This is a genomic window from Pseudoglutamicibacter albus (assembly GCF_022346425.1).
GTDB lineage: Bacteria > Actinomycetota > Actinomycetes > Actinomycetales > Micrococcaceae > Pseudoglutamicibacter > Pseudoglutamicibacter albus.
This window is the reverse complement of sequence record NZ_JAKRCW010000006.1, coordinates 1-57,671: the sequence shown is the minus strand read 5'-3', so window position 1 is coordinate 57,671 and position 57,671 is coordinate 1. Positions and strand designations below refer to the sequence as shown.

Annotated in this window: 44 protein-coding genes (1 of these 44 running past the window's edge); 26 read left to right on the top strand and 18 right to left on the bottom strand. The window is 60.7% G+C overall.

Annotated features, from left to right (window positions below; translation table 11 throughout):
* From dnaE to nrdR, 3 genes are all read left to right on the top strand, one after another.
* Positions 1 to 819, top strand: partial view of a DNA polymerase III subunit alpha gene (gene dnaE / locus MHJ63_RS05185; protein ID WP_141739809.1) — the 3' portion only. 2,745 nt of this gene lie to the left of the window's left edge; the window shows 819 of its 3,564 coding nt (coding positions 2,746-3,564); its start codon lies beyond the left edge, outside the window; its stop codon occupies positions 817 to 819.
* Positions 820 to 886: 67 nt separating this feature from the next.
* Positions 887 to 2,233 carry a histidinol dehydrogenase gene (gene hisD / locus MHJ63_RS05180; protein ID WP_239446417.1) on the top strand — a complete coding sequence of 449 codons (1,347 nt, stop codon included), beginning with the start codon at positions 887 to 889 and terminating at the stop codon, positions 2,231 to 2,233.
* Positions 2,234 to 2,475: 242 nt separating this feature from the next.
* Positions 2,476 to 2,964 (top strand): transcriptional regulator NrdR, encoded by a 489-nt coding sequence (nrdR, locus tag MHJ63_RS05175; protein WP_035754495.1) that lies wholly within the window; start codon positions 2,476 to 2,478, stop codon positions 2,962 to 2,964.
* Between the two features lie 80 nt (positions 2,965 to 3,044).
* Here the strand turns inward: nrdR and map are convergent, their stop codons facing one another.
* Positions 3,045 to 3,962, bottom strand: coding sequence for a type I methionyl aminopeptidase (gene map, locus MHJ63_RS05170; RefSeq protein WP_083285389.1), 918 nt, complete (start codon positions 3,960 to 3,962; stop codon positions 3,045 to 3,047).
* A 135-nt stretch (positions 3,963 to 4,097) separates the two neighbouring features.
* Between map and MHJ63_RS05165 the strand changes: the two genes are divergently transcribed.
* The 3 genes from MHJ63_RS05165 to MHJ63_RS05155 all read left to right on the top strand — a co-directional run bounded on the left by MHJ63_RS05165 (position 4,098) and on the right by MHJ63_RS05155 (position 8,870).
* Positions 4,098 to 4,280, top strand: coding sequence for a hypothetical protein (locus MHJ63_RS05165; protein WP_035754496.1), 183 nt, complete (start codon positions 4,098 to 4,100; stop codon positions 4,278 to 4,280).
* Positions 4,281 to 4,383: 103 nt separating this feature from the next.
* Positions 4,384 to 5,724, top strand: coding sequence for a type I glutamate--ammonia ligase (gene glnA, locus MHJ63_RS05160; protein ID WP_035754497.1), 1,341 nt, complete (start codon positions 4,384 to 4,386; stop codon positions 5,722 to 5,724).
* An 8-nt stretch (positions 5,725 to 5,732) separates the two neighbouring features.
* Positions 5,733 to 8,870, top strand: a complete 3,138-nt coding sequence (locus tag MHJ63_RS05155) for a bifunctional [glutamine synthetase] adenylyltransferase/[glutamine synthetase]-adenylyl-L-tyrosine phosphorylase (protein ID WP_239446416.1) — start codon at positions 5,733 to 5,735, stop codon at positions 8,868 to 8,870.
* Positions 8,871 to 8,971: 101 nt separating this feature from the next.
* Here the strand turns inward: MHJ63_RS05155 and glnA (MHJ63_RS05150) are convergent, their stop codons facing one another.
* Complete coding sequence (glnA, locus tag MHJ63_RS05150; RefSeq protein ID WP_070490514.1) at positions 8,972 to 10,396, bottom strand: type I glutamate--ammonia ligase; 1,425 nt, start codon at positions 10,394 to 10,396, stop codon at positions 8,972 to 8,974.
* A 200-nt stretch (positions 10,397 to 10,596) separates the two neighbouring features.
* On the opposite strand from glnA (MHJ63_RS05150), the gene MHJ63_RS05145 reads away from it, so the two are divergent.
* Entirely contained in the window at positions 10,597 to 11,103 is a 507-nt protein-coding gene (locus MHJ63_RS05145) for an RDD family protein (RefSeq protein ID WP_070490512.1), read from the top strand.
* A 97-nt stretch (positions 11,104 to 11,200) separates the two neighbouring features.
* Here MHJ63_RS05145 and MHJ63_RS05140 read toward each other — a convergent pair whose 3' ends face one another.
* The 4 genes from MHJ63_RS05140 to lipB form a co-directional block, all read right to left on the bottom strand.
* Positions 11,201 to 11,986 (bottom strand): DUF4191 domain-containing protein, encoded by a 786-nt coding sequence (locus MHJ63_RS05140; RefSeq protein ID WP_035754499.1) that lies wholly within the window; start codon positions 11,984 to 11,986, stop codon positions 11,201 to 11,203.
* Between the two features lie 57 nt (positions 11,987 to 12,043).
* A complete protein-coding gene (locus tag MHJ63_RS05135; protein ID WP_239446415.1) occupies positions 12,044 to 12,799 on the bottom strand; it encodes a hypothetical protein in 756 nt (251 codons plus the stop codon).
* Positions 12,800 to 12,869: 70 nt separating this feature from the next.
* Positions 12,870 to 13,868 (bottom strand): lipoyl synthase, encoded by a 999-nt coding sequence (lipA, locus tag MHJ63_RS05130; protein WP_035754501.1) that lies wholly within the window; start codon positions 13,866 to 13,868, stop codon positions 12,870 to 12,872.
* Positions 13,865 to 14,572, bottom strand: a complete 708-nt coding sequence (gene lipB / locus MHJ63_RS05125; RefSeq protein WP_275435963.1) for a lipoyl(octanoyl) transferase LipB — start codon at positions 14,570 to 14,572, stop codon at positions 13,865 to 13,867. The genes lipA and lipB overlap by 4 nt, the downstream gene beginning before the upstream one ends.
* A gap of 186 nt (positions 14,573 to 14,758) precedes the next feature.
* Here lipB and MHJ63_RS05120 point away from each other — a divergent pair, with 186 nt between their 5' ends.
* Entirely contained in the window at positions 14,759 to 16,384 is a 1,626-nt protein-coding gene (locus tag MHJ63_RS05120; RefSeq protein WP_239446413.1) for a protein kinase domain-containing protein, read from the top strand.
* Positions 16,385 to 16,388: 4 nt separating this feature from the next.
* On the opposite strand, the gene MHJ63_RS05115 is transcribed toward MHJ63_RS05120, so the two are convergent.
* From MHJ63_RS05115 to MHJ63_RS05100, 4 genes are all read right to left on the bottom strand, one after another.
* The gene (locus MHJ63_RS05115) at positions 16,389 to 16,739 is read right to left on the bottom strand and encodes a hypothetical protein (RefSeq protein WP_035754502.1); all 351 of its coding nucleotides are present in this window, start codon (positions 16,737 to 16,739) and stop codon (positions 16,389 to 16,391) included.
* A 131-nt stretch (positions 16,740 to 16,870) separates the two neighbouring features.
* On the bottom strand, positions 16,871 to 18,691 hold the full coding sequence (sucB, locus tag MHJ63_RS05110; protein WP_239446412.1) for a 2-oxoglutarate dehydrogenase, E2 component, dihydrolipoamide succinyltransferase: 1,821 nt from the start codon (positions 18,689 to 18,691) through the stop codon (positions 16,871 to 16,873).
* Positions 18,692 to 18,897: 206 nt separating this feature from the next.
* On the bottom strand, positions 18,898 to 20,274 hold the full coding sequence (lpdA, locus tag MHJ63_RS05105) for a dihydrolipoyl dehydrogenase (protein WP_035754504.1): 1,377 nt from the start codon (positions 20,272 to 20,274) through the stop codon (positions 18,898 to 18,900).
* A gap of 220 nt (positions 20,275 to 20,494) precedes the next feature.
* Positions 20,495 to 21,991 (bottom strand): leucyl aminopeptidase, encoded by a 1,497-nt coding sequence (locus MHJ63_RS05100; protein WP_035754505.1) that lies wholly within the window; start codon positions 21,989 to 21,991, stop codon positions 20,495 to 20,497.
* Between the two features lie 202 nt (positions 21,992 to 22,193).
* Here MHJ63_RS05100 and MHJ63_RS05095 point away from each other — a divergent pair, with 202 nt between their 5' ends.
* The 4 genes from MHJ63_RS05095 to MHJ63_RS05080 all read left to right on the top strand — a co-directional run bounded on the left by MHJ63_RS05095 (position 22,194) and on the right by MHJ63_RS05080 (position 27,912).
* Positions 22,194 to 23,255 (top strand): PAC2 family protein, encoded by a 1,062-nt coding sequence (locus tag MHJ63_RS05095; protein WP_070507092.1) that lies wholly within the window; start codon positions 22,194 to 22,196, stop codon positions 23,253 to 23,255.
* The gene (locus MHJ63_RS05090; protein WP_176744691.1) at positions 23,245 to 24,579 is read left to right on the top strand and encodes an MFS transporter; all 1,335 of its coding nucleotides are present in this window, start codon (positions 23,245 to 23,247) and stop codon (positions 24,577 to 24,579) included. The genes MHJ63_RS05095 and MHJ63_RS05090 overlap by 11 nt, the downstream gene beginning before the upstream one ends.
* Before the next feature lie 187 nt (positions 24,580 to 24,766).
* Positions 24,767 to 25,975, top strand: a complete 1,209-nt coding sequence (locus MHJ63_RS05085; protein ID WP_239446411.1) for a hypothetical protein — start codon at positions 24,767 to 24,769, stop codon at positions 25,973 to 25,975.
* Positions 25,976 to 26,202: 227 nt separating this feature from the next.
* Positions 26,203 to 27,912: an RNA polymerase sigma factor gene (locus MHJ63_RS05080; protein WP_070490496.1), complete on the top strand. Its 1,710-nt coding sequence runs from the start codon at positions 26,203 to 26,205 to the stop codon at positions 27,910 to 27,912.
* Between the two features lie 89 nt (positions 27,913 to 28,001).
* On the opposite strand, the gene MHJ63_RS05075 is transcribed toward MHJ63_RS05080, so the two are convergent.
* Complete coding sequence (locus MHJ63_RS05075) at positions 28,002 to 28,358, bottom strand: DUF2218 domain-containing protein (RefSeq protein WP_070490494.1); 357 nt, start codon at positions 28,356 to 28,358, stop codon at positions 28,002 to 28,004.
* Positions 28,359 to 28,451: 93 nt separating this feature from the next.
* A complete protein-coding gene (locus tag MHJ63_RS05070) occupies positions 28,452 to 28,652 on the bottom strand; it encodes a DUF7455 domain-containing protein (protein WP_035754512.1) in 201 nt (66 codons plus the stop codon).
* A 263-nt stretch (positions 28,653 to 28,915) separates the two neighbouring features.
* Between MHJ63_RS05070 and MHJ63_RS05065 the strand changes: the two genes are divergently transcribed.
* Both MHJ63_RS05065 and MHJ63_RS05060 read left to right on the top strand, forming a co-directional pair.
* Positions 28,916 to 31,024 carry a DNA gyrase/topoisomerase IV subunit B gene (locus MHJ63_RS05065; protein ID WP_035754514.1) on the top strand — a complete coding sequence of 703 codons (2,109 nt, stop codon included), beginning with the start codon at positions 28,916 to 28,918 and terminating at the stop codon, positions 31,022 to 31,024.
* Positions 31,021 to 32,964 carry a glycosyltransferase gene (locus MHJ63_RS05060; protein WP_239446410.1) on the top strand — a complete coding sequence of 648 codons (1,944 nt, stop codon included), beginning with the start codon at positions 31,021 to 31,023 and terminating at the stop codon, positions 32,962 to 32,964. Before MHJ63_RS05065 ends, MHJ63_RS05060 begins: the two co-directional genes overlap by 4 nt.
* A gap of 79 nt (positions 32,965 to 33,043) precedes the next feature.
* Here MHJ63_RS05060 and MHJ63_RS10040 read toward each other — a convergent pair whose 3' ends face one another.
* On the bottom strand, positions 33,044 to 34,234 hold the full coding sequence (locus MHJ63_RS10040; protein WP_070507088.1) for a glycosyltransferase family 4 protein: 1,191 nt from the start codon (positions 34,232 to 34,234) through the stop codon (positions 33,044 to 33,046).
* A gap of 384 nt (positions 34,235 to 34,618) precedes the next feature.
* Between MHJ63_RS10040 and MHJ63_RS05050 the strand changes: the two genes are divergently transcribed.
* The 3 genes from MHJ63_RS05050 to cydC are packed head-to-tail and all read left to right on the top strand — an operon-like array spanning position 34,619 to position 41,033.
* Complete coding sequence (locus tag MHJ63_RS05050; RefSeq protein WP_239446409.1) at positions 34,619 to 36,235, top strand: cytochrome ubiquinol oxidase subunit I; 1,617 nt, start codon at positions 34,619 to 34,621, stop codon at positions 36,233 to 36,235.
* Positions 36,236 to 36,278: 43 nt separating this feature from the next.
* Positions 36,279 to 37,301: a cytochrome d ubiquinol oxidase subunit II gene (cydB, locus tag MHJ63_RS05045; protein ID WP_239446408.1), complete on the top strand. Its 1,023-nt coding sequence runs from the start codon at positions 36,279 to 36,281 to the stop codon at positions 37,299 to 37,301.
* Between the two features lie 3 nt (positions 37,302 to 37,304).
* On the top strand, positions 37,305 to 41,033 hold the full coding sequence (cydC, locus tag MHJ63_RS05040) for a thiol reductant ABC exporter subunit CydC (protein WP_239446407.1): 3,729 nt from the start codon (positions 37,305 to 37,307) through the stop codon (positions 41,031 to 41,033).
* 16 nt (positions 41,034 to 41,049) lie between these two features.
* Here the strand turns inward: cydC and MHJ63_RS05035 are convergent, their stop codons facing one another.
* Positions 41,050 to 43,857: a DNA gyrase/topoisomerase IV subunit A gene (locus tag MHJ63_RS05035; RefSeq protein WP_420876134.1), complete on the bottom strand. Its 2,808-nt coding sequence runs from the start codon at positions 43,855 to 43,857 to the stop codon at positions 41,050 to 41,052.
* 126 nt (positions 43,858 to 43,983) lie between these two features.
* Here MHJ63_RS05035 and MHJ63_RS05030 point away from each other — a divergent pair, with 126 nt between their 5' ends.
* From MHJ63_RS05030 to MHJ63_RS05020, 3 genes are read left to right on the top strand one after another with little or no spacing between them, the layout of a single operon-like run.
* The gene (locus MHJ63_RS05030) at positions 43,984 to 46,722 is read left to right on the top strand and encodes a bifunctional acetate--CoA ligase family protein/GNAT family N-acetyltransferase (protein WP_035754653.1); all 2,739 of its coding nucleotides are present in this window, start codon (positions 43,984 to 43,986) and stop codon (positions 46,720 to 46,722) included.
* A gap of 41 nt (positions 46,723 to 46,763) precedes the next feature.
* Positions 46,764 to 47,369 (top strand): DUF5998 family protein, encoded by a 606-nt coding sequence (locus MHJ63_RS05025; protein WP_052048227.1) that lies wholly within the window; start codon positions 46,764 to 46,766, stop codon positions 47,367 to 47,369.
* Positions 47,370 to 47,374: 5 nt separating this feature from the next.
* Positions 47,375 to 48,658 carry an alkaline phosphatase family protein gene (locus tag MHJ63_RS05020; RefSeq protein WP_239446406.1) on the top strand — a complete coding sequence of 428 codons (1,284 nt, stop codon included), beginning with the start codon at positions 47,375 to 47,377 and terminating at the stop codon, positions 48,656 to 48,658.
* Between the two features lie 48 nt (positions 48,659 to 48,706).
* Here MHJ63_RS05020 and sepH read toward each other — a convergent pair whose 3' ends face one another.
* The gene (gene sepH, locus MHJ63_RS05015) at positions 48,707 to 50,293 is read right to left on the bottom strand and encodes a septation protein SepH (RefSeq protein ID WP_239446405.1); all 1,587 of its coding nucleotides are present in this window, start codon (positions 50,291 to 50,293) and stop codon (positions 48,707 to 48,709) included.
* A 308-nt stretch (positions 50,294 to 50,601) separates the two neighbouring features.
* Between sepH and MHJ63_RS05010 the strand changes: the two genes are divergently transcribed.
* The gene (locus MHJ63_RS05010) at positions 50,602 to 50,901 is read left to right on the top strand and encodes a DUF4193 domain-containing protein (RefSeq protein ID WP_035754525.1); all 300 of its coding nucleotides are present in this window, start codon (positions 50,602 to 50,604) and stop codon (positions 50,899 to 50,901) included.
* A gap of 129 nt (positions 50,902 to 51,030) precedes the next feature.
* On the opposite strand, the gene MHJ63_RS05005 is transcribed toward MHJ63_RS05010, so the two are convergent.
* Positions 51,031 to 51,606 (bottom strand): DUF3093 domain-containing protein, encoded by a 576-nt coding sequence (locus MHJ63_RS05005; RefSeq protein ID WP_083285384.1) that lies wholly within the window; start codon positions 51,604 to 51,606, stop codon positions 51,031 to 51,033.
* A 156-nt stretch (positions 51,607 to 51,762) separates the two neighbouring features.
* Between MHJ63_RS05005 and dut the strand changes: the two genes are divergently transcribed.
* The 4 genes from dut (at position 51,763) to MHJ63_RS04985 (ending at position 54,599) form a co-directional block, all read left to right on the top strand.
* Entirely contained in the window at positions 51,763 to 52,242 is a 480-nt protein-coding gene (dut, locus tag MHJ63_RS05000) for a dUTP diphosphatase (protein ID WP_052048229.1), read from the top strand.
* 289 nt (positions 52,243 to 52,531) lie between these two features.
* Complete coding sequence (locus MHJ63_RS04995; RefSeq protein ID WP_035754528.1) at positions 52,532 to 53,269, top strand: DUF3710 domain-containing protein; 738 nt, start codon at positions 52,532 to 52,534, stop codon at positions 53,267 to 53,269.
* A 2-nt stretch (positions 53,270 to 53,271) separates the two neighbouring features.
* A complete protein-coding gene (locus MHJ63_RS04990; protein WP_035754530.1) occupies positions 53,272 to 53,628 on the top strand; it encodes a single stranded DNA-binding domain-containing protein in 357 nt (118 codons plus the stop codon).
* Between the two features lie 2 nt (positions 53,629 to 53,630).
* On the top strand, positions 53,631 to 54,599 hold the full coding sequence (locus tag MHJ63_RS04985; RefSeq protein WP_232219241.1) for a DUF3159 domain-containing protein: 969 nt from the start codon (positions 53,631 to 53,633) through the stop codon (positions 54,597 to 54,599).
* Here the strand turns inward: MHJ63_RS04985 and MHJ63_RS04980 are convergent.
* Both MHJ63_RS04980 and MHJ63_RS04975 read right to left on the bottom strand, forming a co-directional pair.
* The gene (locus tag MHJ63_RS04980; RefSeq protein WP_035754532.1) at positions 54,578 to 55,270 is read right to left on the bottom strand and encodes a potassium channel family protein; all 693 of its coding nucleotides are present in this window, start codon (positions 55,268 to 55,270) and stop codon (positions 54,578 to 54,580) included. The genes MHJ63_RS04985 and MHJ63_RS04980 overlap by 22 nt on opposite strands.
* Complete coding sequence (locus MHJ63_RS04975; protein ID WP_052048230.1) at positions 55,267 to 55,986, bottom strand: potassium channel family protein; 720 nt, start codon at positions 55,984 to 55,986, stop codon at positions 55,267 to 55,269. Before MHJ63_RS04975 ends, MHJ63_RS04980 begins: the two co-directional genes overlap by 4 nt.
* A gap of 62 nt (positions 55,987 to 56,048) precedes the next feature.
* Between MHJ63_RS04975 and MHJ63_RS04970 the strand changes: the two genes are divergently transcribed.
* Positions 56,049 to 57,671, top strand: a 1,623-nt coding sequence (locus MHJ63_RS04970; protein ID WP_239446404.1) for an APC family permease, incomplete at its 3' end; no start/stop codon positions are given.

Genomic DNA, 57,671 nt, shown 5'->3' with positions numbered 1-57,671 from the left:
TTTGACGACCTCGGCCACCATCGCCGTGCATTGACCGCTATCCACGAAGATGCTGTGGATCAAGCGATGGCGCTCAAACGCCACGAGGCCGCACATCAATTCGACTTATTCAGCATGTCCGGGGATGAGAGCCTGGCGAACGCGCTCGATGTTGAAATCCCTGACATTCCTGAATGGGATAAGAAGGAAAAGCTCAGCCTCGAGCGTGAAATGTTGGGCCTCTACGTATCCGACCACCCGCTGCAGGGGCTGGGGGATGCGCTCGGCAGGCTCGCTGACATGCCGATCGCAACCGTGGTCTCCGACCGTGGCCCGCAAGACGGGCACACCATCACGATCGCCGGGATGATCACCAACCTTGAGCGGCGTGTTGCGAAGAACTCGGGCAACCCGTACGCCAAATGTGAGATTGAAGACCTCTCGGGTTCGATCGAGGTCATGTTCTTTGGGCAGGCGTACCAGCCGATCGCGACCTTGTTGGCAGAGGACCTCATCGTGACCGTCAAGGGCCGCTTCCAGCGCCGCGATGACGGGGCGATCTCGATCTCTGCGCAAGAGCTCAAGATCCCAGACATCACCGCTGACGGCGGCTCAGGCCCTTTGCTGGTTCAGATCCCAACACACCAGGCCACCGAGCCGGTGATCCGCCAACTCGGTGACGTCCTGCGAACCCACCCCGGTAAATCCGAAGTGCGGGTCAAACTCATCGGTAGCGCCACGATTGAAACGATGCGGTTGGGTTCCCAATACAAGGTCACCCCGAACGCAGCACTGTTCGGCGACCTCAAGGTGCTCCTAGGGCCGGACTGTCTCATCTAGCTCAGCGGCAGTGTCACACGGTGTGACACATGGGCGCACCGCATGCTTCGGCTCCTAGACTGGGAGGGTGAGCAACGTAGAAGAAACTGATGTCCTCCCACTGATCGATCTGCGTGGAGCCGATGATGCCGGCATCCGCGCTGGCCTGCCCCGTTTGGAGGCCAGCACGAGCATGGAGCATCAGAGCGTTGTCGAAAACATCCTCAAGATGGTGCGCGAAGGCGGCGCTACAGCTGTCACGGCACTGACCGAACAGTTCGATGGGGTCGCCGTGCCTTCCCTTCGCGTTCCAGCTGAGGCGATGGCAAACGCGTTGGCTGGACTCGATGAGAAAGTCCGCCGCGGTCTCGAGGTCGCGATCGAGCGCGCCCGCACGTTCGCCGCTGATCACAAGCCGGGCCCGACCACAACCAACTTTGGCCCTGGCGCGAGTGTCACGATGCGGTGGGAGCCGGTGCAGCGCGTCGGGCTCTATGTTCCAGGTGGTTTGGCGGTCTATCCGTCCTCGGTTGTCATGAATGTGGTGCCTGCGCAAGAGGCAGGTGTTGGTTCGATCGCGCTCGTGAGCCCGCCGGCTAAAGACGGAACGGGGTTGCCGCACCCCACGATTCTTGCTGCCGCGCAGCTTCTAGGGATCCAGGAAGTGTATGCGGTGGGTGGCGCGCAAGCGATCGGTGTGTTGGCTTATGGCCTAGAAGCTGAGGTCGACGCCGGTCTGGATGCTCCGCTCGAGCCGGTCGATTTGATCACCGGGCCGGGCAATGTTTTCGTCGCGACAGCGAAAGCGATGGTCAAAGGCGAGGTCGGTATCGATTCTGAGGCCGGCCCGACCGAGATCGCGATCGTCGCGGACGCCTCCGCCGATCCGAAGATCGTTGCAGCTGATGCGATCTCCCAGGCTGAGCATGATCCGAACGCGGCCAGCGTCATCATCACGTGGGATCCGCAGCTGGTGGATGTATTCCGCACCGAGACGCGAGAACGAGCGCAAAAAACAAAGCACGCCGAGCGTGTGTTGACGGCGCTCTCCGGCCCACAGTCCGGCATCGTGCTTGTGGATGACCACGATGCGGCGATCGCTGCCGCGAATCACTATGCCGCCGAGCACCTTGAACTGCTTACAGAAGACCCAGAAGCAGACGCCGCACTCATCACTCAGGCTGGTGCGGTGTTCTTGGGAACCTATTCGCCGGTGAGCCTCGGGGATTACGCGGCCGGTTCCAACCACGTTCTACCAACCATGGGGACGGCTCGTCACGCGTCCGGGCTGAACGTCACGACCTTCCTCAAGGCCATTCAAGAGATTCGCTATGACCGTGCAGGACTTGCTGAAGTGGCCGAGCATGTTCTGGCGCTCTCTTCCGCAGAAGATCTACCGGCACACGGCGAAGCTGTCACGGCCCGCGAGCTCTGAGTAGCGATAGAGAAGCGCTGGGCCCGCGGTGGAGCTCAGTGACCCCCAACAGCTTCGCTATGAGAACCCTAAGTCCCGTGGGTGTGTTTGTAGCGGATTACTAGATGTAGTAATTACATGTTGGTGATTCACGTAATGCCGGTTATGATTGTGATGCACGTTGCGTGTGTGAAACGAGTGTCTGGACTGTGCAGACCGTTGAGGTGACAGCCTGAGCACTGTTGTGAAGGGAGGTCAGCCGCGTGTTTTGTCCGTTCTGCAGGCATGCTGAATCGCGTGTTGTTGACTCCCGCGCAACCGAAGACGGCTATTCGATTCGTCGTCGCCGCCAATGCAGTTCGTGTGGGCGCCGCTTCACCACGGTAGAGACCGCGAGCCTTTCGGTTGTGAAACGCTCAGGTGTCGCTGAACCTTTCAGCCGCGCCAAGATCGTCTCTGGTGTTTCGAAAGCCTGCCAAGGCCGGCCAGTATCGGAAGACGACCTGGCGATGCTCGCCCAAGAAGTCGAAGAGACAATACGTGCGGAAGGCCGGGCGGAAGTCGATGCGCACCATGTAGGTCTTGCGATCCTTCGCCCGCTACGCCGGCTCGATCAGGTCGCCTACCTGCGGTTTGCATCCGTGTATCAAGGCTTTGAAACCCTCGAAGATTTTGAAGACGCGATCAAAGCGTTGCGGGAAAACCCAGAGACAACGTTGCCTCCACATCAACGTACGCTCTCCGCCACATAAATCTCCGGCGGTGGTTCGGGAGGGGAAGCCCGAACCGCCGCCGGCTCTCTTAAAACACGGCTCCCTAAAACACGGCCGAACTACGGCGTCGGTAGCGTGAGGATATCGGCGCCGTCTTCGGTAACAACCAGCGTGTGTTCAAACTGGGCTGTGCGTTTACGGTCGGCTGTCACCACGGTCCAGCCGTCATCCCATTGTTGCCAGCGGTGCGTACCGAGCGCCAGCATCGGCTCGATCGTGATAACCATGCCAGGCACCATCTCCGTGTCATAAGCGGGTGCGGCATCGTAATGCGGAACAATCAGTCCGGAGTGGAACGCGCCACCTACACCGTGGCCGGTGAAGTCCCGGATCACAGCTAACCCGAACCGCTTGGCATAGACCTCGATGGTCCGGCCGATCACATTGATCTGGCGCCCCGGCTTGACCGCGCGAATACCGCGCATCATGGCCTCGCGTGTGCGCTCAACGAGGTCGCGGGATTCCTGATCCACATCTCCCACAAGGAATGTCGCGTTGGTGTCGCCGTGCATGCCGTCTTTATATGCGGTGATGTCCACGTTGATGATGTCACCGTCCTGGATGACCGTGTCATCAGGGATGCCGTGACAAATAACCTCGTTGAGCGAGGTGCACGTGGACTTAGGGAAGCCCTGATATTCAAGCGTTGAAGGGTACGCGCCGTTCTTGATGAGGAACTCGTGACCGATCGCATCGACCTCATCCGTGGTCATGCCAGGCTTGACCGTCTCACCGATCAGTTGCAGGGCATCAGCGGCAATACGGCCCGCCGCGCGAATCCGTTCGACTTCCTCCGGGGAATAAACATCTCCGCCGTCCCAGGTTTCAGGCCCCGGCTTACCCACGTAGGGAGGGCGCTGAATGTTCCCTGGGACCTTTCGGAGCGCAGAAACCCGGCCTTTCGTCAGATTCCCGATGGGCGCGGTTGCGCGCGAGGAGGAAGCGGACGAAGACGGTGCAGCAGAAGAATCAGTCATGTCACCAGTTTAGGACCCACCTGTGGGGCAGAACCGCGTAATGTGAAGAGGGAAGGTCAAGGCCGCGGCATCAACCATGTTGCGGTGAAGTGGTCCCGGAAGGGGCCGCGCGGCTCATAAGAGAAGGGGAAGATCATGACACAGAACGCACCGGAAGGCGAATACTGGTTCAACACCTCAACCGGTGAGGTGGAGAAAGGCCCGCAGTCCATCGGGTCCCAGCGGATGGGCCCCTACCGTAGCGCGGAAGAAGCATCACGCGCCTACGAGATCGCGGCAGAACGCACTCGCGAATGGGACGAAGAAGACGAAGACTAGTAATGGGGAGCCAGACCCGCGAAATAGCCCGCTAGGTCCGCGAAGCTCGGGAAGACCCTAGAAAGCCAGCCACGGCAGCAGGCATGCAATGAAGGAGCATTGAGTGAACCGTCAGCAAGACTTCGTCCTCAGAACCATTGAGGAGCGCGATGTCCGATTCGTCAGGTTGTGGTTTACCGACGTTGTGGGCTCGCTTAAATCTGTAGCGCTCGCCCCAGCGGAGGTCGAAGGCGCGTTTCGTGAAGGGCTGGGTTTCGACGGTTCTTCGATCGAAGGGCTTTCCCGGATTTTTGAGTCCGATATGCTCCTGCAACCGGACGCTACAACGTTTCAATTGTTGCCGTGGAGAGGCAACATCGAGCCGACCTCCCGCATGTTCTGTGACATCTTGACCCCCGATGGCGAGCCATCGTTGGCGGATCCGCGCCACGTCTTGAAGCGACAGGTTGAAGAGGCCGCAGACATGGGGTTCACGTGCTATACGCATCCGGAAGTCGAGTTCTACCTGCTGCGCAGCGATGAGATGGACGCCAACGGGCATCCTCAACCGGTCGATTCGGCGAGCTACTTCGACCACGTTGCCGGCGGCATCGCACAAGACTTCCGCCGCAAGGCCGTGACCACGCTCGAAGAAGTCGGTATTTCCGTTGAGTTCTCCCACCACGAATCGGGGCCGGGACAAAACGAGATCGACCTGCGCTACACCGATGTGCTGACCACCGCGGATAACCTCATGACCTTCCGCACCATCATTAAAGAAGTCGCGCTACTGCAAGGTATCTATGCGACGTTCATGCCTAAACCGTTCTCACAACACCCCGGTTCCGGTATGCACACCCATTTTTCGTTGTTTGAGGGTGAACGTAACGCATTCTTTGAAGGTGGCCGGGAATATCAACTCTCCACCACGGCACGCCAGTTCATCGCCGGCGTATTAACTCACGCGCCGGAATTCACTGCGGTCACCAACCAGTTTGTGAACTCCTATAAACGCTTGTGGGGCGGGGGAGAAGCGCCAAGCCACATCTCGTGGGGCCACAACAACCGCTCCGCCCTCGTGCGCGTCCCGCTGTATAAGCCAGACAAGGGCCAATCCGCCCGCGTCGAGTACCGCGGCATCGATTCGGCCGCGAACCCGTATCTGGCCTACGCATGCATCCTGGGTGCTGGACTCAAAGGTATCCGCGATCGATACGACCTCGGCGACCCAACCGAGGAAGACATTTTCTCGCTCACAAGCCGAGAACGCCGCGTGCTTGGCTTGGATCCGTTGCCCTCCACGCTGCATGAAGCGATCCACGTGATGGAGAATTCCGAGCTGGTTGCTGACATCCTGGGCGAGTGGGTTTTCGATGCGCTGCTGCGCAATAAACGAGCCGAATGGGACGAATACCGCCAAGACATTTCCCCGTTTGAACTGCGCCGTTACTTGGGGATGCTGTAGAAGAATCCATGACCCATCCACAAGAGGATAAACATCCATCCACCGTCGAGGCATCCAGCGTTGCCTCTCCCGCGATTGGCTCGTCGACCGTTGACTCTCCCGGCATTGACTCTTCTACCATTGACCGCGCGGTTCGCGCCGCCGGATTCAACGATTCGAAGCGTGCGCGGGCACTGTTGAGGTCTAAAGAGCTCACGAATATCGATCACGTGAGGGTGCTTGAAGCGCTACGGGCTACCGCTGACCCGGACATGGCCTTGCTGAACGTGATCCGGTTACTTGAGCGGGTGCCCTCGCTGGCAGAGACAGTGGAAGATCCGCAACGGAATCAGCCTCTGTTCATGCTCGCTGGCGCCTCAGAGGCACTCATCGACTTCGTGCTGCGCCACCCCGACCAAGCCGAAGCGTTCAGTATTGCCCGGCCAAGTGAATACGAGCCATCGGATCCCAGTGGGTTGCGCGCCAAGATGCTCACCGCCGTCGGCGCTGACCCGCAATCCGATGTTCCGATCGCCGCTGTAGCCGACGACGCCACCGTCGCAGCACTGCGCGTGGCGTATCGAGCGGAGCTTCTGGACACCGCGATGAAAGACGTGTGCGCCGATGACGCCGCAGAGTCGGTGCGGATGGTTGCGGCTGAACTTGCAGACCTCGCGGCCGCGGCCGTTGACGGGGCGCTTGCGATCGCCTACCGGCACGTGGCTGACACGTATCCGGACACCGATGTGACCCAGGTGCGGTTGGCCGTGATCGGGATGGGTAAATGCGGCGCGAGAGAATTGAACTACGTCTCTGACGTTGATGTCATCTATGTGCATTCGGTAGAGGAAGGCGCTGAGACGCAGGCCGTTGAACGCGCCGAGGACATCGCGGCTAACCTCACGAAGGCGATGGGACACATCGTGGGTTCCACCGGCAAGGAACCTGCGTTATGGGAGCTGGATGCCAACCTTCGGCCTGAGGGTCAAGACGGCGCGATGTCACGCACGCTGGCCTCGCACCTGAACTACTATAAGCGCTGGGCGGAGCACTGGGAGTTCCAGGCGCTGCTGAAAGCCAGGCCGATTGCAGGCGATACCGCGCTCGGAGACGAGTACATCGAGGCGATCTGGCCGATGGTGTGGGAAGCCTCTCGCCGCGATGGCTTTGTTGAAGCGGTACAGAAGATGCGCCAGCGAGTCACAGATAACATTCCACAAGCCGAGGTTGAGAGGCAGATCAAGCTCGGCCCGGGCGGGCTGCGTGACGTCGAGTTCACGGTGCAGCTGCTGCAGCTTGTGCATGGCCGCGTGGACGAGGGGTTACGGGTGCGTGGCACGTTGGAGGCGCTCGATGCGTTAGCAAGCGCTGCCTATATCTCGCGCGATGATGCCCGCCAGTTCAGCGCGGACTACAGGTATTTGCGTAGCTTGGAGCACCGGATTCAGCTGGTTCGGTTGCGGCGTACGCACGCGATGCCGAAATCGGAGGCCGAGCAGAGAGCGCTTGCCCGCGGTGTCGCCTCGCCTGATGAGCGGCAGGTTGTGACTGCCGAGAACATGCTGACGGCGTGGCGGAAGATCAAAGCCCGTGTCCGCGGCCTGCATCAGAAGATTTTCTTCAGGCCGTTGCTGGCCGCTGCCGCCGGTCTACAGGATGATGAAGTGCGGCTCACCCCGGGGGCCGCTCAAGCGCGTCTGAAGGTTTTAGGCTATGCGGATCCGAAGCAGGCGATGCGCCACATCGAAGCGTTGACCGGCGGGATCTCGCGTACCGCAGCCCTGCAACGGCACTTGCTGCCGGTCATGCTGGAATGGTTTGCCGATGGCGTGAGCCCGGATGCTGGCCTGCTTGGTTTCCGGCGGCTTTCTGACGCGTTGGGTTCAACCCCGTGGTTCATGTCTATGCTGCGTGACTCCCCGGCGGGTGCGGAGCGGTTGTGCCGCATCTTGTCGACGTCGCGGATGGTTGTGGATCTGCTGGAGGTATCGCCGGAGGCGACCGCGTGGCTCGGCAACGACTCTGATTTGCAACCGCGTAGCTGGGAGCGGTTGTGGAAGCAGGTTTCAGCCAAGCTGGATAGGCATGAGGACGCCGCCGATGGCGGTATGCAGTTGGTGAGGACTGCGCGGCGGCGGGAGTTGTTGCGTGTTGCTTTGGCTCATGGTTCTGGGCTGATCGATGTAGAAGAATTAGGCAGGGCGCTGTCAAACGTGGATCAGGCCGCCGTGATGGGGGCTTGGCATGTTGCTCGGCGGCAAGAGGTAGCCGAGCATGGCGAGCTCGCTCAGTTCGCAGTGATTGCGATGGGCCGGCAAGGTGGCGCGGAGATCGGTTACGGCTCTGACCTGGATGCGATGTACGTGTACGAGCCTGTCGAGGGGGGTGACCCTGAGGCGGCTAAACAACAGGCCAACCGTATGGCTTCAGCTTTGGGGCATCTGCTTTCGGGTTCGTTGACGCCACCGATCCTGGCAGAGCACCGGCTGAAGATCGACGTCGATCTACGCCCTGAAGGTAAAAACGGTCCGCTCGTGCGCTCGCTGGACTCCTATGCCGACTATTACGAGAAGTGGGCAGAAACCTGGGAACGGCAGGCTTTGTTGCGTGCCCGCCCGTTCGCAGGCGATGAGGAAGTTGGAGCTAAGTTCGTTGAACTGATCGACCCGGTGCGGTATCAGCACGGCCTCTCAGAAAAGGAACTCCAGGAGATCCGGCGAGTCAAAGCACGTGTTGAGGGAGAGCGGTTGCCGCGCGCAGTGAATCCACGCCGGCACGTGAAGTTGGGGCCAGGCGGTTTGAGCGATGTCGAGTGGCTGGTTCAGTCGATGCAGCTACGTTTCGCTAAACGCTACCCGGGCTTACAGACCACGAACACGTTGGAGGCGTTGCGTGCAGGCCATCACGCCGGGCTCATCAGCCAAGAGGACGCCGAGAGCCTCGAGACCGCCTGGAAGTTAGCGACTGACGTGCGTGCTGCCAACATGGCATGCACGGGCCGGGCCTCGGACTCTTTCCCCTCGAGCCGCTCGGAGATCTCTGCAGTAGCGACGTGGATCGGCTGGGGCAAAGACGCCGGGCCTGAACTGGAAGAAGCGTGGCTACGTGTTGCGCGGCGGGCCCGGCAAGTCTTCGAGGAGCTGTTCTACGGCGAACAGCCACGGTGAAAGCCATGGTAAACAGCGCCGTGGCGAGCAGCGCCGAGCACAGCGGTTAACTGTTGAGGGGCTAGGAACCACATGGTTCCTAGCCCCTCAACATGCCTGGTTTAGAGCGAGTAGTAGAGCTCGTATTCCAGTGCCGTGATGGCAGCCATCATCGGGCGTACGTCGTTTTCGTATTTATCCTCGATCCAGGTTTCGATGAGGTCTTCGGTGAAGACGTCGCCTGCGAGCAAGAATTCGTGGTCTTCACGCAACGCTTCGAGCGCCTCGGAGAGGGTCTCTGGTGCCTTCTGGATGTCTGCGGCTTCCTCTGGTGGGAGCTCGTAGAGGTCCTTATCGATCGGGTCTGCCGGTTCGATGCGGTTACGGATACCGTCCAAGCCCGCCATGAGCTGGGCCGCGAAAGCGAGGTATGGGTTGGAGGAGGCATCCGGTGCACGGAACTCGAGGCGCTTGGCCTTCGGGTTGGATCCGGTGATCGGGATGCGGATACCGGCGGAGCGGTTGCCTTGCGAGTACACCATGTTCACTGGCGCTTCGAAGCCTTTGACGAGGCGTCGGTAGGAGTTCACGGTCGGGTTCGTGAACGCCATGACCGCCGATGCGTGGTGCAGCAGACCGCCGATGTACCAGCGGGCCGTGTCGGAGAGGTTCGCGTAGCCGAGCTCATCGTAGAACAGCGGCTTGCCGTCACTCCAGAGGGACTGGTGGCAGTGCATACCGGAACCGTTGTCGTTCTGCAGCGGCTTCGGCATGAACGTTGCGGTCTTACCCCACTCTTCAGCGACGTTTTTGACCACGTATTTGAACTTCATGAGGTCATCTGCCGCATGCACGAGCGTGTTGAACTCGTAGTTGATCTCTGCCTGGCCTGCCGCACCGACTTCGTGGTGTGCACGCTCAACCTTGAGACCCACATCGGTGAGCTTGAGCGAGATGTCATCCCGCAGGTCAGCTTGCTTATCGTTAGGGGAGACCGGGAAGTAGCCGCCCTTGGTGCGCATCTTGTGGCCAAGGTTTCCGCCTTCTTCCAAAGCGGAGGTGTTCCAAGCAGCTTCTACGGAGTCGACGCTGAACCCGGTGTTGTGCGGTTCAGTCGAGTAGGTGACGTCATCGAAGATGAAGAATTCGGCTTCGGATGCGAAGAAAGCAGTGTCAGCGATACCGGTCGATGCGAGGTAGGCTTCAGCCCGTTCCGCGACGCCGCGTGGATCACGGCCGTACGGCTCGCCCGTGCGTGGATTGACCACCGAGAAGGTCATGACGAGGGTCTTTGCCGCACGGAACGGGTCAACGAACGCGGTCTTGATGTCCGGGATCAGCTGCATGTCCGAATTCGCGATCCCTTCGAAACCGCGGATCGAGGACGCATCGAACAGCTGGCCGTTGACGAAGAAGTCTTCGTCAACCGTCGAGGCCGGCACGTTGAAGTGGTGCTGCATGCCAGGCAGGTCTGTAAACCGAATATCGACGAACTGCACCTCCTCTTGTTCGATGAAGGTCAGTACTTCTTCGGTTGACGTGAACACGTCTGTAGCCTCCTAGGCATGGTGTGTGGTCCGTTGAGAATGAGCGGTCCTCACATCCCAGTTTAGTCAATAACTCGTTCGCCTTGGTGGTTTTGCCGGGGCGGGGGCTTGGTTTTGTGAGATGAACAGGTTTTCACCCATGCAGAAGCCAGGGCGGTTAGGCACAGTGGGCGGTGGGCTCGCCACGTAGAATGAGGCCTATGGCCAAGAAACCCGAGAATGAACGCGAGACCCGCGTCACGCGAGCCGATATCGGTTCGTGGATTAGTGGACCCCCACAAACCCATAACAGCGAATATCCCGGTGCGGGGCTTGGCCGCCCAGAATCTGGCCCTGGCGCGGTGGGGCGCATGGGCCCACGCATCCTGGCTTTGTTGATCGACTGGGGGCTTGCGATGGGCGTGTCTTGGCTCATCAGCCGCGACCAGCTGCCGTGGCTGAACCTTGTGGTGTTCGTGGTCATGACGTTGGTCATGCTCACGATCTTTGGGCGCACCATAGGCCACTGGATTCTAGGCATGCAGGTCCAGCGCCTCGACGGTACCCCAATCTCGCCGCTGGACGCCCTGATCCGCACTGTCTTGCTGCTTCTGGTCATCCCTGCCGTGGTGATGGACGCGGACCAGCGAGGTGTTCACGACCGCGTCCGCGGCCTCGTGCTCACTGTGGTTCGCGGCGGGGAGCGCGGCCGCATCGTCCGCAAATAAGCCGATGGCGGTGGAGAGGAAAACTCCACCGCCATCGGCTTATTAGAGGGCAGGACTCCACGCTAGGAGACCAACTGGTTGGCTTCCGAGCTAGCCGTTAATTGCCGCGCAATGCACGGCGGGACATGCGTGGTGGACGGTTAGGGTCCATACCTTTAGGGATAGGTGGCTTGGACAAACGCAAGGTTGAGAGCCGCTGATCAACAGCACGGACTTCCTGACGGGAGATCGATTTAGGCAGGCTCTTCATCGTCTTGGAAACCTCAGGCAACGGAGTCTGGTTCTTACCGGAGCCTGAGTTGATGATCGTTACAGGAACGCCGCGGACCGCGCGCTCAACGTCGCGGCGAACACCCTCAACGAGGGAACGGACCCGGCCGTTAGGGCCTTCCGTGACCAGGACAACACCAGGGCGGCCAATAGCCATGAACACGAGGTCCTGGGTACGAGGAGAGACCGCGACCGGTTCTTCCTTCAAAACCCATCCTCGGCGCAGAACAGACATCGCCGCACCGGCGGCACCGGGGCGGCCTTCGATCTTCTGGAACGCGACCTTCTCACCGCTGCGCGACATGTACAACATCGCGAGCATGAGGCCAATCACGAGGCCGAGGATCAGGAACGTGATCCAGTTCTTCAGCAACCAGCCGATACCGAAACCGATCGCACCGGAACCCAACACGATAGCCAGCATGATCCACGGGAGGGCTGGCTTCGCTTCGCGGGTCATCCGGAAGATTTCACGGATCTGACCGCCGCGTCCCGATTCTTTCTTTTCAGCGCGGGCACGCTTCTTGGCGTCTTTAAGCGCCTGCTTCTCCGCTTTTTGTTGTTCACGCAGCTTCGCGATCTGCTCGCGAGCGTTCTGATCAAGTCTGGCCATAATGCACCATTCTAGACGGTCACGCCGGTAATGCTTGAGCTAACGCGGGACTGTGCTCTATTCTTTAGCGCCGGCTGTCGATTCATGTGTCTGGAAACGGATCCGGGAAGATTCGACGTATTCAGGGTAGCTCTGGTTCCCCGGGTCCTTCATGGCAGGGCGGCGCACATGCATCCACAACTGCGTGCCATCCACGGTGGAAGGCTTGTCAGATTTCTTAGATTTATCGGATGCAGCTTTTTTCGAGTTGAGGTCCTTGACCTGATACAAGCACCAACCCGTGACTGGAGCCCCAGATTCAGGCGCGGACAACGGGGTGATATCGAAATCTTCGTATGCATCGACCTTGTTGAGATCTTCAGCATAGGCCGCAATGACCTGATGCGATACCCCCGGTATGTAGCTCGATGCGCGCGAGACTTGGATCCACGAACAGCTCGGTTCGTTCATCGTGGTCTCGCCTGGTGTCACCTCAACCTGCGCCAGGAGCCATCCCGTGCCTTTCGGCGGATCAGGTAGCCCTTGTGGGTTCACGAGAACCTGTTTGATAGTGAACGCGTGTTCAAGAACCGGGTCCTTGAGTGTATGCGCGCTCACGGGGGTGAGGTCTTTCGGCCACGCATCGAGCTCCTCGGAGGGTTCTTCGCTCGGTGTAGGGCTTGCCGATGTACTCGCAGACGTGGTCGGTGTCGGTTCAGCCGGTGCCGGGTTTTCCTGGGATCCGCACGCACCCAGGGCTGCCAAGGCAAGCAAACCCACCACGGTAACGGTAGCTATCCGCGGTATGGGTTGGCTGGTGGGCGTTTCAAACATTGATGGCAGACCCCGTCGCTCTGGATTCCGTTGCCTTAGACCTTCGCATTCAGCTTCGGCGGTTGCTGAGTTAGACGAGCGAGGCGGCTTCTTGACGTGCCGAACCGGTGTCGTCGATGTGGCTGAGGTGGGACGGGATCTCCCTGCCGGTGTTCTTCATGGCGCGAGCCCACAAACGCCCAGAACGGTAGGAAGAACGGACCAACGGCCCAGCCATGACGGCGCCGAAACCGATCTCTTCTGCTTCTTCGCTGAGCTCAACGAACTCAGCAGGGGTGACCCACCGGTCTACCGGTAGGTGCAGCTGTGTTGGGCGCAGGTACTGGGTCAACGTGATGATGTCGGTGCCGGCCTCGTGCAGATCACGGAGGGCCTCAGAGATCTCTTCGCGGGTTTCACCCATACCGAGGATCAAGTTGGATTTGGTGATGAGCCCGCGGTCCTTGCCGTAGCGGATCACGTCCATGGAACGCTCGTAGCGGAATGCGGGGCGGATGCGTTTGAAGATACGCGGCACGGTTTCTACATTGTGCGCATACACCTCAGGGCCGGATTCCACGATCTGATCGAGGGCGGCCGGCTCGCCGTTGAAGTCGGGGATAAGCAGTTCGATGCCGGTGTTCGGGTTCAGCTCATGAACCTTACGTACGGTTTCCGCATACAGCCATGCCCCGCCATCGTCGAGGTCGTCACGTGCCACACCGGTTACGGTCGCGTAGCGTAGCTGCATCTCACGGATCGACTCAGCGACTTTGAGCGGTTCGGTTGGGTCGAGCGGCTGTGGTTTGCCGGTGTCAATCTGGCAGAAATCACAACGCCGGGTGCACTGCGAGCCGCCGATCAAAAACGATGCTTCGCGGTCTTCCCAGCATTCAAAAATATTAGGGCAACCGGCTTCCTCGCACACGGTGTGCAGGCCTTTAGCATGGACGTCTTTCTTGAGGCTCACGTATTCAGGGCCGATGTTGAGCTCGGCGCGGATCCACTCAGGCTTCCGGTCCACAGGGACAGCCGCGTTGCGTGCTTCGACGCGCAAAAGACGGCGGCCTTCTGGTGCTGGGGTGCTCATGCTTGAGTGTTCTCCTTGATGTTTTGCTGCTCAGATTCGTTCTCGGGTGTGGTAACCACGGGGGCAAGCTCCTCCAAGAGGTGCCCGCTTAAGGACTCAACCACATCGGCCACTTCGATGTTCCTGCCTGCCTGCAACGCCATCGTGGTGACTCCGGCATCCTGGATACCGCACGGAACAATCACATCGTAGGGGGCGAGGCTGTTGTTGACGTTGAGGGAGAGCCCATGCATCGAAACACCGTTATCGATGTGGAGGCCGATCGCGGCGATCTTCTCATCCTGTACGCCCTCTTTCAGCACCCAGACGCCCGCGCGATGCTCGACGCGCTGGGCGGTGATCCCGAAATCAGCGACAGTCTTGATGATCGCTTCTTCCAACGCCCACACGAAGGATTTGATCGCGGCACGATCCCGTAGAGGAACGATCGGGTAGGCCACCAGCTGGCCGGGGCCATGCCACGTAATGAGACCGCCGCGGTCAACATCGACTACCGGGGTTCCGTCAGTGGGGCGATCGGAATCTTGTGTGCGGCGGCCCGCTGTGTACGTTGGCGGATGCTCCAGCATGATCACGGTCGGCTGAACATTCCCGGAAACTACCTCGTCATGGATCCGCTGCTGCAGACTCCACGCCTTCATATACTCCACGGCGTCTTTGCCATAACCGGGTTCCAACACGTTGATGCTCATGCTCTCCAGCATAATCCCCACGACCGCGCACACCGGAGTTAGGGGATAACGCCGGGGACTACGTGGCCTGTGAATAACGGAAAATCTGTGTCTAGACGCCCTACCTGTGGACAACCGAGCAGGGAAGGCGGGAAATGCTGCACACTGAATCCAGAACGTCCACGGATTGAGTTTTATGACGCGGAGAGTGAGGGCACCATGGCATACGAGCCCCAAGACCCAGACGCTCACGGTAGCGATCCCGAAGGCTGTGAGCCTGAAGCCAGTGAGCCTGAAGCCACTGATTTTGAAGACTCAGAGCATGAGGATGCTCCACTGAGCCGGGATGACCCGTTCATGCGAGTCATTACAGGTTCTGATACCTCGCCGGATTTGAGCCGTGACATCCGCCAGTACCTTCGCTCAGGTGGGGAAGCGGATGTGCATTTTGAAAACTATGACGGCCTGCCGGCTGCCGTACGGAGGGTCAGAGCAACCGCCCAGCACGATATGCCGAGCCCTCCGGCGGCGTGGGATCACCCGCACCTGGTCAAGATTCTTTCCGACGCCGAAGATGTTTATCGTGAGGAGGCGCCAGCTGGGACGGCTGCTGAAGACACGCGGCGGCTCGTGATGGAAGCTGTCCCTGGAGGGTCAGCGGCTGATCTGATCGAGGCGCGAGGCTCGCTTCCGGTAGGGGAGGCGGTGACGTTGCTCGTGCCGATCGCCCAAGCCTTGACACACCTTCACGCGCACGGCGCGGTGCACGGAGATGTGAGCCCGCAGAACGTGATGTTCCGGGCCGACGGAGCCCCGGTTTTGATCGATCCGGGTAACGCACGTTCCCTCGGGGCGGCGCCTGCCAAAAGTTTCACTGAAGGGTTCGCACCAGCAGAGGAAGTAGCGGATCAAGCCCGCGACGTGTGGGGTTGGGGAGCTCTCGCCTGGTTCGTTGTGACAGGGGAGCCACCAGCTGCAGCCGAACACCGTGTTCCGTTGCCTCTCACGGTCAAGGGCATCGACGAACGCTTCGCGCAACTGATCGATGATTGCTTATCAGTTGATCCGCGCGAACGCCCAGCCGCAGAGGAACTTGCCCCGGAGGTTTTGGCTGTTCAAGAACCAGAGCCGTTGAACATTGACGAGGCTGTACGTGCCGAGGGGCGGGCCTTGATGCTGACTCAACACAGGCCTGGCAAACGCGCAGCTGGCGCCAGGCTTGGTTCGCGTTTACGTGGAGCGAAGATCACGCCAACCACGGCGATCATCGGGGTCGCAGCACTCGGAATGCTCACAGTTGCCGGACTCATGGTTTTCGCTGGCCCGCGTTCGCAGGATGCCGCGCAAGCTACGCAGACTACCGTAGCGAAGCCTGTAGCGAGCGCATCCAGCACCGAGGACGCGCCAGGCAAACAAGCCGGATCGAGTCAGCGTGCATCAGAGGATGAACGACTCACACGGGCCGATGTCGAAAAACAGCTTAAAGCACGGATGGCTGCGCTCAAGCAGCGTGACGTAGCGGCTTTAGACAAGGTCTATACCGTCAAGGCCGCCGGTTTGAAGAGTGATCGGCAGATGCTTGAGAAGATGCAAGCAGAGAAGCAGCGGTTTGCAGGTGTCGAGATGAAGCTGGAACGCGTGAGCATCGATACCAAGCAGAAGAAAGGCAAGCTTGCTTCAGCGGTTGTTGAAGTGAAGCTGAAGGCTCACTCGATAGAAACGGAGACTGGCCGCGTTGTTTCTCGCGAAGCAGGCCGTACGGATGTTCTTGATGTGGGCTTTAAACGCGTTGGCCGCAGCTGGAAGATAGAAACCATCGCAGCTGCGGCCAAGCCTAAAGGATAGCGGTTTAGCGGCCCAAGATAGCGAAGAAGATGGTGAGGAAGCCGAGGCCACCCACACCGTGGGCGAGCCCAGTTGGGACTTCCTGGCCCTTCTTTGCCTTGCCGTAGCCGATGAGTGCGCACACCAGGATGATTAGACCCAACAGGAACTTGATGCCGAACCACATGTGGTTGATCTGGCCGCCGATGGCCATTGTGGTGCCGAACATGCCAAGGCCGGTGACTACCTGGATGATCGCGCCGTAAACCTGCCACACGGTCACGGTTGCTGGCTTGAAATGAGTGAGCCAGCTACCAACAATCGCGGCCAGGCCAACCATGTGCAGGGCCAGGAGAATATCTTGCAGTACGTGCATGAAAAGGTCCTTGTCCAAGCGGGAGCTTAGGTAGAAATCTAGGAATGTGGGATCCGCGGTACATGGCTCCGGGGCCGCTACCTGACGGTTGCGGCCCCGGGATCATGTCAATACGCGGACGGCTAGCAGTCTTAGAGGCCGAGCTCTGACGCGAACTCTGCGTTCTCAAGCTGCGCCTTGACGGTCTGCAGGAAGCGACCCGCGTCAGCGCCGTCAACGAGTCGGTGATCGTAGGTCAACGACAAGTACATCATGTGGCGAATAGCGATCGCGTCATTGCCGTATTCGTCGGTGACAACGCGTGGACGCTTCTCGATAACACCGGTACCCAGGATTCCGACGTTCGGCTGGTTGATGATCGGGGTATCGAACAGCGCACCGACCGAACCGATGTTGGTGATCGAGAAGGTCGAACCAGCCAGGTCAGACGGGCTGAGCTTGTTGGTGCGTGCCTTCTCAGCGGACTCGGCGATCTTCTTAGCCACGCCGGCCAGCGACAAGTCGCCGGCGTCTGCGATGACCGGAACCAACAGGCCACGTTCGGTGTCCACAGCCATGCCGATGTGCTCGGCGTCGTGGTAGGTGATCTCCTGCTTCTCCTCGTCGTAGGAGGCGTTGAACGCAGGGATCTGGGTCAGCGCATGCGTGACGGCCTTCGTGATGAACGGCAGGTAGGTCAGGTTGACGCCGTGGGTCTGCTGGAAGGAAGCCTTAGCCTGCTTGCGCAACTGCACGATACGGGTCATGTCGACTTCCTGGACCTGGGTCAGCTGGGTCGAGATGTCCAGCGACTCACGCATGCGGGAAGCGATGACCTGACGGATACGTGGCGCCTTGACGGTGGTGCCACGAACCTTGAGCGCCTCAGGCGAAGGAACATTCGAAGGTGCTTTCGCTGCAGAGCCGGAAGATGCCGAGCCAGCGGATGCAGCCGCCGAAGCTGCTGGCTGCGAAGCGGAGGCGGACTTCTGCTTCTCAATCGCTGCTTCAACATCCTGCTTGCGGATGCGGCCGCCAACGCCGGTACCTTCGATCGAGTTCAAGTCAACGCCGTTGTCGTTGGCGAGCTTGCGGACGATCGGGGTCACGTAGCCGGCAGCGGACTTATTAGCTGGTGCCGATGACGTTTCTTCCTTCGAAGCAGGCTCAGGCTGAGCCTCTTCCTGAGGTTCGTCTTTGGCCTCTGGCTTGGACTCTTCAGCTGCTTCTTCAGTAGCCTCGTCTGCCGAGGATTCTTCCTCAGCTGGTTCCTCGGAAGCTTCTTCCTTCGAATCATCGGAGGAGGAAGCGGAGCCGGAACCGACGACCGCCAGGACCTGGCCAACCTCGACGTCCTCGTCTTCTTCGACCTTGATCTCAAGCAAGGTGCCTGCCACAGGGGAAGGGACCTCGGTATCGACCTTGTCGGTGGAGACCTCGATGAGTGGCTCGTCAACGTCGACGGAGTCGCCGACTTCCTTGAGCCAACGGGTCACGGTGCCTTCGGTCACGGATTCGCCAAGCTCAGGGAGCTTGATCTCGGTCTTCTCGCCAGAATCCTCAGCCCCGGAATCCTTGGAACCGGAATCCTTGGAACCAGACTCATCGGAGCCGGAATCCTCGTTGTCTTCAGCAGCGGAGTCTTCTTCAGCGGACTCTTCCTCTGCCGTGGATTCTTCGGCCTCCTCGGCGGAGTCTTCACCGGAATCGTCGGAGTCGCTATCGGAGCTACCTTCGCCATCGCCGATCACGACCAGCGGGGCGCCTACCTCGATGTCTTCGTCTTCATCAACGAGGATCTCCTGGATAACGCCAGCTACTGGCGATGGGATTTCGGTGTCGACCTTATCGGTGGAGACCTCCACCAACGGTTCGTCTACTTCGATGGAATCGCCGACGGATTTCAGCCAGCGGGTCACGGTTCCTTCGGTAACTGATTCGCCCAGTTCGGGCAGGTTCACGGTCTCAGACATCGGAACTCACTCCTGTTCTATGCCCCGCGAATTCTGCAACCGGCGGAGCTGTCTTGATCACGTTACCCAAGAAACTGTGATGTCCCCGGGCCGTCAATGGTTGTGGTGATAACGCTATACGTATAAGCCTAAGCCGCCGGTGAGCCCGAAAGCACGTGCGATGTCCTCTTGTGTTCGAGCTCACCGGCAACTATAGAGCGTAAGAGCTAGCCGTGGAGAGGCTTTCCGGCCAATGCCAGGGCAACCTCGCCCAGAGACTCGTTCTGGGTTGGGTGGGCGTGGACGAGGTGAGCGACGTCTTCTGGGTATGCTTCCCAGTTCACAATCAGCTGTGCCTCACCGATCTGTTCACCGAAGCGGCCACCGATGCCGGTCACACCCACGATAGGTCCTTCCTTGACGCGGATCATCTTCACGATGCCGCCTGTGCCGAGGATCGAGGACTTACCGTTGCCGGCGAGGTTGTATTCGGAAACCTCGATGTTGTCCTTACCGAACTTCTCTTCAGCCTTTGGCTGCGAGTAGCCAACAGACATGATCTGTGGCTCGCAGAAGGTGACCTTCGGGATGTTGATGTCTTCAACGATGATCGGGTTCTGGCCTGCGATCTCTTCGGCAACGAAGATGCCGTGCTGGTAGCCGCGGTGTGCCAGCTGGACGCCTGGGACGATGTCACCGATCGCGTAGATGTTACCGACCCCGGTGTGGAGGCGCTCGTTGGTGATCACGAAACCGCGGTCGACCTCGATGCCCTGTTCTTCGTAGCCGAAGCCTTCGGTGACAGGTGCGCGGCCAACAGCGACCAAAACGAGCTCTGCTTCAAGCGAGGTGCCGTCAGCGAGCTTGACGGTCGCCTTCTCGTCATCCTGGGTGACTTCTTCGAAGAAGACGCCGGTCTTGGACTTGATGCCCTTCTTCTTGAACTCGCGTTCAAGGACCTTGATGATCGCCGGGTCTTCGTTCGGTACCAGCGATGGCAGGCCCTCAACAACGGTCACGTCAACGCCGAAGGAGTTCCACATGGATGCGAACTCGACGCCGATCACGCCGCCGCCGAGTACGATCGCGGACTCCGGAAGGTAGTCCATCTCGAGTGCCTCGGTGGAGGTGATGACGCGGCCGGTGATGTCAATGCCCATGGTCTTGGTTTTGGAACCGGTAGCCAGGACGATGTTCTTGCCCTTGTACTCGGTGCCGTCCACAGTCACGGTGTCAGGGCCGGTGAGCTTACCTTCACCTTCGATGACCTCGATCTTGCGCATCTTGATCAGGCCGGACAAGCCACGGAACTTGCCCTGGACGATACCGTCCTTGTTCTTCTTGACGGTAGCCATGTCGATGGAGTCAAGAGTCGTGTTGACGCCGTACTTGGATGAGGTGCGGGCTTCGTCTGCGAGCTCTGCGGAGTGCAGGTACGCCTTGGTTGGGATACAGCCGGTGTGCAGGCAGGTGCCGCCCAGCTTGCTGCGCTCAACCAGGCCAACCTTCATGCCCAGCTGTGCTGAGCGAAGAGCTGCTGAGTAGCCGGCGGAACCTCCGCCGAGGACCAACACGTCAAATTCTGTCGTTGCCGATTCGGCCACGGAATGCTCCCTTAGGTCGGTGTTGAGATGCTTCTATTATGTTAGCCCCTGCGGCGATGTTTGTGGACAGAAGAGGGCCTGGCGGCCGGTGAAATAAGCCACGAGCCAATTTCGTGCCCTCACCTGGCCTTTCTCTGGCTAGGGGATGGCTGGGTGGGCCGCCAGGCCTCTCGTGTCCGTTGTTGGATTGCCCCAGCCGTGTGGGCTGGGGCGCTACGGGTTAGTTGTTGCCGAGGTTGGCCGCTACTTCAACAAGGGTGCGCAGCGCGTAGCCGGTTCCTTCCTTAGGCGTATGACCCCACGGTGCCTTGTTGTTGAAGGATGGACCGGCGATGTCGATGTGGCCCCAGGTTGGCTTGGAATCATCATCGTCCTTGGCGCCCACGAATTCGCGCAGGAACGCAGCTGCCTTGAGCATTCCGCCGTTGCGGTCCCCGGAGTTGCGCAGGTCTGCGGTGACTGAGTCGAGGTCCTTGCGGATCTCTTCTGGGATCGGCATGGTCCACAGCAGTTCGCCGGTGGACTCAGCAGCTGCCTCGATCGCGGAGGTCGCTTCCTCATCGCCCATGATGCCCGCGGTACGCTGCCCCAGAGCGACCAGCTGCGCGCCGGTCAAGGTAGCGATGTCCAGCAGCAGGTCTGGGTTTTCTTCCGAGGCCTTGGTCAGGCCATCGCCCAAGACAAGGCGGCCCTCGGCATCGGTGTTTGTGACCTCGACGGTGGTGCCTTTGTACATGGTCAGCACGTCACCTGGGCGGGTAGCGGAACCGGAAGGCATGTTCTCTGCCAGGCACAGCCAGCCGGTCACACGGGTTTCCAGGCCGAGCTCAGCAGCAGCCAAGACCGCATGCAGGGTAGTGGCCGCACCGGTCATGTCAGACTTCATCTCTTCCATACCTGGTGCTGGCTTGAGGGAGATGCCGCCGGTATCGAACGTGATGCCCTTACCCACGATCGCCAGGTGCTTAGCTTTCTTGGACGGCGTGTAGGAAACCTTGACCAGGCGCGGGCCACGCTCGGAGCCGCGGCCAACACCGATGATGCCTCCGAAACCCTCTTGGACGAGGCGTTTCTCATCCCACACCTCAACCTTGACCTTGGTGCCGGAGGCCTGCTCCTGAGCGTATTCGGAGAAAGTCTCCGGGAACAGGTCGGCGGGGGAGGTGTTGACGAGAGCACGGACCTGCTTGGCGTGGCGAGTCACGATAGCAGCACGCTCAACGATCTTCTTGACAGACTTATCGTTGGCCAGGCTCGTTGCGACAACAGCCTGCTCGAGCGGGTTGCCTTTAGCTGGCTTGGAAGACTTGTAGGCGCGGAAAGCCCACGAACCCAACGAGGCACCCTCAAGGGCGGCTGCCAGCAACTCCGGCTCTTCAGCAGGGAAACGCAACAGCGCCGTCTCACGCCCGGAAAGAGCGCGGGTCGCAACACCAGCCGCACGGCGCAGGTCCTCCGGTGTTGGGTCCGTCACAGAACCCAAACCAACAACAACCGCGAGCGAACCGTTATCGCCAGCACCCGGAACCTGGGCTACCTTGCCAGCATCAGCACTGAAAGCCAGCTCCTCAAGGGCCTGATCCAGACCCTCTGGAGCATCCCCCAGAACCACTGCCGCATCATTCTCGGCGCGAGCAACCCACACGGTCGCATCAGGTTTGAGGCCGGACTCGTCCGGGGCAATGACTGAAAGCGTGAAATCATCGATGGCGTGCACTGGTGTGAAATCTCCTTGTATGAATCGAGGAGGCCGAGAGATCTCGGCCACGAGTAGTAGCACGTGAATTGGGCCACTATCTCCAGCATATGCGCACCATGCACGCAGGTCGCGGGAACAAATGATGTTCCCGCTGTGTTATAGAAGCAGTAACGAATACCTCTCACGCGAGGGCACGGCACGGAAGGAGCGTCTCACCAAGGTGTTAGGAGATGACATCATCGATGTGCACGGCAGGGCACAACAACAGATAGCAGGGGCCAACCTGCCTGTTGTCGTCCTGGTAGATGGTGCCTTCGATGCCGGCTCCGGGGTGCGCATGATGCGCCGGACAATCCGTAGTGAAATGGATGTGACACCTCTAGCCGAATTCGACTCCGACCTCCTGATCGACCACCGCGCCCGCCGCCCCCACATCACCTTCGAAAACGGCACGTTCAAGGACTACCGGGCACCACGCCTCGGCGTCGACATCGTCACCGATGAACTCGGCAACCAAGCGATCCTGCTCTGCGGCTCCGAACCGGTGATCGCATGGGAACGCGTCGTGATGGCGGTGACCGACCTGCTGGAATCAGTCGGATCCAACGAAGTATCCGTCGTGCACTCGATGCCGCTACCAGTCCCACACACACGCCCAGTTGTGGTGCGCGAACACGGTGACTCAGGCGGGCTAGAAAGCGGGCCATTCAGGCTTCCCGCATCGTTTTCACACCTGCTTGAAACCCGGCTGACCGAACACGGCTTCAACGTCAAAGGCATGACCATCCAGGTCCCGCATTACATCGCTGAATCCGACTATCCGGCCGCCGCAGTAGCCGGCCTGGACGCCATCGCGGCCCACGCCGGGATCTCCGCGCCCAGCGAACAACTACGCGAACTAGGGCGCGCCGTAGACGCCCAAATCGAAGAACAACTACACAACAACACCGAGGCGACCACCATGATCGAAGGCCTCGAGAAACGCTACGACATGGAAACCCCACTGCTGCGTTCCTCCACCGCGCTCGCCGAAGACGAATCCGAACTACCGGATGGCGACCAGATCGCGGCTGCGGCGCAAAAGTATCTGAGCAACGTATCTGACGCTTTCGTTGAAGACGCAGAAACCCTGGATCAACTCGAAGCCGCGCCACAAACATCAGAAGCCGGGCCACACACCTCAGGCGAGCACTCGGACGTTGGAGGCCAGCACACGGCTGCTGCAGACGAGCACACGGATGTTACAGACCAGCAGGCGGGCGAGCAGGCTGATGATGAATAAGACGAGCCGTGGCGCATGGCTCGTGTGGGGCGTTGCTGTTTTCGCCTACATGGTTTCTGTCACGCAACGCACGTCTTTCGGTGTTGCGGGTTTGGACGCAACCGAGCGTTTCAACGCAACGGCTGCGGTGTTGGGTACGTTCGGCGTCGTGCAGTTGGTTGTGTACGCCGCGCTACAGATCCCGGTCGGCACGCTGGTGGACCGGTTCGGTTCGCGGTGGATGATCGCGATCGGCGCGGTACTCATGGCGGCTGGTCAGTTTGTTCTGGCGTTAGCCAACGATGTTGTGCAGGGCTATGTGGGGCGCGTTTTAGTGGGTGCCGGGGACGCGATGACATTTGTGTCCGTGATGCGTTTGGTGCCGGCCTGGTTTGCGCCACGTATGAACCCTGTGATGTCTCAACTGACGGGTACGTTGGGGCAAGTTGGTCAGCTGGTTTCCCTCTTTCCGGTCGCATTCCTTTTGGGTTGGCGTGGCTGGAGCACAACATTCGTTTCCCTGGCAGCGATGAGTGTTTTGGCGTGTGCGCTTACGGTCATCGCGGTGAGGGACTTTCCGGGAGGTAAGCGGCCGAGCCATTCCGGTGGGCAACGGTTGTCGCTTCTGAGCCAGATCAAGGCGGTAGCCGTGAGCCCGGGGACGTGGCTTGGGTTCTGGACACACTGGTTGGGCGCGTTTTCGATCAACGTGTTTCTGCTCGTATGGGGTTATCCATACTTGGTTTCCGGGATGGGGTATTCACCGGCGCAGGCGAGCACTGTGATGAGTATGTTCGTGTTTGTCGCGATGGTGTTCGGTCCTATCCTCGGTGTTCTGGTTGCCCGCTTCCTGTACCGGCGTTCGCTCATGGTCATCCTGATATCGATGGCAGGGTTGGCGTGCTGGGTCGCGTTGATTGTGTGGCCTGGCGGGGCGCCGCTGTGGATGAACTTCCTTGCCGCTTTCGTTTTGGCCTGCGGTGGCCCGGCATCGATGATCGCGTTCGACTTCACGCGCACGGAGAACCCTGCCCACGTTGCAGGAACGGCGACCGGCGTTGCGAACGTGGGCTCTTTCTCCGGTGGTCTTATCGCGATCGGCGGCGTGGGTTTTGTGCTCGATGCGGTGGCTGGCCACCCCGATGCCGCGGGGGCGGATGCCGGCGGTGCCCTCTATACGTTGGAAGGTTTCCAACTCGCGTTCACCGTGGTGCTGGCCATCTTTGTGATCGGGTATATCGGGTTCTTCATCTCTTTGCGCCTGGTACGGCGCCGCTACCCGGACTATGCGTCGCTGAGGCGAGTGTTCATGCAGCAAATACGCGCGCGCCGCCGGGTTAAATAACGTAAGGCTAGACGGCTCAGAGCTAGAGGCCACAGGTCTACCTAGCGGTGGCAAGGCTGAGATAGAAAGCCTCGCACCGGCTGGTTGCCGGGGGTTCGGGAATCCACACCCTCTTAATCCTCGGCTCGATATCCACTGTTTTATCGTGAGTTCACCACGGGTTTCGTAGACCGGCTGGAATCGGTCTATGAGTATTTCTGATCTTTCCCCAGAAGCACATGAAGGCGCAGGGCCACGTGAAGACAGCAGCGCTGGCCGCAGGCGCATCGGGCATTTCTGTCACCTGATACGCGGCGTTGAACAGCGCTGTGAGCAACAGCCGCATCACGCAGTGGTTTTGATCCTGACTGATGAACATGACGTCTGTACTTCAACCGTTCGGTGTGATGCGTGGACATTGCAAGACCTCGAACGGTGCGAACGCGTTGTGCAACAAAGCGCCTCCCAAGCCCACCGCATCATCATAGGGCTCTATGACACGGCAGCAGCGGGGCGCAGATGGGCTGAAGCCTGTGCACAGAGGTGGCCGAACATCGTGATGGCCTACGCGGTCGAAGAATCCCGGTGGTTCTCAAACAGCGCTCTTCAGGAAGGCGGACACTGGGCACCGCACTACGCGGCGGTGCGTTCCACGGAACCGGTCAACCATGCCACGGCACATTATTCAACCGCCGCCCGCGCCGCCCGCGCCGCCCGCGCCGCCCGCGCCGCCCGCGCCGCCCGCGCCGTCAGCGTTGGCGGCGTGAAAGAGGCGTACGAGGTGCCTGAATGTGCGAAAGAGCTTTTCCGCGAGGCGTACCCGTGTGCGCAGCGGGAACGGGACCGCGCGCTCATGACCGGCATATGGCACATGGTGGATGTGTGGGAGTGGGTGCTCAAACAACATGAGATCCGCGAAACACAACCTGGGCCACACTCACACACGAGCGATCAATACGTTGGGGTGTGGACCCATTCACTCGTGCACGTGGTCGCCGCCGTATGCGCGCAGCTTGAAGTCACAACAGAGCGTGAACGCATGATCCAGCAGATCACGGTGCCGTGCAAACACGTATCCGAGGTCGAATACAGGGAGGTCTTCACGGGGCAGTGGGGCGGCCCGATGTCAGCTGATGGGCTTCGTGCCCACCGCTCCATCATCGAGTACGCATGCACGATGATCACGGCTACTGGCCGGGGCCCTCTAGCGATAGCACTCGCGATGCTGGCATGGATCGAATGGGCACTCGGGAACAGAAACAAAGCCATGCGAAACATCGAGGAGGCCCTTCGGTACGAAAGCCAGTTCACGAGCTTAGAAGAAACTCCGGAGCTGAGTACGTTTGTCCGCCACGTCAAAGAGGTGCTGGAAGCTAGGGCTTATCCGCGATGGATAGAAAGACCTCCAGGCGGGTGAGCGGGGCTCTCTTCCCGGTGCGAGGCGGGGCAGCGGCGAGTTGTGCAAAAATCTTTCGGGTCACGGGAACAAAAACGGTATAGCCGTGGTTGAACCTTAACGACCCTTCAGTTTCAGGGGCTATAACGCGGCTGAGCGTGCGCCAACTTACCTGGGACTTGACAGGGTCTTAGTAGCGTGAGCACCCCTTAGCCACGCACGAATCTTGCTGACCAGAAAGGGAACTCGTGCCAGCGAAGACCTCCTCGAAGTCAACGGACACCGCAACGGCGGAGCCAAAAGCCACTACGTCGAGCACGGCGAAGAAGACGCCAACTAAGAAGGCTGCTTCAACAAAGTCGACTGCGACGAAGGCGAGCGCAACCAAGACCGCAGCGACAAAGGCTTCTACCGCTAAGTCCGGTTCGTCCAAGACTGCAACGAAGAAGACGGCCGCAGCTAAGAGCACCGCGGCTAAGTCGAGCGCGGCAACGAAGACCACGGCAACAAAAAAGACGACGGCTACCAAGAAGACCGCCGCCAAGAGCACGGCTGCGAAGGCTACCGCTGCGGCTAAGAAGACCTCGACCGCCGCCAAGACCAAGGCCGCGGCAGCGAAAGCCGCCGAGGAAGCGGAAGAGACCGAAGAAGAAACGGCTAGCACCGCTAAGAAGACCACTGCCAAGAAAGCCACGGCCAAGAAGACTGCTACCCGTAAGCCGGCGGCTAAGAAGACGGCCGCCGCATCGGCTGCAAAGAAGTCCAAAGCTAAAGTTGAAGACGAAGAAGAACCGGACGAGTTCGTAGACGAAGACCTCGAAGATGAGGACGATGCCGTCGATGAGGATCACGACCTCGAAGACGACGTCGATGAGGAAGACGAGGACGCCGAGAAGGACGAGGCCGAGCAGCGTCACGGCCAGGAAAAGCAAGGCGAATCCAAGTCCGGGAAAAAAGAAAACGAAGAGTCTAAGGGCTTCACCCTCACCACCAGCGACGAAGACGACGCACCGCAACAGCAGGTTACCGTCGCCGGCGCGACCGCTGACCCGGTCAAGGACTACCTCAAACAGATCGGTAAAGTCGCGCTGCTGACCGCGGCGGAAGAAGTCGATCTCGCGTTGCGTATCGAGGCGGGCCTGTTTGCCCAACACAAGCTCGACGAAGCGAAAGAAAAAGGCAAGCGCATGGATAAGCGCCTGCGCTACGACTACGAACAGATTGTTCACGACGGCCGCATCGCCAAGAACCACCTGTTGGAGGCGAACCTGCGTCTCGTCGTATCGTTGGCCAAACGCTACACCGGCCGCGGCATGCTGTTCTTGGACCTCATCCAGGAAGGCAACCTCGGCTTGATCCGCGCAGTCGAGAAGTTCGACTACACCAAGGGCTTTAAGTTCTCGACTTACGCAACCTGGTGGATCCGTCAGGCGATCACCCGCGCTATGGCAGACCAGGCCCGCACCATCCGTATCCCCGTGCACATGGTTGAAGTCATCAACAAGCTCGCACGCGTGCAACGCCAGATGTTGCAGGACCTCGGCCGCGAACCGACCCCGGAAGAGCTCGCTAAAGAGCTCGACATGACCCCGGAACGCGTCGTTGAGGTTCAAAAATACGGTCGCGAACCGATCTCGCTACATACCCCGCTCGGCGAAGACGGCGATTCCGAATTCGGTGACCTCATCGAAGACTCCGAGGCGATCGTCCCAGCTGACGCCGTGTCGTTCACCCTCCTGCAGGAGCAGCTGCACACTGTGCTCGATACGTTGTCCGAGCGCGAAGCAGGGGTTGTGGCCATGCGCTTCGGCTTGACCGACGGCCAGCCGAAGACCCTTGATGAGATCGGCAAGGTCTATGGCGTGACCCGCGAACGCATCCGCCAGATCGAATCCAAGACGATGTCTAAGCTGCGCCACCCATCCCGCTCCCAGGTGCTACGCGACTACCTCGACTAGACACCAGAGGCAACGGGCGCAATAGACGCATCGGGGCGGGCATCCAACAGGATGCCCGCCCCGAAGCGTTAACCAAAGAACTAAAACAGTTACATATCTGCGCGCTGATGCTCAGGGTAGTGCGCTTCACGCCCGTGAATGAAACGCCACAAATGACCCGTCACGACTTTCTCCAAGCGTTCAAGGGACTCCTCGTTTGAAGCGTGGTGCGTCACCGCAACGCCACGTTCCGGCTCGCACACCAGCAACGTGTAGTTCGACTCATCGGGCGTTGTGCCGTCATCAGTGAAAGCCAGCCTTGTGCCAGCCTCAGCATCGGAACTTACGAAACGTGCACGGTCAGGCCCGCCATCCGGGTCAGGCTTGACCCGGGTCAAGTGGGACAGCAGCTGCTTTACGTAGCGTTCGGGCCGCTCGGTCTCAACGAAGAGGGAGGACGTCAGCACGGGTTCACCTCAATGGGATAGGAGTCTTGCTGGGATAAGACTGGGTACGGAAGCTCGCCGCTGGCACTGCTTATGCCTGCGTTGAGGCATTAACTAGGCGTTGACGGTCAGCTGATCCGATTCATCCAGCCATTCGCTGGTTTGTGGGCGCAGGGATTCCTCAACCGCGCGGGCGTGGTGCGCGCAGAACAACAGCTGCCCGCCGGAAGCCAATGTGGCGCGGATGTAGGCTTGAGCGCCGCACTTATCGCAACGATCAGCGGTAGTGAGCTCTCGAGTTGCTGTCGCGTTCATAAGATCCTCCTATAGCTAACGCAGAATCTGTAGCTACTTACTGTAACCATGCGAGCCCAGAACACAGTCCCGCGGCGTGCCGAATTTCACCACTGGCGTATCCAGGCCTGTAGTGCGACTCGGCTATGCGACTTTAGTTGCACTTCCTTGACGCTACCGAACCTTATTCTTGAAGTGTAGGTTCCTTAGGGTAGAGGGCCTCACAAGAGGCTACATAGAAGTTCTCACCAGATTCAGTACAGTTCCCTGCGAAAGGCATTATCGTGTCCCAGCGATCCGAGTATTCGGCCCGCCATTTGTCAGTCCTTGAAGGGCTTGAGGCGGTTCGTAAACGCCCGGGCATGTATATCGGCTCAACCGATTCGCGCGGCCTCATGCATTGCCTGTGGGAGATTATCGATAACTCGGTCGATGAGGCTCTGGCTGACTTCGCCTCGACAATCACCATCACGATGCACGCGGACGGTTCAGTCGAAGTGTCCGATGATGGCCGCGGCATCCCGGTGGATGTTGAGCCTCGCACGGGGCTCTCTGGCCTGGAAGTGGTCTTCACTAAGTTGCACGCTGGCGGTAAGTTCGGCGGCGGTTCCTACACCGCATCAGGTGGTTTGCACGGTGTTGGTGCATCCGTTGTCAACGCGCTCTCATCGCGCCTGGACGTCGAGGTTGACCGGGGTGGTAAGACCTACAGGATGCAGTTCCGCCGCGGAGAACCAGGCGCCTACACCGATAAGGGGCAGCCGAAGCCCGATGCCCCGTTCACCGCTTACAGTGAGCCACGGCAGCCCGAGGTGGTTGGTAAAGCTAAGCGTGGGGTCACTGGAACTCGGGTCCGTTATTGGGCCGATCCGCAAATATTCACCCCGGATGCCGCGTTCGATGTGACCGCTCTTGAGCGTCGCGCCCGCCAGACCGCGTTCCTGGTTCCGGGCCTGCGCATCGTGCTGCGTGATGAACGCCGCCTTCAACAGGCTGACGGAACCCGCGCAGAGGTCACTGAAGAGGTCATGCAGTATGACGGCGGACTTGTCGAGTTCGTTGATCACCTCGCCGTGGACGCTTCCGTAACTGATACGTGGAAGCTGCAGGGCAGCGGTACCTTCACGGAATCCGTGCCGGTCCTGGATGAGCAGGGGCATGCGAGCATGCAAGACGTCGAGCGGACCTGCGATGTTGACATCGCGCTACGTTGGGGGATCGGCTACGACACGACCGTGCGCTCTTTCGTCAACATCATCGCGACCCCGAAGGGCGGCACGCACCTTGCCGGATTCGAAAACGGGTTGACGCGCGCTGTTCGTGACGCGATCAAAACGAATGCGCGCCGGCTGAAAGCAGGCGATGATAAGCCTGATAAGGAGGACGTGCTGGCTGGGCTGACCGCGGTCGTGACTGTGCGTTTGGCTGAGCCGCAGTTCGAAGGCCAAACCAAGGAGGTTTTGGGTACATCCGCGGTGCGCCAGATTGTTTCCCGTGTGGTGACGCAGGGCATCAAGGAGAAACTTTCAGCGCGGGGCCGCCAAGATAAGGCGCAAGCCACGGCCGTGATGGAGAAGGTCGTCAACGAGATGAAGTCCCGCATCTCGGCGCGCAAACATAAGGAAACTCAGCGGCGCAAGACCGCCCTGGAGTCCTCATCGTTGCCGGCGAAACTTCTGGATTGCCGCACTAAAGACGTTGAGCGTTCCGAACTGTTCATTGTTGAGGGTGACTCCGCGCTCGGCACCGCGCGTTTGGCGCGTTCCTCGGAGTTCCAGGCCCTGTTGCCTATCCGAGGAAAGATCCTCAACGTTCAGAAAGCCTCGGTTGCGGACATGCTCTCTAACGCTGAGTGTGCAGCGATCATCCAGGTGGTTGGGGCGGGTTCTGGCCGCACGTTTGAACTCGATCAGGCGAGGTATCAGAAGGCCATCATCATGACGGATGCTGACGTTGATGGCGCTCACATCCGTACGCTGTTGTTGACGCTGTTCTACCGGTACATGCGCCCGATGGTCGAGGACGGCCGTGTCTACGCCGCTGTCCCTCCGTTGCACAGGATTGAGATTGTGCACCGCGGCTCAAAACCGAATGAGGTGCTCTACACCTATTCGGAAGCTGAACTGCACCAGGTTTTGAAGCGCATCGAAGAAGAGGGGCTGTCCTATAAAGAGCCGATCCAGCGTTATAAGGGCTTGGGCGAGATGGACGCAGAGCAGCTAGCGGAAACAACCATGGACCGGCATACCCGCACACTACGCCGAGTGCGACTTGAAGAAGCGTCATCAGCCGAGCGGATCTTCGACTTGTTGATGGGCTCAGATGTTGCACCGCGCAAGGAATTTTTGATCGAATCTGCCGACCGACTTGAGAAGGAACAGATCGACGCATGAGCCCCATAAAACCCCTTTTTAACAAGCTGTTCAACAAACGCGAGGAACGTCCACTGTTGACGCCCAACGGTGTGCTTCCCGAGGGTGAGTACTACACGCTCTTATGGGGCATCGCTGACTCGTACGGCGGTATGACGACCGTCTCACTTGAACGCACGAGCGCGTTCGCTCGCGAAGACAACCGCTACGTCACGATTCTGACGTTTGACCCCAAGCTGGATCCGGAAGAACGCGGCGAACGTTTGCGTTCCCAGGGGTTCCTGGATGAGCGTGTTCAGATCCGTAACGTGTGGCATGACCTGCGCGCCTGGCCAGATGCGATGCTGCAACGGATGGCCGGTAAGCAGAAACCGGACCAAGCGAGTGCATCGGACATTCTGGAAGCGCCTGCTAAAAAGCGTGACCGACGCGGTATTAAGTTGGAGCGCCGCAACGCTGAAGGGAAGCTGCTACAACGCGACTTCTATTCCGAGCAGGGCAATATTGTGCTCAGTGACCGCCTCGATATGAAAGTGAAGGGCGAGCCAGCCGGCAGGCGCCTCGCCCTGTTCAACAGCAACGGCGAGGTCATCGCTCAGTGGGCTTCCGCGACCAGCATGTATATGGCCTGGATGGACGTCGTACTTGATGGCAAACGCAGCTACATCAACGTGGATTCGGCATTCGCCGCTAACCTATTCCACCGCTACCGCCGCAAGAATGTGGTTGTGACGAGCGTTCTGCACAACAACCACTTGGCGCGTGATCCTAAAGTTGAGGGGGAGCTGTATAGGAGCAAGTTCCCGCTGTTCAAAAACATCGGCGCCTACGATGCTTTGATCACGCTGACACAGAATCAACGCCGCGATCTGATTGAGATCGGTTTCCCAGCCGGGAACTTGCACCGTATCTCAAACCCCACCGAAGACCTCGACGGGGATACCGAAAAGCCTCGTGATCCGCGGTTCGGGGCGACGCTGGCGCGGCTGGTTTCGGTTAAACGCGTGGACCACAGCATCAAGGCGGTAGCACGTGCAGGCCACGACGTCCCGGGACTCAAGCTGGATATCTACGGTGAGGGCGATGAACACGATTCTCTGGCTGAGCTGATCGAAGAGTCAGATACGTCGGCAACGATCACGTTGAAGGGGCACGATCAGAAAGCCAAAAAGGTTTATCTGGACGCCTCGTTCAGTCTCTTGACGAGCGTTTTCGAAGGGCAAGGGCTCGTCGTGCTCGAAAGCATGTCTGCCGGGTGTATCCCGATCGTCTATGACATCAAATACGGGCCAGCCGAAATCATTACCGACGGTGTGGACGGTTTCCTCGTCCCGCCCGGCGATGTTGAGGCATTGGCTCAAACGGTGGCCAAGGTGGCAACCATGAGCCAGGAAGAACTCACCCCGATGAGGAGGGCGGCCCGCAAGCGTGCCGCAGACTTCTTCGAGCCAAACATTGTGCGCGAATGGGGGCAGGTGCTCGCTGAGTTACCCTTCGGTGCGATCAGCCGTGCAGCCTTCACCGCCCACGCTGAATCGGTCGAGTTCACCGGCGCTACCGAAGCGGAGCCCGTGGGCATCGATCCAGAGGGTTCGTTCGAGGTCAAGATCAAGGTTGAGGCCACTGAACGCGGGGAAGTCACCGATGTGCCTGAGCTTGAGGATCTTGCGCTCGCGTGGACTTTCCGTGGCACTAAGCTCTACCGCCGTGTGCCTGCGCGCATCGAAGGCGATACCGTAACCGCTACTATCCCGATGGAAACCTTCGCACGGTTGCCGAAAGGCGTTGTCGACTTCAGCCTCGTGTTCCGTACCGGACGGCGCCTATATCAACCGCGCGTGGCAGCCGGCAACGTGGAGCTACCGCTGGATTCCGGTCGGATGCGAGCCTATTCAACGGAACAGGATAATCTGAGCGTCCGGCTCCGTGCGGTTGAGTCAAGCGACGGCGCTGCAGCCTGATCTAGGTCAACCTAGTGGTGGGTCGGCCCGCCTACTGGGGCACAGGTCTACTAGAACATAGGTCTACTAGAGCACAGGTTCACTGAGTCCATGTCTTGAGCCGTTTGCCGGTTGAGGCGGCTGTGGACCAGTGCCCTAGAAGCTGGTCGTTGATCGCATCCCACGTGCGGTCCGCGACCGCTTCGGAGCCTGCCTGCGCGATCTTCGCAGCCCACTCTGGCCTGGCCAGAAGCTCTTCGACGTGGTGCCGTAGCCCTATCAGATTCCCGTGCTCGTACAGCAGGCCGGTTATCCCGTCTTCGATCAGGTCAAGCGGCCCTCCGGCTGCGACCGAGACGACCGGGACCCCAGCGGCCTGGCCCTCCTGGACCACCTGGCAATAGGTTTCGTACGGGCCGGTGTGGACCAAAACATCGAGCCCTGCCATAGCCGCCCCGACCGTGTGCGCTTGCTGCAGGCCCATCATGTGCGCCCCAGGCAACGCGGCGGCAGCCAGGCTGCGAGCTGGGCCGTCACCGATCACGGCGAGATCCGCATCGAGCCGTGCCCGCGAGGCTGAACCGCCGTGTGTTCCTGCGCCAAGTAAGACTGCGAGGTCTTCGACCTGCTTCTCGGGAGCTAACCGGCCCACGAAGCCAACGATCGGGCGACCGCCCATGCCGATCCCGTGGCTGTTCCACCAAGTGCGGCCCTCCGCGCGGCGGGAAGGGGAGAAATTCGCGTGGTCCACGCCGCGTCCCCACATGCGCAAACGGCCAACGCCTAATGCACTCAACTGTTGGGCTGAAGCCGAACTTGGCACCAGGTTCGTGTGCGCGCGGGAATGGATGCGACGCAACTGAGATAGAGCAAGGGTGCGCAGCGCCTCGACACCGTAGCGGCTCACGTATGCGGGAATATCGGTTTGATACGCCGCGACGATAGGGATACCCAGGCTCTTTGCGGCAGAGGTTCCAGCGTGCCCCAGCCACATGGGGGAGGCCGCGTGGACCACATCGGGGTTGAAGCGGGAAATGACCGGCCGCAACGCGATGTTGGTCACGGTCGAGGCCGTGAAGCTGTTGTAGCCGGGGACAGCGAGTGCGGGGACCTGATACACGTCGATGCCTTCGATGCGCGTAAAACGTGCAACCCAGGAGGGCGTGGAGGATGGTGCGATGACGAGTACGTCGTGGCCGGCATCACGGGCGTGATGGGCGGCTCGTCTGGCTGTATTCGATACGCCGTTGACGTGGGGTGGATAGGACTCGGTGATAATGCAAATCCTCACGCTTTGATCTTCGCTGAGCTAGGTTGCTTGAGGCTCAGTTCGATGTGAAAGATGCGTGAACTTTTGACCCGCGGCGACGGGCTGTGGACGGGGCGAGTGCCGCTGCGCACGCGGGTTACCAGTGAATTGCATGGGGATCTATGCAGCAGTGGGCATAAACGTATATGTGAGGTATGTCATGGACGCACTCGGGGGGAGCTGCAAAGCGGAAACATAGGTAGAAAAACCCTATAATTAGCTGTTGATAGGGCATCCAGCGTTGCCTGCTGATCATGGTTCTACAATTTGTAGAAATCAGCCGTGATTATTTGCGTGGAGCTGTCTGGATGGACAGGTTTCTAGACCTGTTGAACCGCACCTTCATGCGAGAGGACGGGCTCCACTATGGACCCAGTATTAGATCCGGTCTTGATCGGCCGGTGGCAATTCGGTATCACCACCGTCTATCACTTCTTGATGGTCCCTCTAACCATTGGTCTGGGTGTTCTTGTAGCCACACTTCAGACGCTGTGGTACAAGACGGGCAAGGAGCAGTATCTGCGCTCCACGAAGTTCTGGGGAAAGCTATTCCTCATCAACTTCATCATGGGTGTTGTCACCGGTATCGTCCAGGAATTCCAGTTCGGTATGGCCTGGAGCGAATACTCCAAGTTCGTCGGTGACGTCTTCGGTGCCCCACTCGCTATGGAAGCGTTGCTGGCGTTCTTCGTCGAATCCACATTCCTTGGCTTGTGGATCTTCGGCTGGAAACGCCTGCCGAAAGGTTTCCACCTCGCAACCATCTGGATCGCGGCACTGGCCACATGGCTGTCCGCCTACTTCATCCTCGTCGCAAACTCCTTCATGCAGCACCCGGTGGGCGTTGAGCTCATCGATGGACGCGCCGTGATGACTGACCCGATCGCGGTATTCACGAATAACACCGCGATCGTGACCCTGATCCACACGATCTTCGGTTCCCTCGCTGTAGCCGGTGGCTTCCTGCTCGGTATCTCCTGGTTCCACCTCTACCGTCGCCGCCGCGACGGCATCGACACCGTGGACGCCAAGGGCTACGTCGTGGTGGGTGAAGACCCAGCCAAGGGTGCCGGCCGCGATAAGACCGACTACAAGGTGTGGCGCAGTTCCTTCCGCCTTGGCGGGTGGGTTGCCCTCGTCGCTTTCTTAGGTGTCGCATTCTCGGGCCACTCTCAAGCTCAGCTGATGATCTATCAGCAGCCCATGAAGATGGCTTCCGCGGAAGCCGCATGCCACGACGGTACCGGCTTCTCCGTTTTGTCTTTCGGTGACCTCGGCTCCGACGGCAAGACGACCTGTGAGAACGTCACCACGACCATCGAAATCCCTGGACTGCTTTCCTTCCTGGCTCACGACAACTTCACGACCCCGGTCAAGGGCGTGAACACGTTGATCCCTGAATACCAGGAGAAATACGGAACCCACCTGCCGGATAACCCGATGTATGGCAAGTACGCGGGTACCGAGATCGACTATCAGCCGATCATGGCTGTGACGTACTGGGGCTTTCGTCTCATGATCACCTTCGGTGGCCTCGCAGCAGTTGCAGCAGCCGTTGGCTTGTGGCTGGGACGTAAGGGCACGGTCCCGGATAATAAGTGGCTCTCGCGTTTGGCAGTACTTTCGATCGGTGCCCCGTTCGCTGCGAACAGCGCTGGCTGGATCTTCACCGAGATGGGCCGCCAGCCATTCGTAGTAGCCCCAGCACCAGATGGTAACGACGGCGTGTTCATGTTCACCGCCGCAGCACTGTCCCCAGGGGTCAGCGCGGGCGAGCTATTGACATCGACGATCCTGCTGACCGCCGTCTATGGCGTACTTGCGGTCGTTGAATGCGTGTTCCTCTTCCGCTACGCACGCGGCGGCACACCGTCCGCGATGCCGGAAAATGACCACAACTACGATCCGAATAACGACGAGCACAACGACGACGACGCACCGAAGCGTAACGCTGACGACGACGTCCTCGCGTTCGCGTACTGATCACCTGGACACTGAGGAATCTGGACACTGAGGAATAAACACCATGGAATTTTTACCAACTCTCTGGTTCATCCTGATTGCCGTCCTGTGGATCGGTTACCTCTTCCTGGAAGGGTTCGACCTCGGCGTCGGAATGCTGTTCAAATCGTTTGCAAAGAACGAGCGCGACCGCCGCGTTATGCTCAACACGATCGGTCCGGTGTGGGACGGTAACGAAGTGTGGCTGCTGACAGCTGGTGGCGCGACCTTCGCTGCGTTCCCGAACTGGTATGCGGCACTGTTCTCCGGCCTGTACCTGCCGCTGACGCTTGCGTTGCTCGCACTGATTCTGCGCGGTGTATCGATCGAGTACCGCGGTAAAACGAACTCGGCACGTGGCCGAGCTTTCTGGGACTGGTGCATGGCTGGAGGATCGTTCCTCGCGGCGTTCTGTGTGGGCGCGATGCTCGCACTGACCTCAACCGGTTTGCCACTGGATGCACACGGCAACCGTGTGGGCCACGCATTCGTATGGCTCAACGGCTACGCCGTGCTCGGTGGACTCGCAGTGGTTCTGTTCTCCTACGTCCACGGCCTCACCTTCGTTGCGCTCAAGACCGATGGCGACATCCGCCAACGCGCAGAGGCCCGTTTGGCGCGCATGTTGCCGTGGGCTTTGATCCCGGTGGCCGCGTGGGCTGTTGTGGTTGTGGTCGGTACCGGAAGCACGTGGGCCTGGGCACCACTCGTACTTGCTGTTGTGGGTGCGTTGGCGGCAACCTTCTTTGCGTTCAAGCGGCGCGAAGGCTGGACGTTCATTTCATTGGGCGCCACCCTGGTTACTGGTGTCGCCGCGATCTTTGGCAGCCTGTTTCCGAACGTGCTGCCATCCACCGTTGATCCAGCGTTCAACCTCACTATCTACAACGCGTCCTCGACCGAGAACACGTTGCTGATCATGTCCATTGTGGCGGCGATCGGTGTCCCGATCACTCTCGCATACCAGAGCTACACCTATTGGGTGTTCCGCAAACGCATTTCGGCGCACCACATTCCGCCTCAGCACTTTGTCACGAGCGTGGTGTGATTCTTGCGCCCTGAATTGCCTCAAGGTACCTCTCGCGGTGCTCTTCTGGCGCTCGGGGCCGTAGCGGCGGCTCGCGCCGTCGGGTTGATCGCGTTGATGTCCGCACTCGCGGCGGGCATCGCGCACGTGGCGGCAGGTCACCAACTCGACGTCGCGAGCCTTCTGCTATACGGCCTCGGCGGCGTTGTCCTGCGGGCCGCGGCTACGTGGGCCTCGCGCGTGATCGCGGTGCGCGCGGCAGTTGATGTCAAAGAGTCGCTGCGAGCCCGGCTCGTTGAGCACCAGCTCAACAATGCAGGGGCAAGCAACAACGCAGGATCAAGTAGCAATGCCGGATCAAGCAACAACGCCGGGGCAGGCGAATCCGGTGGGGTAGCGAAAGGAAATGCTACCAGCCACAGCGAGGCCTCCGCGACGGTTGTCGCTTCCCGCGGGCTCGATGGCTTGGATTCCTTCTTCCGTGACTATCTGCCGGCCCTCGTGGCAACCGCGGTGATCCCACTGGCCGTGTTGGCCCGTGTTGTATGGGCGGATTGGGTTTCCGCGCTCATCATCGTGGTGACGATCCCGCTCGTGCCAGTGTTCATGGCGCTGATCGGGTGGCATACCGAAGAGCGCATCCAGCAGGCCCAAGACGGGTTGGACCGTCTATCGCATCACCTCAGTGAGCTCGCGCGCGGGCTGCCTGTTCTCGTGGGGCTGCGCCGCGCCGATGCTCAGCGGCGCGCGCTATTCGATGTTTCAGAGAAATACCGCCTCAGCACCGCCAAGACTTTGCGCGCGGCGTTCATGTCTTCTTTCGCGCTTGAGTTGATTGCGACCATCTCGGTTGCGTTGGTTGCGGTTTTCATCGGTGTGCGGCTCGTGTGGGGCCAGTTGAGTCTTGAAGACGGCCTGGTCGCTTTGATGCTCGCTCCGGAGGCCTACATGTCCTTGCGGGCCGTGGGTGCCGGCTTCCACGCATCCGAAGACGGGGTCGCGGCCCTCAAGCGCGTCAACGCGATCCTTGAGCAGGAGCCCGTGAGCGATTCCACGGCGGATGCACCCGCCGGCCCGCGCACGGCACATGGCTTGCACACAGCGCCTGCGGCCCCCGATGCTGGCGTCTCGGTGAGCGGGCTACGGGTGGTCCGGGGTGGCGGGCGTGAATCCGTGGGGCCGGTGACCTTCGACGCTCTGCCGGGGACTGTCACGGCTCTGGTCGGGCCTTCTGGTTGCGGTAAGTCCTCGGTGCTCGCTGTGCTCGCCGGGGTCGCTCACGCGCAACCTGCCACGGTTTGTGAGGGCCGTGTCGCAGGCCTCGACGTGGTGAGCGGAACGGAATCCGAACCGCACGATGCCGCGCAGCCGAGGCCTAGAGGTGTCGCGTTCCAGGCCCCAAACTTCTCGCAAGAGACCCCGCGGGCTGAACTAGCCCTAGCATTGAGTGCACCAGGCCAGCTAGGAGCTTCCGCTACGGAAGCGGGCGTTGATGGTGTCGGCGAGGATGTGGCCGCGCTGTTGCCGAGCCACGCGTGGGATCGGCCGATCTCGGAGCTTTCGCCGGGGGAGAAGCGCCGGCTTGCGGTGATGCGGGCGGTCACGAATCTGCGCTCGGCACGTCAAGCCTTGAGTGCGGCGCGCGGCACGGCCACCGGCGGAACACGCGACGGGCAAGTAGCTGGCCTGCTGGTTTTGGATGAGCCGACGGCCCATCTTGACCCGGTCTCGGCTCAGCGCGTACGGGAGCTGATCCGGACAGAAGCAGACAGCGGCAATATCGTGGTGATCGCGACCCACGACCCGGCCGCGAGGGCGATCAGTGATGCCTTCCTCACCTGGGAGAGGGCAGGAGCCGAACCCATCTACACCGCAGGGACGCCAGCGGAAGCGCTTCCGGGGCGACCCGTCGGGCACGGCGTTGCCCAGGCCAACGCTGTCCATGCCAACGGTGCCAAGGATGCAAAGGACGCCGACGACGCCGGCGCTGTGACAGACTCCACGGGCACGTTCCCGAAGCAAGCGCGAACCACCGGCACGCAACCGGCGAGTACGTCGCGTCGGGGCCTTCCGTGGCGGATCCTGCCGTGGGGTAAAGCCGCTCTATGGGGTGCGGCGGCACTTGGTGCGCTATCGGTCCTGTCCGGCGGGGCGCTCACGGCGGTGTCCGGTTGGCTTATCGTCTATGCCTCCCAACAACCGCCCATCATGTACCTCATGGTTGCGATCGTGGGTGTGCGCTTCTTCGGTTTGTTTCGTTCCACGCTGCGCTATGCGGAACGAAACGTGACACACAACGCGGTGCTCGCGTGGGCTTCACGGCTCCGCGTTGCGGTCTGGGACACCCTAGGCTCCAATATTCTGGGTTGGCAGCGGCTCAACCGGCCAGGTGGGGCGGCGGGCACGCTCATCGCTGAGGTCGATGAGATTCGCGATACGGTCCCGCGCGTCATCGTCCCGATCCCGGCGGCGGTCGCTGCGGTGCTCGCAACCTGTTTGGCGTCCTGGCTCGTGATCCCGTCCCTGGGGTGGATGTTGCTCACGCTGCTGGTGTTAGGGCTTGTGGTTGCCCCACTCATCACGCTAGCGGTTGAGCGCAGGGCTACAGCCGTCATGGCTGAACACAGGGTCCGGGTCGCCGAGCAGACCGGCCGCATCATGGCGGCAGCCCCAGACATCGCGGCACACAACGCGGTGGCTCGTCACGTTGCGTGGTTCCGAAGCAGCGATGAGTTGGTCAGCCGCGCGGTCCGCCGCGAGGCGCTCGGCTCGGGGGTGGGGGAGGGACTCGCCTCACTCTTGGGTGGGTGCGCCGCGATGGCCGCGCTCGTACTGGGTGCCGCCGCAGGCGCTGATCCGCGACTGCTCGCGCTCGCGGTGTTGCTGTTGCTCGCGGTTGATGAGCCGCTCGGCCAGCTCGCTGAAGCGCTGAGACAGGTACCGGTGCTCAGCTCGATGCTCGCTTCAGTCGCCCCATACCTGGAGAACCGTTCGGTCTCCGCTATCGAGACTGAACCAGAGCCTCACGAAGAAGCACCGGCCGGTGCTGATGCCGCGCATCGTGTGGATGGTGTGCGTGTGAGGGGCCTGAGTGCGGCTTACGCTCCAGAGGATACGCCGGCGTTCGGGCCGGTCTCAGGTGGGGTCGAACAAGGCGAAATGTGGGCCGTCACGGGGCCTTCAGGTTCCGGTAAGTCCACGATGATCGCTGTGATGCTCGGTTTCCTCACGCCCCGCACGGGCACGGTCCAGGCCCGTACGGATGGCGCGTGGGTCACCCTTGCCCAGGCCCCCGATGCGGCAGCTGGCTCCCCAGGGAACGAATCCGAGGCGGCTTTGGCTGGCCTCGCGTGGTGTCCGCAGGACGGGTACGTGTTCGACTCCACGGTGCGCGGTAACCTCGCGCTTGGCCGCGATAAAAGTAATCCGGTCTCGGACGGGGAAATGTACGCGGCTCTAGAGCGGGTAGGCCTGGGGCCGTGGGCCGCTCACCTGCCCGACGGCTTGGATACCCTCACCGGTGCTGGCGGCAGATTCATGTCTGGCGGGCAACGGCAACGGCTCGCTGTGGCTCGAACACTGCTTGCTGGTGCGCGCGCGATCATCCTCGATGAACCGACCGCCCACCTTGGCGAGGACGAAGGCCAAGCCCTCATCGACGATGTCCGCTCAGGCGCCCACGACGTCGCCTTGGTGTTGGTGACGCACGATCAAGAGCTGGCAGCCCAGGCGGAGAGCATCACGCGGCTATAACGTTCACGCAGGTTTGCTACTTCTCTTTGTTCCCGCGTAGGTCCACCCGGTTGCCGGGTTCGATCGATACGCCATCGTCATCGAACGGCAGCGAATCCATCTCCGGCTGGACCGGGGCACGGCGTTGCGATGAAGCGGAACGCCGCGACGGCGCCGGTTGCTTCGTAGCTGGTTTGACCGACTCAGTCTCGGCAGTGTCAACCTCGGCAGTGTCAGTCGCCGCAGTGTTTGCCGAAGCGGTGCCAGCTGCGGCTTCAGTGCCGGCCGCAACCGCGTCGTCGGCCGGCTTGAGCGCAACCGAAGAACTAGCCGGGCCCATGATGTCGACGGCTTGTGTCAACGGGACACCGGAACCGTCGCGGCGGCCGTATTCCAGCGGCAACGCGCGGGCCATGCCGCCCTTGGAAGCGCCACGAGCAGGGCCAGCACCGACCCACGCGGCCACAAGGTGGTCTTCGCCCTTGAGGAACCGGTGCGCGCGAACACCCATCGTGCCGCGACCCTTCGCCGGGAACTCCGCCAGTGGCGTGACTTTAGCGGAACCGCCCTCGGCACCAGGGAGCGGTTCCGGGCCGTCCGCGATCGTGACCGCCACCGCATCGGCCTCGTTCAGAACAACACCGAAGAACACCGCGGTATCTTTAGCCCCCAGCTTGATGCCGGCAACACCGCCACCGGTACGGCCCTGCGGGCGGACCTTATCCGCGCTGAAACGCAACAGCTGAGCCTCACGCGAAACGAACACGAGCCCCGCGGTATCGGGGCACGTGGCGGCGCCGATCACCTCGTCGCCGGCCTTCAACGTGACGGCAGGCCATTCATCGGTTGTGACTGGGTAGTCCGGGTTCACACGTTTCACAACGCCGTGGGCGGTCCCCAGAGCGAAAACCTCATCCAGCGGGAGCGCGGCGATGATCTTTTCGCGGCGCTCAACAGTCATGAACTCGGTCGCGGCCACACCATCACCTAGTGGGACACCGTTAGAGCCAGGCAGAACCTGCGGGATCTCAACCACGCTGATGCGCGCCATCCGTCCCGTGTTCGTGAGCAAACCGATGTGGCCGCGCGCGGTTGTCGGCACAAGGGAAGCGATCACGTCATGGCGGGAACGCCGCTGACCCAAAACCTCGTCCCGGCCGTGTGTGCGCACCAGCTTGCCGGTGGCAGAGAGCACAACGAAACACTCGGTGTCAGCAACCTGCATCGACATCGGCTTCTTCGCCGAGCCCGCGCCCTCATCCGGCTCCGGCATCACCGTGCCAGCCAGTGGAACATCCTTCGGTTTAGCCATCAGAACCGTGCGGCGAGGGGAGTGGTGGCGCTCAGCAACCTCGGCGAGCTCACCGGAAACCAGCTCACGCAGTTTCGCATCAGAACCGAGGATCCCCTCGAGGTAAGCGATCTCCTCTTCAAGTTCCTTCTTCTCAGCCTCAAGCTCAACCTGAGAGAACTTGGTCAGCTGACGCAAACGCAACTCAAGGATGTGATCAGCTTGCGGCTCGGATAGCGAGAACCGCTCACGCAATGCGGCGCGGGCGCTCGCGGTGTCCTCAGAGTCCCTGACAATCCGGATCACCTCATCGATATCGAGGATCGCAATCAGCAAACCCTCAACCAGATGCAACCGATCCTTGCGTTTAGTGTGGCGGAACTGGGTGCGGCGGCGGACCACATCCAGACGGTGATCCACATACACCTGCAGCATCTCAAGCAAACCGAGCTGCCGCGGCTGGCCATCCACCAACGCAACGTTGTTGATGCCAAAGGAATCTTCCATCGGCGTGTGCTTATACAAAGCCGCAAGCACGGCGTTGGGGTTGAAGCCGGTCTTCAGCTCAATCACCAGACGCAAACCGTGGTGCCGGTCCGTCAGGTCCACAACATCGGAGACACCGGTGAGTTTCTTCGCATCCGCGGCGTCCTTGATTTTCTCGATGACCTTCTCCGGGCCCACACCATACGGCAGCTCGGTGACCACCAGCGCCTGCTTGCGGGCCGTGACCTTCTCCAACTCAACCTTGGCGCGGGTCCGGAACACGCCGCGGCCCGTCTCATAGGCCTTCTTCACCCCATCCAAGCCCACGATGGTTCCGCCAGAAGGCAGGTCCGGGCCCGGGATGAACTTCATGATGTCTTTCAGGCTCGCATCAGGGTTCTCGATCAAATGCCGTGCACCAGCGATCACCTCGCCCGGGTTGTGCGGGGCGATATTGGTGGCCATACCCACCGCGATACCGGAAGAACCGTTGACCAAAAGATTCGGGAAAGCTGCCGGAAGCACTTCCGGCTGCACAAGACGGGAATCATAGTTCGGAACAAAATTGACCACGTCCTCATCGAGGTCATCGGTCATATCGATCGCGGAATCAGCCAGCCGCGCCTCTGTATAGCGGGCAGCGGCCGGGCCGTCATCGAGTGAGCCGAAGTTACCGTGCCCATCAACCAGCGGCAAACGCAACGAGAACGATTGCGCCATGCGCACCATCGCATCGTAGATCGCGGCATCACCGTGCGGATGCAGCTTACCCATGACCTCGCCGGTCACACGCGCGCTCTTGACGTGGCCCTTGTTCGGCGCCAGGCCCATCTGCCGCATCATGTAGAGGATGCGGCGCTGAACCGGTTTGAGGCCATCGCGGGCATCCGGCAGGGCGCGCGAATAGATCACCGAATACGCGTATTCGAGGAAGGACGCCTCCATCTCGCTGGTGACATCCACATCGATGATGTGTTCCTCAACCTCTTCCCACGCAGCCTTCGCTTGCGCGGCCGCTGTTCCCTTGGAACGCGTTGCGCCTTTGGAACTCTTCGACGAGGTCGCCATGCTGTCCTTCACTCACCGTTGATTTGTCTTGTTTCGCGTGCATGCTAACCATCGCAGCTGGCGGGCGGGTTCCCAAAAATGGGAAAAGTTCACCCAACGCTCAGATGATCACGCTATATTCACTTTATGGCCTCCGTAGCGCAGAACCCGGGATCTGACACTCCGTCGACGTATCCATCGCATTGGGAAGCCGATGTGGTGCTTCGCGACGGCTCGACCGCCCACGTGCGTCCTGTGACGCCCGCGGACGCTGATGGTTTGCAGCAAATGCATTCCCAGCAGTCTGAACGTTCGATCTATTTGCGTTACTTCACGTATAAGTCCAAGCTCACCGATAAAGAGCTGCGGAACTTCACGGAGGTTGATCACTATAACCGTGTGTGCCTCGTGGTGGAGCGGCGCAACGAGATTGTAGGTGTTGGTCGTTTCGATCGGCTCGGGGCCAAGTTCGGCGGTAGCGAGTCAGAGGCTGAGGTCGCGTTCAACATCCGCGATGACTTTCACGGCCGTGGCCTGGGTTCTATTCTGCTTGAACACTTGGTGACGGCGGGCCGTGAGTTGGGTATCGAGCGTTTCACAGCGGAGGTTCTTCCGGAGAACCGTGCGATGCTGACGGTGTTCATGCAGGCCGGTTTCGATATTTCGCGGCGTTTTGAAGACGGCGTTGTGATGGTCGATTTCCCGATTGACCCTACGGATCGTTCGCGTGAGGTCATGGAGGCGCGCGAGCACCGTGCTGAGGCGTTGTCGCTGGCTGCTTTGATGCGTGCTGAATCGGTTGCTGTGGTGGGTGCGATCAACAAGCCGGGTTCGGTGGCAGGTGCTGTTGCGCAGAATATCCGTTCGGCAGGTTTCACGGGGACGCTGTACTGCGTTGACCCGTATCTTGACAAGCTCGAAGCCCTCGATTCGTCCGCTGGGGATGAGGCGGTGGCTTCTGGCTGTGTTGCCTCGCTGCGAGATATCGAGGCATCCGTCGATGTGGTGGTTGCCGTGCAGCGGCCTGCTGATGTGATGGAGGTTGTTGAGGATGCCGCTGCGGTGAATGCCCGCGGTCTTGTGGTGATCTCGTCTGGTTTCCACACTCCTGAAGCGTTTGAGATTCAGCGAAAGCTGGTGCATGCGGCACGTAACTACGGTATGCGCGTGATTGGCCCGGCATCGCTGGGTTATGGCAATAATGCTTCCGATGTGCGTCTGCACGCATCTGTTTCCACACCGGTATCGCCTGCTGGCGGGGTTGGGCTTTTCAGCCATTCGGCGGCTTCCGGGATCATGCTTGAAGCGGCCGCTCAGCGCCGTGGCATCGGTATTTCTTCTTGGGTCAATTCCGGTAACCGCGCGGATGTTTCAGGTAATGACCTGATGCAGTACTGGGAAGATGACGAAGCGACCAGCGTGGTCGCGATGTATCTGGAGAGCTTCGGTAATCCGCGTAAGTTCACCCGTTTGGCGAGCCGTCTTTCAGCGACGAAACCTGTGATTGTCGCGAAGTCGGAGACGATGGGCCTGGTCTTGCCTCCTGGGCATGCGGTGCGTCAGCTCGGCGCCCCAGTGGGTGTGGTGGACGCGATTTTGCGGCAGGCCGGCGTTGTGCGTGTCGCTACGCAGGACGAGCTCATGGATACCGCGCTGTTGTTCTCTACCGCCGGTGTTCCGAAGGGTAATAAGGTCGCGCTGGTTTCTAATTCGGCGGCACTTGCGATGACGGCGGCGGATCTAGCTGGCCAGAACGGCCTAGAGGCTATCAGCACTGATTCTTCGCTGTTGCTGGCTGGTGTTTCGGACCCGGCCGCGCTCGTGACGGAAGCGATCCAGAAGGCACTTGAGAACGACGAGGCCGACGCTGTAGCTGTTGTGTTGCTTCCCGCTGTTGGCGTGAATCATGAGGCGCTCGCCGAACGGGTCGCTGAGAGCCTCGGCTCTACTGATAAGCCGGTTGTCGCGTGCCTGATCGGTGTTTCGGGTGCTGAGACTCCAGGTACTGACCGGGGCGGGCGCGTCACGGTGTTTGCGACCTTGTCCACGATGTTCAGAGCACTGGGGCACGGCGCTGAGTATTCGGCGTGGCAACAACGCGATTGGGGTGTTCCAGCCCCGCCGGAAGGCATCGATATCGCGGCGGCGCGTGCCTTGGTTGATAAAGCTGTCGAGGGTATCGAGGGCACCGGGATGGGGCGGCTTTCCGCTGATGAGACCGCGGAGCTTCTGGGCCACTACGGCTTGACGGTGGTTCCGGCCACGACCTTCGAAGACGTCGAAGAAGGCGTGGCTGCCGCTAACGAGTACGGATACCCGGTTGCGCTCAAGGTCGCCTCGGGGCACCTTCGGCACCGCATGGACATGGGCGGAGTCCGGCTGGGCATCACGTCTGAGGAGGAGTTGCGCCAAGCGGTTGAACAGATGCGTGAAGACATCGCGGTGACGCGTGAAACACGGCTTGAAGTCCAGCCGATGGTGGACCGCGGTCAGGCGTGCACGGTGATTTCGATCGAGGACCCGCTGATGGGCCCAGTGGTTTCGTTCGGTTTGAGCGGAGATGCCGTGGATCTGCTCGATGACTGGGCGCACGCGACACCTCCGCTTTCACCGGGAATCCTTGAGGACATGGTGTCTAGGCCTAAGACCGCGCAGAAGCTGACCGGCTATCACGGGTTGCCGCACTTCGATACCGAAGCGCTCAAAGACACTCTGCACCGCATCTCTGAGTTGAAGGAACAACACCCGGAGGTTGTGCGGATGGAGTTCGTCCCGCTCCAGGTCATGGAAGACGGCGTTGCGGTGCTCTCTGCGGCGATTTATGTGGGGAACCCGGATCAGCGCACCGATTCGGCACGCCGCTCGATGAGCATCCCGCAACGCTAGCGAGTCCACGCATGCTTAGCCCGGCACATAGACTGGGGTCTATGTCTGATACCTCGTCTTCACTGCCGGCTGATCAAGCGCTGCGTCTGGAACTAGAGCGGGCCGGGTTCTATCCGGACCTGACCTCGGACATCGTTAACGAGGAGCTTGAGGGTGCGGTGCCGCGTCGTCATTATCTGCATCTTGAGACGCACGTTGAGGCGGTTGAGGTTCACCGGCATGCGATCGTTTTGGTGCTCACTGACGCGGAGCTGATCATTCTGCATATCGATGACGCGCAGTACGCGGCTGATGGCCAGCCGATCGCGACGTTCTCGGTTGAGTCGGTTCCGTTGCAGCGTTTGCATACCGTGGTGCTTTCGGGTGTTGTTGCGCGGCCTGCCGAGTATAAGCCGGGGCAGTCGCCGCGGGAGCTCACGTTTTCGCTTTCATGGTCAGGCAGTGCCCGAGCCGAGCTCGCTCCGGCACAGTGTGGTGACCCTGAATGCATCGCTGATCACGGCCTCACGGGGCAGCTGAGTAAGGAAGACCTTGCGATGCGTGTTTCAGCGGATGCCGATGGCCAGAAAGCGCTCGATGCGGCCCGCCAGTTCGCTAGGGATGTTCGGCGTGCGTGCTCTGCCGCTGCCTACGGGCGGACGTGGTAAGCGCTATGACTGATTTTTCGATCCCACAGTTCGGTCGCGGTGCTGATGCTCACGGCGGCGCGGACACGGACGCTCAAAGCATCCCCGCAGGTGATACTGAGCTGCCTGCGGCCCCAGATTATGGCCGCGGAACCCTGAACATGGTGGTCCCAACGATCGATGCGGCACTGTGGGCATGGCATGGCGTCGTGCCTGTGTGTTCGGCGTCTTTCAGCGAAGCGAACGCTGCCGGGCTGATCCCGGGGCTTGAACCCGCTCGCCGGGCGGTCATGGTCATGGTTGATGGCCTTGGTTCTGAGCTGATCGAACGTTACGGCGGGCACGCCCCGGTGATCCGCCAGGCGATGAAGCATGAAAGCTCGCGGACGCTGTCCACGGTGTTCCCGACCACGACCGCCGCGGCCCTGACAGCGATGGGCACCGGGCTCGCCCCAGCTGAGCACGGCATCGTGGGTTATGACGCGGTGGCACCGGATCCTGCAGGGGGCCGGCGTTTAGTCAACCAGCTGGGTGGTTGGCCGGAAGATCTTGACCCGGGGCAGTGGCAACCGAATCCGACGTGTTTCGAGCGCATGGAGACCGTGCGCCGCGTGGTGACCGTTTCGCGGGATAAGTTCGAGCACTCAGCGCTGACTCGTTCTAGCCTGCGCGGCGGAGAGTTCGTGGGCGTGACCACACCGCATGCGCGCGTTGCCGCTACGTTGGCTGAGTTGAAACACAAAGACGTGTTCGTGTACCTGTACTGGGACGACCTCGATAAAGCCGGCCACGCCTACGGTGTCGCATCAGAGAAATGGCTGCATGAGCTTGAAGAGCTCGATGCGGCGATGGGCCGGCTGAGCGCTAAGCTGCCTGCGGACACGCTGGTGGTTTTGACCGCTGATCACGGGATGGTGGATATTCCGCGCGAGGGCCGGATCGATTATTCGCAGTTCCCTGAGCTGATCGATGGGGTCGAGCTGACGGCGGGGGAGCCTCGCGCGGTTCAGCTGCATTTTGAACAGCACACTCCGCAGGTTCAGCGCGATGCGGTGGTTGCGGCGTGGAAGGAACGCTTCGGGGCGGATGCGTGGATTCTCACGCGTGAGGAATACGTTGAGCTCGGCTGGTTCGGCGCTTCGTTCCGTGACGGGGTGTTAGAGCGTGTCGGTGACGTTGTGATTGCCGCGCACGGCCCGATCGCACTCTATGACGGGCGACGGGTTTCGCCACACGCGTTCCAGATGATCGGGCAGCACGGGTCGCTCACGGAAGCGGAACGTCGGATCCCGTTCGCCGTGCTCGCGTAGCCCTAATGGGGGCGGGTCCAGCCTGAGGCCCGCCTAGCTGAGTCGGGGTTATTCTTCGTCGGGGTGGCGGGCGCCGCGACCGAAGACGATCTCATCCCAGGACGGCATCTTGGAGCGGCGCTTCCGGTGGGTGGTTTCGGCATCCGTCTCGCCCTCGGCTTCAGAGGCGCGGCCGTGGCCGGAGTTGCGTGGATCGCCCCACAGTGGATGCGGTTCAAGATTGTTGCCGCTCTTGCGGCCGCTGTCCTCGTTCTTCGCCCGAGACCGTCCCGCGGCTGGGTCTGGGACGCGGCGTAGCGGCGGGAAGGAGACGTTCTTGATGTCTGGCAGGTGTTGGCCGTCAGTGCGGTCTGGGGCTTCGCCGTCAGCGCCGGAATGTTCGCGGTCCTGGTGGCTTTGGGCGATGAGGTGGGCTAGCGCATCGTCACCTTCGGCGTCCTCGCCTACACGGGTTCCGCGGCGGCGGGTCAAAACATCGAGCAGCTCTTGGTCCGAATCGTCCTTGCCCGGTGCCGTATCCGGAGCCGAGGCGCCGGCGTCTTCAGAGCCCGCGCTGGAGCCTGTCGCGGCAACGGGGCGGGGGACTTCACGCAAGGGGCCGTCTTCGACGTTGAACGGTTGATCAGGCTCATCAGCGACGGGCACAAGCCGGCGCGGTGGGGCAGAGAAGTCCCACGGCTCCCATTCGGAGAGCACCTGGGCCCAACGGTTCCGGTTCTCCAGGTGGCGGCGGGTCGGGTGGAAAATCCATTCAGCCGGCGGTTCACCGCCCACGTTGGGGGCAGTCTCAGGGAGCACGAAGTCCGCGATGACGGTCCACGCTCCAGCATTGACCTTCCAAGAATCCCAGCGCAGCGTTTCAACGTCGATCCCGTTGGCACGTAAGCGTGCCCGCACCATGTCACCCAGGTTGGCTGGGTTGTCGCCGAAAGCGGCACGGTAGCCCTCATTGTTTTGAGGTGCAGACACCTCGATGGCCTGGGCCTGCTGTGCCCGGTAACGGCGTTCGGCCAGAATCGGGCCTTCGTAGCTTTCGATCAGCTTGATGTCAGTCCCAGTCTCCTCGACGAGCTGCTGGGCTGTCGCTCCTTCGCGGATGCGAGCCTGGATTTCCCGTGGCCTGAGCGGGCGCGCCTCGGGTGCACGCCGTGCAGCCGCCGCGGAGCCAGCTGAGCCAGAGCCCGCGGAGCCGGGGCCTGCTGTGCCGGAGGTGGAGGCAGTGCCACCGGAAGCGCCACTGGCTGATGCGGCTGAACCCGATGCGGTGGCCGCGGAAGAAGCGTCGGAGGTTCGAGATGATCTCCGCGAACCGGCGTTGTTCTGTGTACCGGTTCTCTGCTTGTCAGTTGCCGGCAAGCGGTCACGCCCAAATGCGATACCTGCCTCCGTGACAGTCACATTCGGCCCGGTGGTGGGCGTTTCCGTGCTGTTGGATTCGGCGCTGTGCTTGCCTGTTTTAGCGGGCTTGCTTGTGGTGCCAGGCTTACTTGCGTTGGTGGAGGTCGGTGATGTGAGATCTATTACGACATCGAGAAGTTCGTCATCGATGGGGAGGCTGTATTCGTGACCGTCGGCATCGCTTAGGTACAGCGTCGCGTTTGCCGCGTCAACGCGAATCACGCGAAGATTACGCATGCTTCCTCCCGGTGGGTGGCTTTGGGCTATGCCTTGCCACCATGAGTTGATGTTGTTGGGTGTGGGTGCCGGGCACAGCCTATTCTTGGCCTAGTCTTTCATGTCTGAGCTACAATGCGGCCATATTGCGTTGCGGCGCGCCGCTTTGTAGTCTGCAGGGGTGTCGTGTTTGACGCAGGTCTGAACGCAGGTGTTGCAAAGAGGCCTCGTAATGGTGTTAGATACGTGCGACATAGGTAATGCACATATTCTCTGCATATCGGCTCATATGTCCCTGCCAGAGACCCCTCCGAGAATAAAGGTGAGAAGTGGCCACTGATTACGATGCTCCTCGTAAGAACGACGAGGGCAACCGCGAAGACTCGATTGAAGAACTCAAAGGTCGCCGTAATGACAGTCAGTCGGCGGTAGTTGACGAGGATGAGACCGAAGCGGCGGAAGGGTTCGAACTTCCGGGTGCTGACCTCTCGGAAGAAGAACTCAACGTGACGGTTCTTCCTGCACAGTCTGATGAGTTCACATGCAACTCGTGCTTCTTGGTTCGTCACCGTTCCCAGATCGCTGAGGAAGAAGACGGCCTGCTGTACTGCAAGGATTGCGCGGGCTAGAACACTCAAGGTTTAACGTTTGTGGGGTGCACACCAAAATGTTGGTGTGCACCCCACAAACGTTAAGAACGCTACCGCTGCTGGGGCGTCCTCATCCTTAGATCTCTGGGTTCTTAGATCGCTGGGTTCTTAAATCTCAGGGGCGTCTTCTGCGGCCATCGCGCCGCCGAGCGCTTCGACGAGTTCTTCTGGGCGTTTGGTGGAGAACAGCCAGTACGGGGTCTGGTCGCGTTCGTCCGTGATCTCAACTTTCACCACTGGGTCAACCCAGCCGCGGAAGCTCATATACGCGAGCCCGTTGAGGCCTGGGCCTCGCTGATAGCGGGCTTTATAGCCGCGGTAGCCGGTGACTTCGCCGAGGTAGCGGCGCTCGATTGCGGCCCGGCCAACGCGCAAAACATCCTCGGTGACCACGGTTTTGGGGGTTGTGCTGATCATGAGTACGGCAGCGATGATGAATACGATCGCGGCGATCAGTGCAAGGAGGCCCATGTTGGTTGGGGCCAAGGTCAAGCCGATGGCTACCGCGAATGCAGCGGAGACGACCCACATCCACCACGGATAAGGCAGCTTCTCTTCAAAGAGGGGCTTACCTGCTGCGGACGGCGCGGCGCTAGGCGCGGTAGTGCTCGCGGCATCGTCGCGTGGCTCGGATGGGTCAGGCTGGGCCGGAACAGACTCGGACGTTGGATCAGGCTGGGACATGGTGCCATTCTATCGAGAGCCTTCGCGCCCTGTGTTGAGGCTCCTACCCTGGGGTTGAAGCTCCGGCGCTGGGCTGTGTTGAGGCCCCTGCGCTGGGCTCGAACGTCTAGACTGTCACTGGTTTGAGTGTGTCTTCGTAAGTTGCGGGGTGTTTTCGTGGATCAGGAACAAGTGGCTTCTGCCGGGGTGGACCGTCCGGTGGTCAAGGTCAAGCGTTTGGTCCCGTCTGCGTCTTTGCCTGCGTATGCGCATCATGACGATGCGGGAGCTGACATCGCGGCCGCAGAAACCGTCACGTTGCAGCCAGGTGAACGGGCTCTGGTTGCTACTGGAATCGCGATTGAGCTACCGGTTGGGTATGCGTGTTTTGTGCACCCGCGCTCAGGCCTTGCGCATAAGCATGGTGTGAGTATTGTGAACGCCCCAGGAACGATCGATGCGGGCTATCGCGGCGAGATCAAGGTCAACCTCATCAACCTTGATCCGCTCAAAGCTGTGACGCTGAACCCGGGTGACAGGATCGGTCAGTTGGTGATCCAGCAGGTCAGCCACGCGCGTTTTCTCGAAGCCGATGAGCTGGGGGAGTCCGAGCGAGGTTTCGGCGGGCACGGTAGCACCGGCGGGTTCACCGCCTAACCCGTCCTGCGGCTAGCCCGCCCCTTGGCGAGCTGACCCCATTGTCTCGCTCACCCCATTGACCAACTCAGCCCTTGACTAACTCACCTAGCGACTAGCTCACCCACAGCTTCGGTCTAGGCGGAATCCACTGAGAGTGAAAGCACATGAGTTCAGGCGTGATATTCCCGTGTTTGGGCTCATGACAGGACTAGACTCGATAAAGAACCTGGCCAAGCCGATGATGCGGGCCTTGGCGTGGTGTTCGTGATCTCGTGATCGTGAGTGATCTGGAAGGACGTGTATTTCGATGGGTCTGTTTTCCCGCCGTAAGCGTAAGACGCAGGAAGCGGATGCCGCACCGGAGCAGACTACGGCTGCTGAACCGACTCCTAGCGTTCCTGAGGGTAAAACTGACCGGACTGACGGCCCTTTCGATATCTCCGAGCGCACTCCCACCGAAGCCTATATCGACCTCGGCTCGTTGAAGATCCCCGCGGTTGAGGGCATGAACCTCAACCTTGAGGTTGAAGAAACCTCGGGCGCTGTGGTCTCTGCTGCCGTTGAGTATGAAGACTCACGCGTACAGTTGCAGGCTTTCGCCGCATCGAAATCTGGGGGCCTGTGGGACGGTATTTCCTCTGAGATCGATGACGCGATCACCCAACAGGGCGGCCGCACGGACCGCCGCGACGGACGATTTGGCCCTGAACTTCTGGCACGCGTTGAAGCCACAGGACCGAACGGGGAGAGGGGCCACATGGTGGCTCGCTTTGTGGGCATCGACGGGCCGCGCTGGTTCTTGCGCGCCGTATTCGGCGGCCCTGCCGCGATCAACGATAAAGCAGCCCAAGAGCTCGAGGCGTTCCTGGCAGCAGTGATTGTGGATCGCGGCCAGGAACCGATGTCCCCAACCGAACTGTTGCCGTTGCGCGTCCCAGACGGATCAGAGAAGGCAGCTGAAGCCGCCCGATCCCGGCATGATGCGGAAACGAACAGGGATAACCACGACCCTCGTCGTGGCCCTGAGATCACACAGATCGGCTAAGCGTGCCCACAAGCCAGCCCCGGACGCCTCACCCGTGGCCTGAACGAGTCACTGGTGAGCAGATCCAGCTGACCGGATGGATCACGGCCACAACGCGCCCCGCGCCAGGCCACGCGGCGAGCTTCGAAGCGGTCGTGGTTCCTGAGCAACCTCGTCCGGGGCAGAGGCTCCCGGTAGCCAGCGCCGGCGAGTTCGTTGTTCTGATCTGGCTTGGCCAGCAGCATGTTGCTGGCATCCACCCGGGGGCGACACTGAGATTCTCCGGGCCCGTGAGTCGGCGCGAAGGCCGCAACGTCATCTTCAATCCCCGGTATGAAGTCCTCGAGGCGGCTCCAGACCGGACAGACAAGGAAACCTAGGCATGCCTATCCCGACATCCCACAGCCCTGACCCGAACCGTAACGGATCCACGAATCCTCGACCGACTCGCCGTGAACTCAGAAACGCTGGCTTGCTGAACGCAGGGGCGGTCAACTCTAAAACAGGGAACGGGGCCGGGATGCCTGAACAACCCAAACAACCTGAACAGCTTGCCCAGTCGGCACCGCCAGCTCAGGCCGCACCGCCTGCTCAGTCCGCACCGCCAACAGAGGGGCGTGAACGCAATCAGGCGGCGGCCACCGTCGCGGGTTCGCTTGGAAGCTCGATCAAACGCAAAGAGGACGGGAACATCGACCCGTTGGCCTCGATCGGTGGTATCCGCGGGTTCACGGAGTCCACGGTTCCGGGTTTCTTGTTCATGATGATTTTTGCGTTCACGCAGCAACTCGATATCGCGCTGATCGCATCCCTGGCGGCGGGTCTGGTGTTTATCGTGGCTCGTTTGGTGACCCGCACGCAGGTCACGCCTGCGATCACGGGTCTGCTTGGGATCGTGTTGTGTTCCTTCTTCGCTAAAGCGGGAGGCAATGCGCGGGACTACTATGTGCCAGGATTCATCACGAACGTCGTCTCGTCCCTCGTGCTCGGTATTTCAGCGTTAGTGCGCTGGCCGTTGGTGGGTGTGGTTTTCGGTTTCCTGCATGGTGAAGACCTCGAATGGCGCAAGAGCCGTGCCCGCATGCGGGTGTATCAGACGGCCAACCTTCTGGTCTTAGGCCTCTTCGTGTTCCGGCTCGCCGTCCAGGTGCCTCTGTATCTCACGGACCAGGTCAACGCGCTCGGCGCGGCACGGCTCGTGATGGGCGTGCCTCTCTATGTTGGTGTGCTCGTGTTGGCGTGGTTCATCACCCGCCCACGCATCGTCGAGACTGCCGGTAACGACCCCAGAAGCACGTGCGCCGACACCGGTAATGCGCTGATGCGGCATCAGGCGAGGGATTCGGCTTGATCCCAGCCTTCCCGTAGCAGTTTCCGCAGTTCCTTCTCAGCAGCGGGTGCGGCGAGGAAGATGACTTCATCGCCGGCCTCTAACGTGTCGTCGGCGGTGGGCGCCATTGGTGCGTCATCGCGTAGCAAAGCCACCGGGACCGTGCGCAACGGCCACGGGACTTCAGCGAAACGTAGCCCTACCATCGGCGAATCCGCGGGAACGGTGAACGCGACGATGTCCGCGGAATCCGAACGCAACGACATGAGCCGCACGAGGTCTCCCTCTTCAACGGCTTCCTCAACCAACGCTGTCAATAGCCGCGGGGTCGAGACCGCGACATCCACACCCCACGCTTGGGTGAACATCCATTCGTTGCGGGGGTTGTTCACGCGCCCCACAGTGCGCAGAACGCCGAATTCGGATTTTGCGAGCAGTGACACCACGAGGTTCGCTTTGTCGTCGCCGGTTGCGGACACGACCACGTCGGCGTTTTCGGGGCGGGCGCGGCGCAGTGTGGAAAGCTCGCACGCGTCCCCGATGAGCCATTCAACCCCGTCGAGGGCCCCAGATGTCACGGCTTCGCGGTTAGCGGGGTCCTCGTCGATGATGCACACCTGATGCTTACGGCCCAAAAGTTCTGAGGCGATCGACTGGCCCACCGAACCTCCGCCGGCGATGATGACTCTCATTGCTCCACCTCATCCGTGACGTCTTCAGTGAGTTCTTCTGCAAGTTTCGCAGCCCGCTGCGGTGTTTCTGACAAGATCCGGTCTACATCATCGGCTGCATCCACCCGCATCATCGCGTGTAGCGTGTCAGTTTCTTGGAACAGCATCCCCGTGTTCGGGATGATGCTTTCCCCGAAGCGGGTGATGTAGGCGATGCGCACACCGGTGAGTTCCTCGATGCGGGCTAGCGGCTGCCCACGCCACGCGGGTGCGACGTTGAGTTCGCGCAGCATCACGGTGCCGGTCGAATCGCGGTAGTCGCCGTAGAGGGTGTGGGCAGGCAGGATGCGACGCAGCACTTGGTCGGCGCTCCACCGAACGCTTGCGACTGTGGGGATGCCGAGGCGTTGGAACACTTCAGCACGCCCCGGATCATAGATGCGGGCAACCACGTGGGGGACGTTGAACTCTTCGCGTGCCACACGCGTTGCGAGCATGTTCGAGTTATCCCCGGAGGAGACCGCCGCAAACGCGTACGCTTCTGCCACCCGGGCCTCTTTCAACACCTCCAGGTCAAACCCGACGCCTGTCACGCGTTGGCCGTTGAAACCGGCGGGAAGCCTGCGGAATGCGTTGGGGTCCTTGTCGATCACAGCCACGGAATGACCGCCGTCTTCAAGCGAGTGGGCCAGCAGGGCGCCCACGCGCCCGCACCCCATGATGACAAAGTGAGCCATGTTTGATGCGCCTCGTTTCTTGACTGATCTCAGTGTGCCACGTTCGGGGCTAGTCTGGATGGGTGACGTTTTTTGATGCGGTGAAACGCGCCTTTGTGGGTACGGCGGTCGCCACGGGTAAGAGCCCTGAGGCCCGCCTTGCCCCTAAGGATGCTGTGCCCGCGCTTTCCACGAATGCGATCTCGTCGTTGGCGTACGCCCCTGATGAGATTCTTTTCACATTGGCAGCCGGTGGCGTTGCGGCGGTCGCGTTCGCGCCGTGGGTGGGTGTTGCGGTCGCATTGGTGACGCTGATCCTGGTTGCCGCGTATCGGATGACGGTGCGGCGTGCCCCAGGCCAGGGCGACTACCAGATTGCGCGTTCCGAGCTCGGGATGCGTGCTGGTGCGTCGGTGGGTGCCGCGCTGCTCCTTGACTTGACGCTCACAGTCGCGGTTTCGATGGCGGTCGCCGCGAGCTATATCGTGATCGCTTTTCCCTCGCTTGAGCCGGCACAGCCGTGGATCGCGTTGGGTGGCGTCGTGCTGTTGACGCTTCTGAGCCTGCGCGGGCTGACGCGGGCGGTGCGCATCCGCATCGTGAGCGTGTATGTGTTCCTCACGATGCTCGTGCTGATTCTGGTGGCCGGCACCGTCATGGTCATGGTCACTGGGCAACTACAACCTTTCGAGAGCGCGTCCACGACGGGCGGGCAGGCCCGGGTGCCTGCCCCGGCTGAGGGCTGGGCCGCGGTGATCCTGGTGCTGCGGGCGTTCTCTACCGGCTCGGCCGCCGTGACTGGCCTGGAAACACCCGTGACGAACGCGTCATCGATCCGTTCCCCACGCGCTAAGACGGCCGGGCGCACGCTCATGTTCATCGGCATCGTCTCCGCCATCGGGATGGTGGGGATTCTCCTGTTGGCTCACGCCTCGGGGCTCGCGCCTGCCGCAAGCGGGTTGACTGGTTCCGGAACGCAGGCGCAAAGAGCCGTCGAGCCAGGCACGTGGCCCACACCTGTCACGGTCCTGTTAGCGCAGTCGATCGTGGGGGCCCACTGGCCTGCGATCCTGGTTGCGTTGGTGACAGTCGTGATCCTGCTCGGGGCGGGGATGTCCGCGTTCGCGTCCTTCCCACGTCTTGCATATCAACTCGCCCAAGACGATTTGCTTCCACGCCAGATGCGCACCCGCGGCGAGCGCCTTGTGTTCTCTAACGGGATTTTGTTGCTGGGTGGTTTCGCGGGCATTTTGGTGGTCGCGTTCGGTTCGCGTGTGACTGATCTGATTCAGCTGTATGTTGTGGGTATTTTCATGGCGTTCGGGTTGGGGCAGTTGGGGCTTGCGCGGCGTGCGAATAAGCATCGCAGGCACGCGGTGCGCGCTACGCGGCGTAGGGATATTCGGCACATGCTTCTGGCCGGGTTCACCTCGGCGTTGTCGTGTGTGGTGCTTGTCACGATTGTGGCGACCCGCCTGGCCTATGGTGCGTTCCTTGCTTTCCTACTGATTGCTATGGGGGCGGGGTTGATGCTTGCGATGCGCAGGCATTATTTGCGTGTTGATCGCAGGTTGAAGGCGCCGGCACATCAGGCGGCCGCTCGGCCGGGTGAGCTTGCGTGTTCTGATGATGTTTTGCCGAGCCGTGTGCATGCGCTGGTCTTGGCGTCGAATACCAACCGGCCTGTGCGTCGGGCGATCGCGTAT

Coding starts and splice junctions, on each gene's coding strand:
- map (WP_083285389.1), bottom strand. CDS start 3,962: ATGACTGATTCTTCTGCTGCACCGTCTTCGTCCGCTTCCTCCTCGCGC.
- MHJ63_RS05165 (WP_035754496.1), top strand. CDS start 4,098: ATGACACAGAACGCACCGGAAGGCGAATACTGGTTCAACACCTCAACC.
- MHJ63_RS05155 (WP_239446416.1), top strand. CDS start 5,733: ATGACCCATCCACAAGAGGATAAACATCCATCCACCGTCGAGGCATCC.
- MHJ63_RS05145 (WP_070490512.1), top strand. CDS start 10,597: ATGGCCAAGAAACCCGAGAATGAACGCGAGACCCGCGTCACGCGAGCC.
- MHJ63_RS05140 (WP_035754499.1), bottom strand. CDS start 11,986: ATGGCCAGACTTGATCAGAACGCTCGCGAGCAGATCGCGAAGCTGCGT.
- MHJ63_RS05135 (WP_239446415.1), bottom strand. CDS start 12,799: ATGTTTGAAACGCCCACCAGCCAACCCATACCGCGGATAGCTACCGTT.
- lipA (WP_035754501.1), bottom strand. CDS start 13,868: ATGAGCACCCCAGCACCAGAAGGCCGCCGTCTTTTGCGCGTCGAAGCA.
- lipB (WP_275435963.1), bottom strand. CDS start 14,572: ATGCTGGAGAGCATGAGCATCAACGTGTTGGAACCCGGTTATGGCAAA.
- MHJ63_RS05120 (WP_239446413.1), top strand. CDS start 14,759: ATGGCATACGAGCCCCAAGACCCAGACGCTCACGGTAGCGATCCCGAA.
- MHJ63_RS05115 (WP_035754502.1), bottom strand. CDS start 16,739: ATGCACGTACTGCAAGATATTCTCCTGGCCCTGCACATGGTTGGCCTG.
- sucB (WP_239446412.1), bottom strand. CDS start 18,691: ATGTCTGAGACCGTGAACCTGCCCGAACTGGGCGAATCAGTTACCGAA.
- MHJ63_RS05090 (WP_176744691.1), top strand. CDS start 23,245: ATGATGAATAAGACGAGCCGTGGCGCATGGCTCGTGTGGGGCGTTGCT.
- MHJ63_RS05085 (WP_239446411.1), top strand. CDS start 24,767: ATGAGTATTTCTGATCTTTCCCCAGAAGCACATGAAGGCGCAGGGCCA.
- MHJ63_RS05070 (WP_035754512.1), bottom strand. CDS start 28,652: ATGAACGCGACAGCAACTCGAGAGCTCACTACCGCTGATCGTTGCGAT.
- MHJ63_RS05060 (WP_239446410.1), top strand. CDS start 31,021: ATGAGCCCCATAAAACCCCTTTTTAACAAGCTGTTCAACAAACGCGAG.
- MHJ63_RS05050 (WP_239446409.1), top strand. CDS start 34,619: ATGGACCCAGTATTAGATCCGGTCTTGATCGGCCGGTGGCAATTCGGT.
- cydB (WP_239446408.1), top strand. CDS start 36,279: ATGGAATTTTTACCAACTCTCTGGTTCATCCTGATTGCCGTCCTGTGG.
- MHJ63_RS05035 (WP_420876134.1), bottom strand. CDS start 43,857: ATGGCGACCTCGTCGAAGAGTTCCAAAGGCGCAACGCGTTCCAAGGGA.
- MHJ63_RS05030 (WP_035754653.1), top strand. CDS start 43,984: ATGGCCTCCGTAGCGCAGAACCCGGGATCTGACACTCCGTCGACGTAT.
- MHJ63_RS05025 (WP_052048227.1), top strand. CDS start 46,764: ATGTCTGATACCTCGTCTTCACTGCCGGCTGATCAAGCGCTGCGTCTG.
- MHJ63_RS05020 (WP_239446406.1), top strand. CDS start 47,375: ATGACTGATTTTTCGATCCCACAGTTCGGTCGCGGTGCTGATGCTCAC.
- sepH (WP_239446405.1), bottom strand. CDS start 50,293: ATGCGTAATCTTCGCGTGATTCGCGTTGACGCGGCAAACGCGACGCTG.
- MHJ63_RS05005 (WP_083285384.1), bottom strand. CDS start 51,606: ATGTCCCAGCCTGATCCAACGTCCGAGTCTGTTCCGGCCCAGCCTGAC.
- MHJ63_RS04995 (WP_035754528.1), top strand. CDS start 52,532: ATGGGTCTGTTTTCCCGCCGTAAGCGTAAGACGCAGGAAGCGGATGCC.
- MHJ63_RS04985 (WP_232219241.1), top strand. CDS start 53,631: ATGCCTATCCCGACATCCCACAGCCCTGACCCGAACCGTAACGGATCC.
- MHJ63_RS04980 (WP_035754532.1), bottom strand. CDS start 55,270: ATGAGAGTCATCATCGCCGGCGGAGGTTCGGTGGGCCAGTCGATCGCC.
- MHJ63_RS04975 (WP_052048230.1), bottom strand. CDS start 55,986: ATGGCTCACTTTGTCATCATGGGGTGCGGGCGCGTGGGCGCCCTGCTG.